This window comes from Kribbella sp. NPDC005582 (assembly GCF_040605415.1).
Lineage (GTDB): Bacteria > Actinomycetota > Actinomycetes > Propionibacteriales > Kribbellaceae > Kribbella.
The window spans coordinates 672,054-727,204 of sequence record NZ_JBEXCU010000002.1; the positions used below are offsets into that span (position 1 = coordinate 672,054).

The 55,151-nt window shown below is 68.0% G+C and carries 58 protein-coding genes (1 of these 58 only partly in view); 46 read left to right on the top strand and 12 right to left on the bottom strand.

The annotated features are described in order from the left end of the window. Together ABZS29_RS14715 and ABZS29_RS14720 are read right to left on the bottom strand one after the other, a co-directional pair. Nucleotides 1-1,369 carry the 5' portion of an FtsX-like permease family protein gene (locus ABZS29_RS14715; protein ID WP_355462007.1) on the bottom strand. 977 nt of this gene lie to the left of the window's left edge, so 1,369 of the gene's 2,346 nt are visible here — the first part of the coding sequence; the start codon lies at nt 1,367-1,369; its stop codon lies beyond the left edge, outside the window. Further along, nucleotides 1,366-2,073, bottom strand: coding sequence for an ABC transporter ATP-binding protein (locus tag ABZS29_RS14720; protein ID WP_355462009.1), 708 nt, complete (start codon nt 2,071-2,073; stop codon nt 1,366-1,368). Before ABZS29_RS14720 ends, ABZS29_RS14715 begins: the two co-directional genes overlap by 4 nt. Before the next feature lie 138 nt (nt 2,074-2,211). On the opposite strand from ABZS29_RS14720, the gene ABZS29_RS14725 reads away from it, so the two are divergent. Genes ABZS29_RS14725 through ABZS29_RS14740 form a run of 4 tightly spaced genes read left to right on the top strand, consistent with a single transcriptional unit; the run spans nt 2,212 to nt 5,874 of the window. Continuing rightward, nucleotides 2,212-3,015 (top strand): histidine kinase, encoded by an 804-nt coding sequence (locus ABZS29_RS14725; protein WP_355462011.1) that lies wholly within the window; start codon nt 2,212-2,214, stop codon nt 3,013-3,015. Continuing rightward, the gene (locus ABZS29_RS14730) at nt 3,012-3,668 is read left to right on the top strand and encodes a response regulator transcription factor (RefSeq protein ID WP_355462013.1); all 657 of its coding nucleotides are present in this window, start codon (nt 3,012-3,014) and stop codon (nt 3,666-3,668) included. The genes ABZS29_RS14725 and ABZS29_RS14730 overlap by 4 nt, the downstream gene beginning before the upstream one ends. A 34-nt stretch (nt 3,669-3,702) precedes the next feature. Then, nucleotides 3,703-5,031, top strand: coding sequence for an amidase family protein (locus tag ABZS29_RS14735; protein WP_355462015.1), 1,329 nt, complete (start codon nt 3,703-3,705; stop codon nt 5,029-5,031). A 24-nt stretch (nt 5,032-5,055) separates the two neighbouring features. Then, a complete protein-coding gene (locus ABZS29_RS14740; RefSeq protein WP_355462017.1) occupies nt 5,056-5,874 on the top strand; it encodes a MerR family transcriptional regulator in 819 nt (272 codons plus the stop codon). 1 nt (nt 5,875) lies between these two features. Here ABZS29_RS14740 and ABZS29_RS14745 read toward each other — a convergent pair whose 3' ends face one another. Continuing rightward, on the bottom strand, nt 5,876-6,046 hold the full coding sequence (locus tag ABZS29_RS14745; protein WP_355462019.1) for a hypothetical protein: 171 nt from the start codon (nt 6,044-6,046) through the stop codon (nt 5,876-5,878). 6 nt (nt 6,047-6,052) lie between these two features. Then, nucleotides 6,053-6,511: an SRPBCC family protein gene (locus ABZS29_RS14750; protein ID WP_355462021.1), complete on the bottom strand. Its 459-nt coding sequence runs from the start codon at nt 6,509-6,511 to the stop codon at nt 6,053-6,055. Nucleotides 6,512-6,669: 158 nt separating this feature from the next. Here ABZS29_RS14750 and ABZS29_RS14755 point away from each other — a divergent pair, with 158 nt between their 5' ends. The 3 genes from ABZS29_RS14755 to ABZS29_RS14765 all read left to right on the top strand — a co-directional run bounded on the left by ABZS29_RS14755 (nt 6,670) and on the right by ABZS29_RS14765 (nt 9,523). Next, on the top strand, nt 6,670-7,506 hold the full coding sequence (locus tag ABZS29_RS14755) for a DUF4397 domain-containing protein (RefSeq protein WP_355462023.1): 837 nt from the start codon (nt 6,670-6,672) through the stop codon (nt 7,504-7,506). A gap of 116 nt (nt 7,507-7,622) precedes the next feature. After that, nucleotides 7,623-8,162 carry a class F sortase gene (locus ABZS29_RS14760; protein WP_355462025.1) on the top strand — a complete coding sequence of 180 codons (540 nt, stop codon included), beginning with the start codon at nt 7,623-7,625 and terminating at the stop codon, nt 8,160-8,162. 29 nt (nt 8,163-8,191) lie between these two features. Then, nucleotides 8,192-9,523 (top strand): TIGR01777 family oxidoreductase, encoded by a 1,332-nt coding sequence (locus tag ABZS29_RS14765; RefSeq protein WP_355462027.1) that lies wholly within the window; start codon nt 8,192-8,194, stop codon nt 9,521-9,523. 4 nt (nt 9,524-9,527) lie between these two features. Here ABZS29_RS14765 and ABZS29_RS14770 read toward each other — a convergent pair whose 3' ends face one another. The 4 genes from ABZS29_RS14770 to ABZS29_RS14785 form a co-directional block, all read right to left on the bottom strand. After that, nucleotides 9,528-10,229, bottom strand: coding sequence for an anti-sigma factor (locus ABZS29_RS14770; RefSeq protein ID WP_355462029.1), 702 nt, complete (start codon nt 10,227-10,229; stop codon nt 9,528-9,530). Continuing rightward, nucleotides 10,210-10,779 carry a sigma-70 family RNA polymerase sigma factor gene (locus ABZS29_RS14775; protein ID WP_355463190.1) on the bottom strand — a complete coding sequence of 190 codons (570 nt, stop codon included), beginning with the start codon at nt 10,777-10,779 and terminating at the stop codon, nt 10,210-10,212. The genes ABZS29_RS14770 and ABZS29_RS14775 overlap by 20 nt, the downstream gene beginning before the upstream one ends. A gap of 224 nt (nt 10,780-11,003) precedes the next feature. Continuing rightward, nucleotides 11,004-11,420, bottom strand: coding sequence for an arsenate reductase ArsC (locus tag ABZS29_RS14780; RefSeq protein WP_355462031.1), 417 nt, complete (start codon nt 11,418-11,420; stop codon nt 11,004-11,006). Between the two features lie 11 nt (nt 11,421-11,431). Continuing rightward, on the bottom strand, nt 11,432-11,770 hold the full coding sequence (locus tag ABZS29_RS14785; protein ID WP_355462032.1) for a metalloregulator ArsR/SmtB family transcription factor: 339 nt from the start codon (nt 11,768-11,770) through the stop codon (nt 11,432-11,434). An 89-nt stretch (nt 11,771-11,859) separates the two neighbouring features. On the opposite strand from ABZS29_RS14785, the gene ABZS29_RS14790 reads away from it, so the two are divergent. From ABZS29_RS14790 to ABZS29_RS14875, 18 genes are all read left to right on the top strand, one after another. Beyond that, nucleotides 11,860-13,188, top strand: a complete 1,329-nt coding sequence (locus ABZS29_RS14790) for an FAD-dependent oxidoreductase (protein WP_355462034.1) — start codon at nt 11,860-11,862, stop codon at nt 13,186-13,188. A gap of 285 nt (nt 13,189-13,473) precedes the next feature. Then, the gene (locus tag ABZS29_RS14795; RefSeq protein WP_355462036.1) at nt 13,474-14,241 is read left to right on the top strand and encodes a sulfite exporter TauE/SafE family protein; all 768 of its coding nucleotides are present in this window, start codon (nt 13,474-13,476) and stop codon (nt 14,239-14,241) included. A gap of 46 nt (nt 14,242-14,287) precedes the next feature. After that, complete coding sequence (locus tag ABZS29_RS14800; protein WP_355462038.1) at nt 14,288-14,617, top strand: hypothetical protein; 330 nt, start codon at nt 14,288-14,290, stop codon at nt 14,615-14,617. Beyond that, nucleotides 14,614-15,090 carry a MerR family transcriptional regulator gene (locus tag ABZS29_RS14805; RefSeq protein ID WP_355462039.1) on the top strand — a complete coding sequence of 159 codons (477 nt, stop codon included), beginning with the start codon at nt 14,614-14,616 and terminating at the stop codon, nt 15,088-15,090. The genes ABZS29_RS14800 and ABZS29_RS14805 overlap by 4 nt, the downstream gene beginning before the upstream one ends. Then, nucleotides 15,077-15,361: a hypothetical protein gene (locus tag ABZS29_RS14810; protein WP_355462041.1), complete on the top strand. Its 285-nt coding sequence runs from the start codon at nt 15,077-15,079 to the stop codon at nt 15,359-15,361. Before ABZS29_RS14805 ends, ABZS29_RS14810 begins: the two co-directional genes overlap by 14 nt. 3 nt (nt 15,362-15,364) lie before the next feature. Beyond that, nucleotides 15,365-15,703: a YnfA family protein gene (locus ABZS29_RS14815; protein WP_355462043.1), complete on the top strand. Its 339-nt coding sequence runs from the start codon at nt 15,365-15,367 to the stop codon at nt 15,701-15,703. Between the two features lie 20 nt (nt 15,704-15,723). After that, nucleotides 15,724-16,332, top strand: coding sequence for a hypothetical protein (locus tag ABZS29_RS14820; RefSeq protein ID WP_355462045.1), 609 nt, complete (start codon nt 15,724-15,726; stop codon nt 16,330-16,332). Between the two features lie 56 nt (nt 16,333-16,388). After that, a complete protein-coding gene (locus ABZS29_RS14825; RefSeq protein ID WP_355462046.1) occupies nt 16,389-17,123 on the top strand; it encodes a hypothetical protein in 735 nt (244 codons plus the stop codon). A 7-nt stretch (nt 17,124-17,130) separates the two neighbouring features. Next, entirely contained in the window at nt 17,131-18,261 is a 1,131-nt protein-coding gene (locus tag ABZS29_RS14830; protein WP_355462047.1) for a hypothetical protein, read from the top strand. 259 nt (nt 18,262-18,520) lie between these two features. Further along, nucleotides 18,521-20,407 (top strand): endo-1,4-beta-xylanase, encoded by a 1,887-nt coding sequence (locus tag ABZS29_RS14835; protein ID WP_355462049.1) that lies wholly within the window; start codon nt 18,521-18,523, stop codon nt 20,405-20,407. A gap of 65 nt (nt 20,408-20,472) precedes the next feature. Continuing rightward, nucleotides 20,473-20,961 (top strand): MarR family winged helix-turn-helix transcriptional regulator, encoded by a 489-nt coding sequence (locus tag ABZS29_RS14840; protein ID WP_355462051.1) that lies wholly within the window; start codon nt 20,473-20,475, stop codon nt 20,959-20,961. Between the two features lie 91 nt (nt 20,962-21,052). Next, the gene (locus ABZS29_RS14845) at nt 21,053-21,325 is read left to right on the top strand and encodes a hypothetical protein (RefSeq protein WP_355462053.1); all 273 of its coding nucleotides are present in this window, start codon (nt 21,053-21,055) and stop codon (nt 21,323-21,325) included. Then, nucleotides 21,322-22,218, top strand: coding sequence for an FAD:protein FMN transferase (locus tag ABZS29_RS14850; RefSeq protein WP_355462055.1), 897 nt, complete (start codon nt 21,322-21,324; stop codon nt 22,216-22,218). Before ABZS29_RS14845 ends, ABZS29_RS14850 begins: the two co-directional genes overlap by 4 nt. Beyond that, on the top strand, nt 22,218-22,775 hold the full coding sequence (locus tag ABZS29_RS14855) for a hypothetical protein (protein WP_355462057.1): 558 nt from the start codon (nt 22,218-22,220) through the stop codon (nt 22,773-22,775). The genes ABZS29_RS14850 and ABZS29_RS14855 overlap by 1 nt, the downstream gene beginning before the upstream one ends. Next, nucleotides 22,772-23,959 carry an NADH-ubiquinone oxidoreductase-F iron-sulfur binding region domain-containing protein gene (locus tag ABZS29_RS14860; RefSeq protein ID WP_355462058.1) on the top strand — a complete coding sequence of 396 codons (1,188 nt, stop codon included), beginning with the start codon at nt 22,772-22,774 and terminating at the stop codon, nt 23,957-23,959. The genes ABZS29_RS14855 and ABZS29_RS14860 overlap by 4 nt, the downstream gene beginning before the upstream one ends. After that, complete coding sequence (locus ABZS29_RS14865) at nt 23,952-24,161, top strand: ferredoxin (RefSeq protein ID WP_355462060.1); 210 nt, start codon at nt 23,952-23,954, stop codon at nt 24,159-24,161. Before ABZS29_RS14860 ends, ABZS29_RS14865 begins: the two co-directional genes overlap by 8 nt. Before the next feature lie 128 nt (nt 24,162-24,289). Next, on the top strand, nt 24,290-29,149 hold the full coding sequence (locus ABZS29_RS14870) for an NAD-glutamate dehydrogenase (protein WP_355462062.1): 4,860 nt from the start codon (nt 24,290-24,292) through the stop codon (nt 29,147-29,149). Continuing rightward, nucleotides 29,146-29,820: an IMP cyclohydrolase gene (locus ABZS29_RS14875; protein ID WP_355462064.1), complete on the top strand. Its 675-nt coding sequence runs from the start codon at nt 29,146-29,148 to the stop codon at nt 29,818-29,820. The genes ABZS29_RS14870 and ABZS29_RS14875 overlap by 4 nt, the downstream gene beginning before the upstream one ends. A gap of 3 nt (nt 29,821-29,823) precedes the next feature. Here the strand turns inward: ABZS29_RS14875 and ABZS29_RS14880 are convergent, their stop codons facing one another. Continuing rightward, on the bottom strand, nt 29,824-30,561 hold the full coding sequence (locus ABZS29_RS14880; protein WP_355462066.1) for a GntR family transcriptional regulator: 738 nt from the start codon (nt 30,559-30,561) through the stop codon (nt 29,824-29,826). A gap of 161 nt (nt 30,562-30,722) precedes the next feature. Here ABZS29_RS14880 and ABZS29_RS14885 point away from each other — a divergent pair, with 161 nt between their 5' ends. From ABZS29_RS14885 to ABZS29_RS14940, 12 genes are all read left to right on the top strand, one after another. Beyond that, on the top strand, nt 30,723-31,709 hold the full coding sequence (locus ABZS29_RS14885; RefSeq protein WP_355462068.1) for a Gfo/Idh/MocA family oxidoreductase: 987 nt from the start codon (nt 30,723-30,725) through the stop codon (nt 31,707-31,709). 38 nt (nt 31,710-31,747) lie between these two features. Further along, nucleotides 31,748-32,632, top strand: a complete 885-nt coding sequence (locus tag ABZS29_RS14890; RefSeq protein ID WP_355462070.1) for a sugar phosphate isomerase/epimerase — start codon at nt 31,748-31,750, stop codon at nt 32,630-32,632. A gap of 34 nt (nt 32,633-32,666) precedes the next feature. Beyond that, nucleotides 32,667-33,608 (top strand): 5-dehydro-2-deoxygluconokinase, encoded by a 942-nt coding sequence (gene iolC, locus ABZS29_RS14895; RefSeq protein ID WP_355462072.1) that lies wholly within the window; start codon nt 32,667-32,669, stop codon nt 33,606-33,608. 1,394 nt (nt 33,609-35,002) lie between these two features. Further along, nucleotides 35,003-35,926, top strand: a complete 924-nt coding sequence (locus ABZS29_RS14900; RefSeq protein ID WP_355463192.1) for a deoxyribose-phosphate aldolase — start codon at nt 35,003-35,005, stop codon at nt 35,924-35,926. After that, nucleotides 35,923-36,816, top strand: a complete 894-nt coding sequence (iolB, locus tag ABZS29_RS14905) for a 5-deoxy-glucuronate isomerase (protein ID WP_355462074.1) — start codon at nt 35,923-35,925, stop codon at nt 36,814-36,816. Before ABZS29_RS14900 ends, iolB begins: the two co-directional genes overlap by 4 nt. Then, nucleotides 36,813-38,723 (top strand): 3D-(3,5/4)-trihydroxycyclohexane-1,2-dione acylhydrolase (decyclizing), encoded by a 1,911-nt coding sequence (gene iolD / locus ABZS29_RS14910; protein ID WP_355462076.1) that lies wholly within the window; start codon nt 36,813-36,815, stop codon nt 38,721-38,723. The genes iolB and iolD overlap by 4 nt, the downstream gene beginning before the upstream one ends. Nucleotides 38,724-38,726: 3 nt before the next feature. Beyond that, the gene (locus tag ABZS29_RS14915; protein WP_355462078.1) at nt 38,727-39,620 is read left to right on the top strand and encodes a sugar phosphate isomerase/epimerase; all 894 of its coding nucleotides are present in this window, start codon (nt 38,727-38,729) and stop codon (nt 39,618-39,620) included. Nucleotides 39,621-39,703: 83 nt separating this feature from the next. After that, nucleotides 39,704-40,699, top strand: a complete 996-nt coding sequence (locus ABZS29_RS14920) for a substrate-binding domain-containing protein (protein WP_355462080.1) — start codon at nt 39,704-39,706, stop codon at nt 40,697-40,699. 9 nt (nt 40,700-40,708) lie between these two features. Next, nucleotides 40,709-41,755 carry an ABC transporter permease gene (locus ABZS29_RS14925; protein ID WP_355462082.1) on the top strand — a complete coding sequence of 349 codons (1,047 nt, stop codon included), beginning with the start codon at nt 40,709-40,711 and terminating at the stop codon, nt 41,753-41,755. After that, nucleotides 41,752-42,603: an ATP-binding cassette domain-containing protein gene (locus ABZS29_RS14930; RefSeq protein WP_355462084.1), complete on the top strand. Its 852-nt coding sequence runs from the start codon at nt 41,752-41,754 to the stop codon at nt 42,601-42,603. The genes ABZS29_RS14925 and ABZS29_RS14930 overlap by 4 nt, the downstream gene beginning before the upstream one ends. A 2-nt stretch (nt 42,604-42,605) precedes the next feature. Then, the gene (locus ABZS29_RS14935; protein WP_355462086.1) at nt 42,606-43,628 is read left to right on the top strand and encodes a Gfo/Idh/MocA family oxidoreductase; all 1,023 of its coding nucleotides are present in this window, start codon (nt 42,606-42,608) and stop codon (nt 43,626-43,628) included. A 35-nt stretch (nt 43,629-43,663) separates the two neighbouring features. Beyond that, nucleotides 43,664-45,166, top strand: a complete 1,503-nt coding sequence (locus tag ABZS29_RS14940) for a CoA-acylating methylmalonate-semialdehyde dehydrogenase (RefSeq protein WP_355462088.1) — start codon at nt 43,664-43,666, stop codon at nt 45,164-45,166. Between the two features lie 60 nt (nt 45,167-45,226). Here ABZS29_RS14940 and ABZS29_RS14945 read toward each other — a convergent pair whose 3' ends face one another. Beyond that, nucleotides 45,227-46,165, bottom strand: coding sequence for a LysR family transcriptional regulator (locus tag ABZS29_RS14945; protein WP_355462090.1), 939 nt, complete (start codon nt 46,163-46,165; stop codon nt 45,227-45,229). Nucleotides 46,166-46,240: 75 nt separating this feature from the next. On the opposite strand from ABZS29_RS14945, the gene ABZS29_RS14950 reads away from it, so the two are divergent. After that, nucleotides 46,241-46,933 carry a hypothetical protein gene (locus ABZS29_RS14950; RefSeq protein ID WP_355462092.1) on the top strand — a complete coding sequence of 231 codons (693 nt, stop codon included), beginning with the start codon at nt 46,241-46,243 and terminating at the stop codon, nt 46,931-46,933. Here ABZS29_RS14950 and ABZS29_RS14955 read toward each other — a convergent pair. After that, nucleotides 46,930-47,925 (bottom strand): Gfo/Idh/MocA family oxidoreductase, encoded by a 996-nt coding sequence (locus ABZS29_RS14955; protein ID WP_355462094.1) that lies wholly within the window; start codon nt 47,923-47,925, stop codon nt 46,930-46,932. The two genes, ABZS29_RS14950 and ABZS29_RS14955, sit on opposite strands and share 4 nt — an antisense overlap. 246 nt (nt 47,926-48,171) lie before the next feature. Here ABZS29_RS14955 and ABZS29_RS14960 point away from each other — a divergent pair, with 246 nt between their 5' ends. From ABZS29_RS14960 to ABZS29_RS14995, 8 genes are all read left to right on the top strand, one after another. Beyond that, on the top strand, nt 48,172-48,915 hold the full coding sequence (locus ABZS29_RS14960) for a GntR family transcriptional regulator (protein WP_355462096.1): 744 nt from the start codon (nt 48,172-48,174) through the stop codon (nt 48,913-48,915). A 184-nt stretch (nt 48,916-49,099) separates the two neighbouring features. Beyond that, nucleotides 49,100-50,377, top strand: coding sequence for an ATPase, T2SS/T4P/T4SS family (locus ABZS29_RS14965; protein WP_355462098.1), 1,278 nt, complete (start codon nt 49,100-49,102; stop codon nt 50,375-50,377). Then, on the top strand, nt 50,377-51,237 hold the full coding sequence (locus ABZS29_RS14970; RefSeq protein ID WP_355462100.1) for a type II secretion system F family protein: 861 nt from the start codon (nt 50,377-50,379) through the stop codon (nt 51,235-51,237). Before ABZS29_RS14965 ends, ABZS29_RS14970 begins: the two co-directional genes overlap by 1 nt. Then, nucleotides 51,234-52,172: a type II secretion system F family protein gene (locus tag ABZS29_RS14975; RefSeq protein ID WP_355462102.1), complete on the top strand. Its 939-nt coding sequence runs from the start codon at nt 51,234-51,236 to the stop codon at nt 52,170-52,172. Before ABZS29_RS14970 ends, ABZS29_RS14975 begins: the two co-directional genes overlap by 4 nt. 14 nt (nt 52,173-52,186) lie before the next feature. Continuing rightward, nucleotides 52,187-52,381 (top strand): hypothetical protein, encoded by a 195-nt coding sequence (locus tag ABZS29_RS14980; RefSeq protein WP_355462104.1) that lies wholly within the window; start codon nt 52,187-52,189, stop codon nt 52,379-52,381. Nucleotides 52,382-52,422: 41 nt separating this feature from the next. Next, on the top strand, nt 52,423-52,773 hold the full coding sequence (locus tag ABZS29_RS14985; protein ID WP_355462106.1) for a TadE family protein: 351 nt from the start codon (nt 52,423-52,425) through the stop codon (nt 52,771-52,773). Then, a complete protein-coding gene (locus tag ABZS29_RS14990) occupies nt 52,770-53,213 on the top strand; it encodes a hypothetical protein (RefSeq protein WP_355462108.1) in 444 nt (147 codons plus the stop codon). Before ABZS29_RS14985 ends, ABZS29_RS14990 begins: the two co-directional genes overlap by 4 nt. Continuing rightward, nucleotides 53,210-53,641 (top strand): Tad domain-containing protein, encoded by a 432-nt coding sequence (locus ABZS29_RS14995; protein WP_355462110.1) that lies wholly within the window; start codon nt 53,210-53,212, stop codon nt 53,639-53,641. Before ABZS29_RS14990 ends, ABZS29_RS14995 begins: the two co-directional genes overlap by 4 nt. Here ABZS29_RS14995 and ABZS29_RS15000 read toward each other — a convergent pair whose 3' ends face one another. After that, nucleotides 53,642-55,117, bottom strand: coding sequence for an MFS transporter (locus ABZS29_RS15000; protein WP_355462112.1), 1,476 nt, complete (start codon nt 55,115-55,117; stop codon nt 53,642-53,644). Nucleotides 55,118-55,151: the final 34 nt, after the last annotated feature.

The following is a 55,151-nucleotide window of genomic DNA, read 5'->3' on the forward strand; positions in this document are numbered from 1 at the left end:
GAGCCCCGGGCTCGCTGGGGCCGGCGAAGATCGCCAGGTCGACCGCACCAGCCCGGCTCGCCGCGGTCTGGTACGTCGTCAACGACTTCCCCAGGCCGACGGCCAGCGTCACACTCAGTACCCCGAGTACGACGGCCGCCAGCGTCAACGCCGTACGGCCTGGCCGTGCGAACGGCAGCCCCAGCCCCAGACTGAGCGGCCGTGGCAGACGACTGCCACTGAGCCAGCGCTGTGCTCGCAGCCCACGTCCGGCCCGCGGGGCGCTGCCCGCGCTGATCGCCTGAGCCGCCGACAGACTCCGCGCCCGCAGAGCCGGCAGCAACGCAGACAGTGCCACCAGCGCCGGTACGCCGAGCAGTGTCGCGACGTCCACCCAGATCGGTACGCCGACCCCGCCCGCGCCGTAGTTCTCGAAAGCCCTTGTCAGCAAGGAGGTGGCCAACACGTTGCCTAGGACAACACCGATGGCACACCCGATCACGGCCGGGATCGACACCATTCCCAGGTAGACGGTCAACACCTGCGTCGGCGTGAATCCCAAGGACTTCAGCACCCCGATGTGCTTGAACCCTGCGACCACAGCGCCACTCACGACGTTGGCCACGATCAGTACGGCGACGGCGAGCCCCAGCCACCCGAACGCCATCAAGAAGGGCACAAACGTGTTCGGCTCAGCGGCGGCCTGGGCCCGCAGTGCCAAGTAGGACTGCGTTCCGAGGAGTGCACCGGACGGCAGCCCGGCCGTCACCGCCTGCTGGCCGGCCGTCAGCTCCTCGTTCGTGGCAGCCTGCGCGAATCGGTAGAGCATCTGGGTCGACGTCGGCTTCAGCGCGCTCATCTGCTCCGGCGTGACCCACGCACCAGCCGAGTGACTCACGCTGTACGCGAAACCGACGATGGTGAACGTCCGCCCGCCAAGGCTCATCGTCTCGTTCAGCTGCGGCGCACCACGACCGTCTGACGAGGTTGGGTTGCGGTTGAGCACGATCTCGCCGGTCGCGTTGGCCCAGCGCCCCTTCCACACGTTGAGCCGGTCGACCGCTCCACCCGGGTCTGCGCGCCCCACGGTGACCAGTGAGTCCTGAGCACCCTCGAGAGCGACCTGCGCGAACGGTCCGGCGGAAGCGGCCGCACTCCGCGCCGCCTCGGTGAGCTGAGCGTCCGTGACCTTGGTGCGGTCGTACGACGCGGTCAGCTGTGCACCGCTTTGCTTGGCGTACGCGCGGTTGAACGGACCACTCGATGCCGCCAGCAATCCCAAGGCGACCACGATCATCGACGTCGACAGCAGGACCACTACGCCGATGACCACGGTCTGAACGCGGCGCCGCCGTACGGCTGCTCGGGCGACTGGCCAGACGGCGGTCACGGCGTACGCTCCAGCATGCGTTCGTTGGCGACCTGACCGTCGACGAAGTCGATGACTCGGCTGGCGCAGCGGGTCGCCAGTTGCTGGTCATGCGTCACCAGGAGGAGCGTCTGGCCGATCTGGTTGAGGTCGAGCAGGAGGTCCATCACTTGCTCGCCGGCTCGGGTGTCCAGCGCGCCGGTCGGCTCGTCAGCGAGCAAGAGTGCCGGGCGGTTCATCAGAGCGCGCGCGACGGCGACTCGTTGCCGCTCGCCACCACTCAGTTGAGACGGGTAGACGTTGCGGCGTCCGGCGATGCCCAGCTCCTCGAACAGTTCGAGTGCACGCTTGCGGGCGTGACTGGCCGCCGTACCGGTGAGCTGTGCGGCGAGTGCGACGTTGTCCAGGGCGGAGAGGTCGTCCAGCAGGTTGAAGAACTGGAAGATCATCCCGATGCGCCGGCGGCGGAACAGGGCCAGCCCCTTCTCGTCCAGTGCGCCCAGGTCGTCGCCGTGCACAACTACGGTGCCTGAGGTCGGCCGGTCCAGTCCGGCCACCATGCTGAGCAGCGTCGACTTGCCACTGCCGGACGGTCCCATCACTGCGACGGCCTCACCGGCGTGGATCTCCAGTGACACCTCGTCGAGCGCGACCGATTCGCCGTACTCCTTGCGTACGGCGGTGAGCCGCACGACCGCCTGTCCGCTGCCTGCCTCGTCTGTCATGCTGCTCACGCTAGGGCCGGGCGTCCGCCGCTGACGTCACCCTGCGGGTGTAACGTCCGCGGCCCCTCATCCTGCAGATGTACGGCGTGCGCCCGGAGGATGATGTGCATTCGGCACCGGCTTTGGGACAGTGGTCACGTGATCATCGTCTGGCTGCTCGCCGCGACACTGGCTGTGGTGGCCGCCCTGCTCGCGTTCGCGCTCGTTCGGGCGCGGCGTGCGCACCGCCGCGCGTTGGAAGAGCGTGGCTGGTTGCTGGAGCGTGAGCGCGAGGCCGCAGCGCAGAACGCGGTGGATGCCGAGCGCGCCCGGATCGCGCACGACCTGCACGACATCGTGAGTCACAACGTCAGCGTGATGGTCATCCAGGCCGGTGCGGCCCGGCAGGTGCTCGCTACCGAACCCTCCCAGGCAGAGGCGGCTTTGCTCGCCGTGGAAGCTGCCGGTCGGGACACCATGTCCGAGCTGCGGCATCTGCTGGGTTTGCTCGCGCCGAAGGCCGATGGGTTCGAAGAGCCTGATTCACTGTCGCCGCAGCCGAGCCTGACACGCCTCAGCGCGCTGATCGACCGGATCGCCTTCGCGGGGCTGCCGGTCGACGTACGGATCTCGGGGGAGCCGCGGCCACTGCCGACGGGTGCCGACGTGACGGCGTACCGGATCATCCAGGAGGCGCTGACCAACGCCCTGAAGCACGGCGACGGCGTGAAGGCTGAGGTGTCGGTGCGCTACAGCGACCACGCTCTTCGAGTGGAGATCCTCAACACCGGTCCGAGTGTCCTTCGTGGTGGGGCCCGCGCCTCGTCGGCTGCCAGTGGCGACGGCCGGGGACTGCTTGGTCTGAAGCAGCGAGTGGCTGTCTACGGCGGTGACCTCGATGCGCGTCGCCGCCTCGGTGGTGGCTTCCGGGTACGCGCGAAGCTGCCGCTGGAACGCCCGTGACGACACGAGTGGTGATCGCCGACGATCAGGCGCTGGTGCGTACCGGCTTCCGAATGATCCTGACCGCTCGCGGGATCGAGGTCGTCGGCGAGGCCGCGGACGGCGCCGAAGCAGTCGACGCCGTACGACGGTTGCGGCCGGACGTCGTCCTGATGGACATCCGCATGCCCACCATGGACGGCCTGGAAGCGACCCGCCGCATCCTCGCCACTCCTACCGATTGCCGCATCCTCATCCTCACGACCTTCGACGTCGACCGCTACGTGTACGCCGCCCTCGCCGCCGGCGCCAGCGGCTTCCTGCTCAAGGACGTGACCCCCGAACACCTGGCCGCCGCCGTCAGCCTGGTAGCCACCGGCGACGCCTTGCTGTCGCCGTCGATCACCCGCCGTCTCGTCGAACGCTTCGCCACGCCGGCGCCCGCCCTGCACCGCGACCTGGACGTCCTCACCCCGCGCGAGCTCGAAGTCCTCACCCTGATGGGCCAAGGCCGCTCCAACGCCGAGATCGCCACCCACCTCACCCTCAGCGAAGCCACCGTGAAGACCCACGCCGCTCGCATCTTCGCCAAACTCACCCTCCGCGACCGAGCCCAAGCCGTGGTCCTCGCCTATGAAACCGGCCTCATCACCCCGGGTGACCCGCGCGATTGACTCTGACACTGTGTCAGGGCGTACTTCTGCCGGCATGACACAGACAGCCACGAAACTTGCCGCCGAGATCAGGTCAGGCCAGGTCTCGTCGCGCGAGGTCACCGAGCAACTGCTGGAGCGAATCGCCGCCGACACGACGGTCAACGCGGTCGTCGAGACCCGGCCGGAGTACGCCGTCCGCGCGGCGGCCGTGGCCGACGAGCTGGTCGCCGCTGGGCGCGAGACGGGACCACTGCACGGCGTACCGATGACGATCAAGGAGGCCTTCGCTGTAGCGGGGATGCACAGCACCTGGGGCAACCGGATGTTCGCCGACGCGGTGCTGGACTGGGACGCGACCGTGGCGGACCGGCTCACGGCGGCGGGGGCGATCATCGTCGGCAAGACGAACGTGCACGCGATGCTCGCCGACTTCGGGCAGACCGTGAACGAGGTCTACGGCCGGACCAGCAATCCGATCGATCCGAGCCTGGTACCGGGCGGTTCGAGTGGCGGGAGCGCGGCGGCGCTGGCGGCCGGGCTGACCTACCTCGAGTACGGCTCGGACCTGGTCGGGTCGATCCGGCTTCCGGCTGCTTACTGCGGGGTGTATGGCCTGAAACCGACCGCCGGCGTGGTGCCGTTGCGTGGGTTGCAGCCGCCTGGTGAGCCTTTGCTCGAGCTCGAGTTCCCGTCAATGTCCAACGTCGGTCCGCTGGCGACCTCGGCGGCCGACCTCCGCACCGCACTCCGCGTCACCGGCGGGCCCGCCGTACCGTCGGCGTACTCGTGGCAGCTGCGTCCGCCGCGGCATCGCCGACTGGCCGACTACCGGGTCGGCGTGGTGCTCGATCACCCGGCGGCGCGGGTCTCCGCGGAGGTCGGCGAAGTGTTGTCCGGCCTGGTAGATCGGATCGCGGCGAGCGGCGCCACCATCGTGGACGGGTGGCCGGCCGGAGTCGATCCGGTCGAGCAGGCGGAGGCGTTCGGAATCCAGGTGGGTACGACGATGGCCGCGTTCGGCGACTCGACGGAGAGCGGCGATTTCGGCGAGGTGCTCGCCCACGAGCGCCGCCGGGTGGAACTGCGTGCCACCTGGCAGCGGTACTTCGACGACATCGACGTGTTCCTGTGCCCGACCAGTTTCACGACCGCGTTTCCGCACGATGATCGTCCCTTCGACCAGCGGACGATCACGACGTCGTACGGCGAGCAGCGGTACGACGCTCAGGTGTTCTGGATCGCGCACGCCACGCTGACGGGGCTGCCGGCCCTCAGCATGCCGGCCGGCGTGACGCGGGCGGGACTGCCGGTGGGAGCGCAGGTGATCGGCCCGTGGCACGAGGACGACACAGCCATCACGTTCGCCGAACTGCTTGACTAGAGGCTTCAGGGAAGGGAGTACAGGGTGCTGTCGATCGGCGATTTCGCGCGGCACGGGCGGGTATCGGTGCGGATGCTGCGACACTACGACGGCATCGGACTGCTCCGGCCCGCAGCCGTCGATCCGGTGACCGGCTACCGCAGCTACGAGGCAAGCCAGTTCGCCGATCTCAACCAGATCGTCGCGCTGAAAGACCTCGGCTTCTCGCTCGAACAGGTCGCGACGATGATCGCCGACGGCATCTCGCCGGTCGAGCTCCGCGCGATGCTGACCTTGCGTCGCGCCGAACTCGAGCAGGCACTGGCCGACAGTACCGCCCGGCTCCGCCAGGTCGAGGCGCGCCTGCACAGCCTCGACAGTTCCGATCCGGCGCCGGCCGTTGTGATCAAGGAGCTTCCGGCGATCAGACTCGTCGGACTCACCGCGACCGCGGCCAGCTTTGTTCCCGATGACATCAGCCCGGTCATCCGGCCGCTGTGCGCCGAGTTGGGCAGCCGCCTCGCCGGAGCCGACGGCGTTCACCCGGCGGGCCGCCTCACTTGCCTCTACCAGCGAACGGGCAGCGGGACCGAGGAGCAGGTCGTCCTCCGGGCCACCGTGCCCGCCGCGGTAGATGCCGAGGGCAACCGCAACGGACTGGACGTCTACGATCTGCCGGCCGTCCAGGCGGCAACGCTTGTTCATCACGGCCCGATCGATCAGGTGCTGCCCGCCTGGCAGGCGCTGGCCCGCTGGATCGACCAGAACGGCTATCACCCCGCCGAACCCGCCCGCGAGCTGTACCTCGACTGCCCCGACGACCCCGACCTCTGGGTGACGGAACTCCAGGAGCCACTCGTTTAGGTCAGCGTTCGCGGTGACTGCGGTAGCGGGCTGCGATCACTCCGCCGACGACGACCACCGCGACAACGACCACCATGACGATGATCCACGGTGCGCCGCTCCAGTCGCTCGGGTCACCGTCACCGTCCGCGCGCGGCAGAGCGGCGAGGCTGGCCAGGTATCCCGTGTACACGGGAGGTCAGGACCCTGCGTCGACGTCGCCGCGCCACTCGCCGGTCTCCCGGCCGCGGGCCTCGATGAACTCCTTGAACCGCGCCATGTCGCCCTTCACCTTCCGCGCGATCACACCGGTCTTGTCAGCCACCGTCTCCGCGAGGCCGTCCGGGTCGATGTCCATCTGGGCGGTCACTCGCGTCTCGGTGTCGTTGAGCCGGTGAAAGGTGATCACACCCGCATGCTTGGCACCGGACTCGGTGGTCCAGGCGACGCGCTCGTCCGCGTGCTGCTCGGTGATGGTGGCGTCGAACTCACGCTTCACGCCGCCGATCGACGTCACCCAGTGCGTGTGCGTCTCGTCGAGCTGGCGAATCTCGTCGACCCCGTCCATGAACTGCGGAAACGACTCGAACTGCGTCCACTGGTTGTACACCGTGCGCAGCGGAACCTGGACGTCGACCGATTCGGTCACGTTGCTCATCGTGCTCACTCCTTCACTCGGTTTCAGCCCTCCCGGTGACCGCTGCCGGGGCCTCTCAAACCAGCTGAGCAAAATTAGGCAAAAGTTATACAGATCGCGTGCATCCGCGGGCCGCCGAGGGGCGGAAGTGGGGTCAAAGCCTGCTTCTAGGAGGATTCATGTCTGTACGTCGTGTCACCGCTCTGACGGCTTCGGCGCTGCTGCTCGCGGGAGTGCCGGCAGCGACGGCGGTGAGTGCCCAGGCCCGGCCGGCTGCGAACGCGACCGTCGCGGTCCTGCACGCCGTCCCCGGGGCCACCGTCGACGTGTACGTCAACGGCAAAGCACTGCTGACGAATTTCAAGCCAGGCACCCTCACGGACCCGGTCAAGCTGCCCGAGGGGAGCTATGACTTGAAGGTCACCGCGGCCGGCGCCGGGGCCAAGGGCAAGGCCGTGATCGAGGCCGACGGCGTCAAGGTTCCCGGTGGGGCCAACATCACCGTCGTCGCCCATCTCGACGCGGCCGGCAAGCCGGTCCTGACGCCGTACGTGAACGATGTCTCGAAGGTTGCCGCGGGCAAGGGACGGTTGACGGTCCGGCACGACGCGGCCGCGCCCGCGGTCGACGTACGGGCTGGTGGTACGCCGGTCTTCAAGGGACTGACGAACCCCAAGGAGGTCAAGGCGGACCTCCCGGCGGGAACGGTGAAGGCTGATGTGGTGCTGGCCGGGACCAAGACCGTGGCGATCGGCCCGGCGGATGTCAACGTCAAGGAAGGCGCCAACACGATCGTGTACGCGTGGGGGAGCGCCGGCGACAAGAACCTCAAGCTCGCCGTCCAGACGCTGAGCGGGCTGCACCACAACCCGTCCGGCATTCCTGGTGGTACCGGTGGCCAGGCGGCGCAGAGCGGCTCGGTTCCGGTCTGGGCCTGGGGCCTCGCTGCTCTCGCGGCGATCGGCGTCGTGAGCGTCGGTTCGGTTCGCCTGGCTCGGGTGCCTGCTCGGTCGTGATCGGCTATCGACAGCGTGCGGTCACCCTTGTGGTGGCCGCACTGAGCTCCGGGGTTCTCCTGGCCGGGTGTACCTCCGGAGGTGAACGGGCAGCTGCACCGCCGACGCGGCCGAGCGTGACCCCCACACCTCGGACTGCGGGTGCAGCGCCCGTTTCGCCATCCATCACTGCTCATCCGGCCGAGCTGCCGTCGGTCGGCAAGCCGGCTCCAACGCCTAGCCGGCTTGTCGTACCCCCTGTCGGTCTTGATCTCCCGATCGCGGCGATGGGAGTGGCTGGGGATGGACAGATGGCGCTGCCGCCGGACCCGCGCACCATCGGCTGGTACCGGTACGGCGCCGGCCCCGGCGACCGTGCTGGTTCGGTCGTCCTGGGAGGTCACCTGGACAGCCGCGAGTACGGCGTCGGCCCGCTCGTGCGGTTGCGAAAGCTCAAGCGGGGTGACGTGGTGGAAGTGCGCACGAACGGCGGTCCGGTCGTGCGCTATCGCGTGGCGGAGATCCGTGACATCCCGAAGAAGAAGCTTGCCGTGGACAACCTCTTCGACCGTGCCGGGCCGCGGCGCCTGCAGGTCGTCACCTGCGGTGGCCCGTACGATGCAGAGGGTGGGGGATACCGTGACAACCTGGTGGTGACCGCGGATGCGTTGCCCTGAAGGCTTTTCGATGTCCTGGAGGTTCGAGCATGGGGTTGAAGCACTCGAGTGTGGTCGCCGCGCCGCGGGACGAGGTGTTCGCCTGGCACCAGCGGCCGGGCGCCGTCGTACGCCTGACTCCGCCGTGGATGCCGGTGACCATCAAGCAGGAGGCCACCGACCTGTCCGACGGGGTTGCGGTGCTTGGCTTCCCGCTGGGCTTCGACTGGATCGCTCGGCACAGCTCTGCCGTGGTGCCGGAGCGGTTCGTCGACGAGCTGGACACGCCGCTGGTGCGGAACGTCGTGAAGTGGCGGCACACGCACAGCTTCGCGGCGGAGGGCGACTCCGCCACCAGGATTTCGGACGAGATCGACAGCAACGTGCCCGGCTTCCTGCTGCGCTCGATGCTTGAGTATCGGCATCGCCAACTGGCTGATGATCTGGCTGCGCGGCAGCGAGCGGTAGCGGCCGGGATGCGTCCGCTGACGGTCGCGGTCACCGGCGCGCACGGCACGATCGGCACCGCGCTCACCGCCTTGCTGAGCACGGTCGGCCACACCGTCATCAAGCTGGTACGGCGGCCTGCGACGAATCCGGACGAGCGCCAGTGGGATCCGGCGAATCCTGCCCCGGCGCTGCTGGAAGGTGTCGATGCAGTGATCCATCTGGCCGGCGCCTCGATCGCAGGCCGGTTCACCGCGGCGCACAAACGCGGCCTCCGTGAGTCCCGGATTGGCCCGACGCGAGCGCTGGCCTCGCTTGCGGCTGCCACGGACGGCGGTCCGTCGGTCTTCGTGAGCGCCTCCGCCATCGGCTACTACGGCTCTGATCGGCATGACGACGTACTGACCGAGGAGAGCGAGCGTGGCTCTGGGTTCTTGGCCAACCTGGTCGACGACTGGGAGCAGGCGAGTGAGCCTGCGAGCGCGGGCGGCCTGCGTGTGGTCAGGGTTCGGACCGGTCTGGTGCAGACGCCCGCCGGTGGTGTCCTGAAGGTTCAATTCCCCTTGTTCGCCGCCGGTCTCGGCGGTCGGCTCGGATCAGGCGATCAGTGGCAAGCCTGGATCGGCATCGACGATCTGCTCGACATCTACCACCGCGCCTTGTACGACCCGAACCTTTCTGGCCCGGTCAACGCGGTCGCCCCGTCGCCTGTGCGCAACCGCGAGTACGCGGCCACGCTTGCCCGGGTCCTGCATCGACCTGCGCTTGTCCCGGTCCCGTCGTTCGGACCGCAGCTCATCCTCGGAGCCGAAGGCGCGCGCGAGCTCGCCGAGGCTTCCCAACGAGTCGTCCCCGCACGGCTGGAAGAGCTCGGCCACACCTTCCGCTACCCGGATCTCGAGGGCGCCCTGCGGCACCTGCTGGGCAAGGCTTAACGGCCTACGCCGGGAGGGTGCCCCGGATGATGCTGTCGTGGGAGTGCTCGGGGTTGCCGTCGTCGGGCTCCAGCGAGATGTCGACGATGCGGTAGCCCTGGGCGGTGATCTGGCCGGGGATCTGGAACGTTCCGCCGGTGCTCGGATCGAGGACGCCGAGCGACACCATCCGCTTGCCGTCGATGTTGATCAGCCAGACCTCGTAGAAGCCTTGGCTCGCGGACAGACCCGAGGCGGCGACCTTCAGTTTGCCGCCGGCGGGCGCTTTGACGAGGTCCGCCGTACCGGCTCCGGCCTTGCCCTCGAGCGGGGCGAGCTTGATGGCGACCTCGACCGGGGCAGGCTTCTCGTCCTCGCGGAGCAGCAGCGTCCCGCCGATTCCGGCACCAGCGCCGATCACAGCAGCGATGGTCGCCGCCACGGCGAGAGTGCGGCCGCGGAAGCTGCGCGCCGTACGGAGCCGCGTCACTGGCGCCGCTGCCCTTTCCGGGTCGAGACTCAACTCATCGGTGATCCGGCCCCACAGCCCCGGCGGAGGTGACTCGAGCTCCGGCAGGTCGTGAGCGGTGGCCAAGATCTGGCGCAGCTCGGCCAGCGTGGTGGTGCACTGATCGCAGGACCGCAGGTGATCGGTGGCGGGCCCGTCCGGGCCACCGTCTCCCATCGCCCATTGCGCTAGCAGTTCGTCATCGAGATGTGTCGTCACCGGTCACCTCCTTCAGTCGGTCCCGCAGATGCAGGAGGCCACGCCGGATGTGGCTCTTGACGGTTCCGAGCGGAAGATCCAGCTGCTCGGCGATCTGTGGGTGCGTACGGTCTTCGTAGAAAGCGAGCTTCAGGATGGTACGGCGGGGGTCGTCGATCCGGTTGAGCTCGTCGGCGATCACCACCCGATCGACCGTGAGGTCGTCCACCACCTGCGCCGAAGGTCTCTGCTCGGCGAGCCGGGCCGCGGCTTCGGAGTCGCGCACGTCGCGGCTCCGCGCGGTCAGCCGGTCCGCGATCCGGTGCCGGGTGATCCCGGTGATCCACGCGCCGAGCTGGCCGCTGTCCGGATCGAAGTTCGCCCGGCCCCGCCAGGCCGACACGAACACCTGCTGCGTGACGTCCTCGGCGTCCGCGCGATTGCCGAGCGCACGAAACGCGAGCGTGTAAACCAAAGTGGACCAGCGCTGATAGGCGTCCGCAAGGCTCTCCGGCCGGCCTTCCGCGAAGCCCTTGGAGATCTCGGCCGACGACGGTGCGTCGGCCTCCATGCTGGTCACGGCGCTCACTCTAGCGAATTCCCCTCAGTCTCCTTGCCGTACTTCTTCGGCCGCCGAGGGCTTCCCAGATGCACCCGGCCGTCAGCTTCCGAGATCGGCTTGGCCACGGCTTCAATCGGCCGAGGCGATGCGTACAGAAGGACAGGTGATGGGTCACATGCTCAGCAGATCGGCAGGCGTAAAACCGCCGGCAGCGCGGCTCTAAGCGCCACCCTCTAACAGTCCTTCTGTACGGGGCCGGCAGCGAGGAGTTCGGCGAGGAGGGCTTGGACGCGCGTGTTGATGTCGTCGCGGATCGGTCGTACGGCGTCTAGGTCCTGGCCGGCGGGGTCGTCGAGTTTCCAGTCGAGGTAGCGCTTGCCGGGGTAGTAGGGGCACTCGTCGCCGCAGCCCATGGTGATGACGACATCCGACGCCTTGATCGCGTCGTCGGTCAGCGGTTTGGGAAACTCTTTGGAGATGTCGAGACCGAGCTCCGCCATCGCTTCGACGACCGCTGGGTTGAGCTGGTCGGCAGGCTGCGACCCGGCCGACCGTACGACGACTCGCCCGGCAGCGTGGTGATCGAGAAGTGCTGCGGCCATCTGGGAGCGACCTGCGTTGTGGATGCAGACGAACAAGACCTCGGGCATGACCGTGTCCCTCAGTGGGTCGGCGCGGGCACGGAGAGCAGTGAGGAGAGCCACTGCTGGCGGTCCGGCAGGGGCCAGTAGTAGACCCACGTGCCGCGGCGCTCGCAGTCGACAAGTCCGGCCTCGCGCAGCACCCGCAGGTGGTGGGAGATCGTCGGGCCCGACACGTTGAAGTGCGGGGTGATGTCGCAGACGCAGACCTCCGCGCCGGCCGAGGCGATGATCGACATCAGCCGCAGGCGGATCGGGTCCGACAGGGCCTTGAAGACCGCCGCGCCTTCGGTCGCCGTGGCCTCGTCGAGAGCCGCGACCGAGATGGGGGTGCAGCAACCGGCGGCTTGTTTAGACATACGTCTATCTTGACTTCCATCTAATCAAGATGCAAGGTGGGGATCGCTGTTTAGATGAATATCAACTTAGTGCAGCTGGGAGAAACACCATGAGCGTCAGTGCTTCCGACCTGCCGGTCGTGGTCATCGGTGCGGGCCCGATCGGCCTGGCTGCAGCCGCGCATCTGGCCGAACGCGGCCTCGACTTCATCGTCCTCGAGTCCGGCCCGAGCGTCGCCGCCGCGATCGACGAATGGCGGCATGTGAAGCTGTTCAGCCCGTGGCGCTACGACATCGACAGCGCCGCTCGGAGGCTCCTGCAGCAGGCCGGCGGTTGGTCCGAACCCGACCCCGGCAAGCTGCCGACCGGCGGCGACCTGATCGACGCCTACCTCGTACCGCTGGCCAAGACCCCGCAGCTGAGCGACAAGATCCGCTACAACTCGCCGGTGCAGGCGGTGACCCGGGTCGGGTTCGATCGACTCCGTACGGCGGGCCGCGAAGACGCGCCATTCCTCATCCGCCTGGCCGACGGTTCCGAACTGCTCGCCGCGGCGGTGGTCGACGCGGCCGGTACCTGGCGGCGCCCCAACGAGCTCGGCGGCTCAGGCATCCCGGCCCGTGGCGAAGCCGTCGCTGCGGCTCACATCGCCCGCGCGCTGCCCGACGTACTGGGTCGTGACCGCGAGCGATTCGCAGGACGTCGTACGGCGGTCGTCGGCGCCGGCCACTCGGCTGCGACAACGCTGCTGGACCTCGGCGACCTGGCCGAGCAGGTGCCCGGCACCGAGATCGTGTGGGTGGTCCGGGGCTCCGACCAAGCACGCACGTACGGCGGCGGCGAGGCCGACGAGTTGCCCGCCCGCGGAGCACTCGGATCCCGCCTGCAGAACCTCGTCCGGACCGGGCGGGTCGAGCTCGTCAGCAGTTTCCGGATCGAAGCCGTCGAGCAGACCGGCGACGGTCGCGTCGAACTGATCGCCGGTGAGCGACGCGTAGTCGCCGACACGGTCGTGAACTCGACCGGCTTCCGCCCCGACCACGACATCGTCGGCGAACTACGCCTCGACCTCGACCCGATCCTCGGATCCACCCGCGCGTTGGCCCCGTTGATCGACCCCAACCAGCACTCCTGCGGCACCGTTCCGCCGCACGGCGTCGACGAGCTCGCGCACCCCGAACCGGGCTACTACGCCGTGGGCGCGAAGTCGTACGGCCGTGCGCCGACGTTCCTGCTGGCGACCGGCTACGAGCAAGCTCGTTCCGTGGTCGCAGCCCTGGCTGGTGACTGGGCCGCGGCCCGCGACGTACAGCTCGACCTGCCGGAGACAGGTGTGTGTTCGTCGAACCTCACCGACAGCTCGTCCAGCGACGAAGCCGCCGGTGGTTGCTGCGGTCCCGCGCCCATCGCCCTCAGGCAGGTGGGCGCCGGGCGGTGAAATATCGGTTGGACCGCCCCAGGAAGATCAGTGGGATGAATGCGGCCATCGCGAGCAGATCCAGGGCGCTTCGCGTGTAGTCCAGTACGGCGTACGAGCGCGGGAGCTCGAAGAACGGGGGATATGTCTGCGGTTGTGAATCCCAGACTGTCTCCCTGAATCAGCGCGACGAGGCTGGAGGGATGAACAATCCGAGCACGGGCCCGTTCACTTTGTTGCGGAGTTCGACCATCGACGCCTGAGGTCGCCGCCCGTCGTACCGAACACCTCGTCCACAGAGAGCGCATGCGACAGGACGGCCTTCGCGGCTGCCAAGCTGGGGCGGTGATTCACGAGCTCGCCATCCTGCTTGCCGCCTCGGCTGCCGCGTTCACGCTGGCTGTGGTGTCAGCGGTGGCGGGGTTCGGTGGCGGCGTACTGCTGCTGCCGGTGTTCACCGCGTTGTTCGGGCTGCGGGTCGCCGTACCGATGCTTACTCTCACTCAGCTGTCCAGCAATGCATCCAGGGTCTGGTTCAACCGCCGCGAGCTTCAGTGGCCGTTGATCGGCTGGTTCGCAGCAGGCGCCGTACCGTTTGCCGTTGCCGGGGGATTGCTGCTGGCCCATGCGCCACTCAGTCCGCTCAAACGGCTGCTCGGCGTCTTTCTGATCGGCGTGGTCGTCTGGCGGCGGCTGAACCGCCGACCGCGCAAGCCGTCCGATCACACCTTCGTCGGCGTCGGTGCGGCGTCAGGGCTCGGCTCGGCGTTGCTCGGTTCAGTCGGTCCGCTGACGGCGCCGTTCTTCCTCGCGTGCGGTCTGACTCGAGCTGCCTACATCGGCACCGAGGCTGCGAGTGCCCTCACGATGCATCTGTCGAAGATCGCGGCGTACGGCGCCGGCGATCTCCTCACCCGCACGGTGCTCATCTACGGCGCCGCACTCACGCCCGCCACCCTCGCCGGCGCCTGGGTCGGCAAGAAGCTCATGAACCGGATCACCGACCGCGTCTTCGTCGTACTGGTGGAGGTCGGCCTCGTCGTCGCCGGAGTGCTCTTCCTGATCGGCGTCTGAATCCGGGCTTGCATCCGGTACTGGGGTACAGGTTTACCTTCTAAGTATGTGCACCTCAGACACCTCCGCTGCCGGCCTGGACTGGGTTCCGGCTTCCTGCACGCTGCCGACCGTCGAGCAGCCGGTCCGGGTCGCCGAGTTCGACGACCTGTTCGCCTCGGTCCAGAGCGCGGAGCGCGTCGACCCGACAACGCTGCGGCTGACCGTGCCCGGCGGCGTCGAGGCCCAGGCGCGTGACCTGGCCAGCCGTGAGAGCAGCTGCTGCTCGTTCTTCGGCTTCGACTTCGCCTCGGCCGGCGACGTACTGGAGATGACGGTGACCGTTCCGCCTGCGCACGTGGCGGTGCTGGACGCCTTCGCGGCCCGCGCGTCATGAGCCTCACCACTGAAGGAGGTCTGCGGTCGGGCCAGGTCGCCGACGCGGCCGGCGTGAACCTGCAGACCCTGCGGTACTACGAACGCCGCGGCCTGCTCGCCGAACCAGACCGCAGCCCCGGCGGCCACCGCCTCTACCCACCCGAGGCCGTGACGGTCCTGCGCGTGATCAAGGCCGCTCAACGGCTCGGGTTCACCCTGGAAGAGATCTCCGATTTGCTCGAGGCCGGCCGGCACCGCCACGGCAAGAATCCCGACGAAGGCCTGCAAGCCCGCGCCCGCGACAAGCTGCTCGACGTCGAAACCAAGATCGCCGACCTGACCGTCATCGCGGCGTCCCTGCGCTCCGCGCTCGAGGCCGGGTGCGACGACCTGATCGACTGCGCCCACAGCCCCGCCTGCCCCCTTCCCTTCGCGGACCTCGCCGGCTCGCACCCGGCCGACCAATCGGAGACCCGCCGTGAGTGCTGCTGACCAGACCCGACGGCCTTGGCAGCTGGCCGGAGCCGGTGCTCTCGCTGTCGGTGCCTGCGCTATGTGCTGCGCCGGCCCGATACTCGCGGTCCTCGGCGGCCTGTCGATCGCTTCTGTAGTCGCCGCCCTGTGGATCCCGGCGCTGGCCGTCGTGGCGGTCATGGCGCTGCTCGCTGTGGTCTGGGTGCATCGCAAGCGCCGCCGTACGACGTGCGACGCGCCCACAGGGCCGGTCGACGTCGGCATGCCGACACGGGTGGATACGTTCTGACTCATGACGATCGCCAAATCCATCGCGCTGTTCCTCGTCGCCGCCGTCGCCGAGATCGGCGGCGCCTGGCTGGTCTGGCAAGGCTGGCGCGAACACAAAGGCCTGTGGTGGATCGCCGGTGGCATCCTTGCCCTCGGCGCCTATGGCTTCGTGGCCACCTTCCAGCCCGATCCGAACTTCGGCCGGATCCTGGCGGCGTACGGCGGCATCTTCGTGGCCGGCTCCCTCGCCTGGGGAATGCTCGTCGACGGCTTCCGCCCCGACCGCTGGGACCTCCTCGGCGCAGCAATCTGCCTGGTTGGCGTCGCCGTCATCATGTACGCGCCACGAAACGCCACCTGACCGCCGTCTAAGGTGGCGCGGTGGCTGAGATCGAGTGGAACCAGGTCCGCGCGTTCACCCTGAGCGACGTTGCCCGACCAGCCACCCGCAAGCGCAACCGGATCGAGTGGGGCCCCAAAGCCATTCGCGTGCCCCAAGGCCCCAAGAACGACCGGGTCTTCACACCCTGCGCGTACGTCGCTCCGGGCGCCGCCCTCACCCTGGATGCCGAGGGCAAGCAACTACTGTGCTCAGTTGCCGGGACCACGGAGAACACCTACGAGGTCCGCGACGACCAGACGGAACTGATCGGCACGATCACCCGCATCCCGTCGGCCCGGCCGCTGCTCCGCCCGACCTGGCGTATCAACCAGCCGGGCCACCCGGAGATCATCGGCCGCACCGAGTGGCTCAGTGGCAGCCCTAAAGAACTCGCAGCAAAGGCAGCAGGCCGGCTGTTCACCGGCGTACTCGACGCGGTCTTCAGCGCGGCCGACGAAGGCGGCGATCAGCTCTCCAAGGACCGGATCCTCGAGTGGCGTGCCGACGACGAGGTAGTCATGCTCTCCGAGAGCACCAAGTCCGTGACCATCAAGACCGACTGGCTCGACCGCCGCCTCCCCTTCGCCTACACCCTCATCGCCGACTAACCACGGCGCTTGTCGAACGGCGAGCTTGGGCCTCCTGGACTGGAAAGATGCAGGGCATGGGACTGGATGTTTATGTGGGGCCGTTGACTCGGTACGGGCTTGGGGACTGGTTGACGGCTGTGCAGCAGGCGGCACAGGCGCAGGGGATGGAGGTGCGGATGGTTCGCGCCGAGCCGGATCCCGAGGATGCGATCACCGATCCGGTGGAGGCGGCCGATGCGGTTCGATCGTGGCAGCTCGGCTTGTCCGACGCGCTGGGCACGTCAGAGGTTTGGCCAGAGGATGCAGAGCTCCCCTATTGGACCGACAAGCCCGACTGGGACGGGTACGGCGGGATGGTGCTGCTCGCAGCCTACGACGAACAACCCGATCTGAAACCGGGCAATCGCTCAGGGTTTCTACGCCGGGCGAGTCCTGCCGACTCGCCCCGTCAATTCCATGACGCTCCTGCCTACAAGCGCGCCTCGGCGAATCCAACCAAGTACCCGACACCCTTGGCGGGTGTTGAGTGGTGGCTTCCCTATGAGGTTGGGCCGACCGTGTTCGAAGCGCCCCGGCTCACCGGGCAACCCGCTCGCATGGGCCGGGTCAATCAACTGATCGTCGAGCTCGAGTTACTCGCGGCCAGCCTCGGTCTGGACCGCGAAGAAGATCTCGTGCAACTGCGGCAGGCTGGACCGCCAGATTCGCCTTCGGACGTGGACAAAGCCGGGCGGTTCGGCCTTGCCGTGTTCATCCAACTTGCGCGAGCAGCGCAAATAGCCAAACAACCACTTCTACTGGACTACTGAGGGCCGCATGCCTTACCTGCCGTCGTTCGCGCAGAGTTTCCGAGTCACCGTCCCGACCAGGGCCGCCGCGGAGGAACTGGCCTGTGCGCTGGCCCTTCGTGGGCACCGGTTGGTGGCGATCCGCGACGTCGACCACTTCAGCAAAGATCCGTCGAGTTTCTGGTACGGCAAGCCGTCCATGCGCCCGGACGAGCAGGGGCAATGGGACGTCTTCTCGGTCGCGACAGGGCCCGTGCCCGATGCGGACGAGCACTGGTGGCGGGCCCAGGAGGACGAGGCTGTACGGCGGTTGGCGGAGCGACTGCACGGCCGTTCAGGGGGCAGCGGTGGCGGTGGCGCCGAGCTGCTCCTACGGACCTTCACACGTGAGGGGCTCGTGCACGAGTTGGATGAGACGACCGCGCACGAGCGACGCCTGGCCGCGCTGGCGGACAGTCCAGGCCGGGTCGGCGTGCAAGAAGACCGCTCCGTCGACGAGACGCTCCCCGACGGGCCCGGTGACTCCGTCGCACTGACCGGGATCGACAGCGTGAGCTGGGGTGAACTGACTCATGCGTACGGACCTGCATCAGACGTCCCGGAACTGCTCCGAGGACTGGCCGCCAATGACGACAACTGGGATGAGCTGCACACCGAATTTGTTGGCTCGGTACTCCATCAAGGCAGCAGCTACAGTTCCTCGGCGCCGGCCTTGCAAGTCTTGGCCCAGCTCGCCATGGCCCCGCAGCTCGCACCGAAGCGGCGACTGTACCTGCTGTACACGCTGTTCCTCGCCGGTTGTGAGGCAGCGAAGGCCGAGGCCTACGGCTACAAGCCGGACCTCCACCACGCTGAGGTCCGCGTGGTGGTCGTCAACGCAGCACAAGGCCTACTGCGGTTATGGCCGTCCGTTTCGCGCGCTGAGCAACGGATGCTGTTACTCCTTGCGGCGCTGTCGGACCAATCGGTTCCAGAACATGACCTGAGCGACGCAGCGAGCCGACTGGCCGCAGCAATCATTCGGGACGAGCGTGAGGCCGAGGCAACACTCAAAGACCTGGCCGGCCGCAACGAGGACCTCATCGAACTCGCCAACAGCCACGCACCGACGCGTTCCCGACTGACAGCAGCCCTGGAGACTCTGCTCTGGGAGCCGTGATGTCCAAGGGGCTGTCCGCAGGCCCGAAACAGCTTTCGCAGGTCCCGAAACATTTCGGTTGACTGGCTGACAATGGTGGCTGGATCGTTCTTCGAACAATATCGAACGTCCTGCCACACAAGGAAAGGCTGGCAACGGTCGTCCGAAAATGTTTCGGAAATTTCTCGGGAATTCGCTCTTGATTTATCGGACTTGCATGCCCACGATCACTGCGTGACGTCACCCGACAACTGACCGCCCCCAGAAAAAGGTGAGCTGCATGATCAGAAGAAGCCTTGCGGCGTTGGCCGCCGGCGCCCTGGCCGCCACCGGCCTCGTCGTACTCGTCCCGACCGCCGCGGAAGCCGCCACCACCCTTGGTGCCTCCGCGGCCCAGACCGGCCGGTACTTCGGTACCGCGATCAGCGCCGGCAAGCTCGGCGATTCGACGTACACGACCATCGCCAACCGCGAATTCGACATGGTCACGCCCGAGAACGAAATGAAGATCGACGCGACCGAGCCCAACCAGAACCAGTTCAACTACAGCTCCGGTGACCGGGTCGCGAACTGGGCGACCAGCAACGGCAAACGCCTGCGGGGACACACTCTCGCGTGGCATTCTCAGCAGCCGGGCTGGATGCAGAACATGAGCGGATCCGCGCTGCGCAACGCGATGCTGAATCACGTCACCCAGGTCGCCACCCACTACCGCGGCAAGATTTTCGCCTGGGATGTGGTCAACGAGGCCTTCGCCGACGGCAGTTCCGGCGCCCGGCGGGACTCGAACCTGCAGCGCACGGGCGACGACTGGATCGAGGCCGCCTTCCGGGCCGCGCGGTCCGCCGACCCGGGCGCCAAGCTCTGTTACAACGACTACAACATCGAGAACATCCACCAGGCGAAGACCCAGGCCGTGGTCGCGCTGGTCCGCGACTTCAAGGCTCGCGGCGTGCCGATCGACTGTGTTGGTCTGCAGTCGCACTTCAACAGTGGCAGCCCGTTGCCCAGCGACTTCCAGACCACCCTGTCGACCTTCGCCGCCCTGGGGGTCGACGTCCAGATCACCGAGCTCGACATCCAGGGCTCGGGCACCGACCAGGCCAACAAGTACGGCGCTGTGGTGCGAGCCTGTCTGGCCGTTGCGCGCTGCAACGGCATCAGCGTGTGGGGAGTGCGTGACACCGACTCCTGGCGGTCCGGTGACACACCGCTGCTCTTCGACGGCTACGGCAACAAGAAGCCGGCGTACACAGCAACGCTGGAAGCTCTCAATGGAGGGTCCACGCCGACCGAGTGCAGCAACGGGTACGTCGCGCTGACGTACGACGACGGGCCGAACGCCGGCAACACCCAGCAGTTGCTGAGCGCGCTGCGGTCGGCCGGAGTGCGGGCGACGATGTTCAACATCGGGCAGAACGCCGCGGCAAACCCTGGTCTGGTGGCTGCCCAGGTGAGTGCGGGCATGTGGGTCGGGAACCACAGCTATACCCACCCGCACATGCAGTCCCTGACCACGGCCCAGATGTCGTCCGAGCTGTCCCGCACTCAGACCGCCATCCAGAACGCCGGCGGCGGAACGCCGAGCCTGTTCCGCCCGCCGTACGGCGAAACGAACTCCACCCTCGAATCGGTCGCTTCTGGTCTGGGGCTGCGGACGATCACCTGGGACGTCGACTCCCAGGACTGGAACGGCGCCACCACCGCGCAGATCGTCCAGGCCGCCGAGCGGCTCACGAACGGCCAGAGCATCCTCATGCACGACCAGTACGCGACCACGGTCGCCGCAGTACCCCAGATCGTCTCGGGCCTGCGCAGCCGTGGCTTGTGCGCCGGAAAGATCTCCTCGACGACCGGCCGCGCCGTCGCCCCCGACGCCACCGACCCGCCACCCGGCGGCGGCTGCACCGCGACGTACTCCGACGGCCAGTCCTGGCCTGACCGCTTCAACGGCCAGGTCACGGTGACCGGCTCCAGCAACTGGACCGTCACTGTCACCGTCCGTTACCCGCAGAAGATCATCGCCACCTGGAACGCCGCCGTCAGTTGGGACAGCTCCGGAAACGTCATGACCGCCCGCCCCAACGGCAACGGCAACACCTTCGGATTCACCGTCCTGCACGGCGGCGACCAAACCCGCCCGCCCGTGACCTGCACCGCCAGCTGATCCTCCTGGCCCGACGACTACCCGATCTGGTTGATGTGTCAACCGGGTCGGGTAGTATGGGGAGCGTGGGTAAAGGACCGTGGCTCGACGATGACGAACAGAAGGCGTGGCGGAGCTATCTGCTGATGCGGAAGACGCTCGAGACGCACATGGAGCGGCATCTGCAGCGGGAGTTCGGGTTGTCCGGGTCCGACTTCGAGATCCTGGTGAATCTGTCCGAGGCGGAGACCGGGCGGATGCGCGCGTTCGAGCTCGGGCAGGCGACGCAGTGGGAGAAGAGCCGGATGTCCCACCACCTGACCCGGATGGAGAAGCGCGGGCTGGTACGGCGGGAGTCGTGCGACTCGCGGTATCCCGAGGTCGCCATCACGGCCGAGGGGCGGGCGGCGATCGAGGCGTGTGCTCCGGAGCATGCGGCGCGGATCCGGAAGTTCTTCGTCGATGTGTTCGGTCCGGAGCGGCTGACCGCGTTGGGGGAGGCGTCGGACGAGGTTGTGCACACCATTCGTCAGCACGAGTCCTCGGATTGCCCACCTGAGGTGCGCGGGGCCTGAGAGCGCTGCTCAGGTAGTTCTCAGCAGAACTTGACGCTCGCTTGAGGGTCTCTTGGAGTGCGGCTGAGGCGCGCGCGACCAGGCTGTCGGCATGGTCACCACAGACGATTTCTCCGACCGGCGGCGCTGGGTACGACGCGCCTCCGTGGCTGCGGCCGCGACCGCCGTACTGGGCATCGGGACGGCCGGGCTCTCCGTCGCCGTCGTCTCCGCCAGGCACGCCGCCTCAGCCACCAGCTCAACCGACTCCGGTACGACGACCTCCGGCGACTCGTCCGGGAGCTCGTCGAGCGACAGCGGATCGAGCGGTCTCGGCAGTGCGCCCGCGGACTCCACTCCGCAGGGTGGGAGCCACGGCTCATGAGCGCCTCCCGGACCTGGACCGCCTGGAGCTGTACGGTCCGGCTGACTGTTGACGACCCCGCAGTGCTCGGAGCTGCGTGCGGTGAACTCAAAGCGCTGATGGACCGCGTAGACAAGGCGGCCAGCCGCTTCCGCCCGGACTCCGAGCTGTCGATCGTCAACCAGCGCGGCGGTGCGATGGTTCCGGTTTCGCGACTGCTGGTCGACCTTGTCGATGTCAGTCTGATGGCGGCCTCGATCAGTGGCGGCGCTGTCGACCCCACAGTCGGTACGGCGGTGATCGCGGCCGGCTATGACGACGACATCGAGACCGTACGGCGTCGCCCGGCACCACCGGCCGCACTACCGGCCACCGTCCCCGGCTGGCAGCAGGTGCAGCTCAATCGCAAGCTCGCGCTGCTCGGCGTACCAGAGGGCGCGGCACTCGACCTAGGTGCGACGGCCAAGGCTTGGACGGCTGACCGTGCCGCACTGGTACTCAGCAAGCGCTATGGCTGTGCGGTTCTCGTCGAGATCGGTGGGGACCTCTGTGCAGCCGGACAACCGGCGAAGCCGTGGGTGATCACGGTGGCAGAGCGAGCGGACGACCCAGGTGTGCTCGTCACGCTCGCCCACGGCGGACTGACCACCTCGACGCGCACGTCGCGTTCCTGGGCGAACGGGCACCACATCATCGATCCGCGCACCGGACTGCCGGCAGCCGGTCCCTGGCGAACCGCATCCGTGTGGGCGCCGACCGCCGTACGTGCCAACACCTTCAGTACGGCGCTCGTCGCCACCGGCGAGGCAGCTGTCGGCCGACTGACGCTGGCCGGTCACCCGGCACGGATGGTCGCCGCGGACGGTGAGGTCACCGAACTGGCCGGCTGGCCCGCATCCACGCAGGCGGCCTGATGACGCTCTGGTACGTCGCCCGCGCCGCCGGTGTGGTCGCGCTGATCATGTTCACGCTCGCAGCGACGCTGGGAATCATCACCTCAGGCAGTCGGCACCCGGAGCGCCGTTTCTGGCTCCAGTACGTGCATCGCTCGGCCGCGGTTACCGGACTGGTCCTCCTCGGCGCTCACATCGTCGCAGTGATTGCCGACAGCAACGTTGCGATCAGTTCGACCGTTCTGGTCTGGCCGTTCGGCTCGGAGTACCGCCCGTTCGCCGTGGCGCTCGGAGTGCTTGCCATGTACAGCCTCGTGCTCGCGACGGTCGCCGGGGCAGCGCGTGGTCGGCTGGCGCGCTTCGCTGCCTTCAGCAGGTACTGGCGGACGATCCACATCGCCGCCTCGGCCGGCTGGGCTGTGTCTGTCGGTCACGCGTTGCTGGCCGGGACAGACCGCAGTACGCCGTGGATGCTCGCCATCACCCTGAGCTGCCTCGCCGCGGTAGTTGGCGCGGCGATGTACCGCGCGCACACCTACGCCCCACCCACCCTCGTCCGTGCCGGGAGGACCACGTGAAGACCTTGCCGGCAACCAGTGTGATCGGCGACGCCCGTCTGCTCGCCGGACTCGACCATGGCCGCCTGGACAGACAGGCGCACCTATGGACGCATGGTGCGCAGCCCCAACTCACCCGTGCCCACTACACCGAGCTCTGTGAAGCAGTCGGTCTCAGAGGTCGCGGCGGTGCCGCCTTCCCAGTCGCTCGCAAGTTGGCCGGCCTGCCGGACCGCGGTATCGAAGCGGTAGTCGTCAACGGCTCCGAGAGTGAGCCGGTCAGTCGCAAGGACCGCCTGCTGCTCACTCGTGCACCACATCTGGTTCTGGACGGAGCCACCGGCCTAGCCCATGCACTGGGTGCGCCACACGTACTGATTGCAGTCCACGACGCCGAAGCCGCCTGGTCGATTCGGGAGGCGATTCTCGAACGTAACGACAACCTGGCGATCGAGGTAACCGAAACACCGGGCCGGTTCGTCGCGGGGGAGGCTCGTGCAGTCCTCAGCGCTCTCGAGGGTGGTCCGGCCGTGCCGCCCGGCCGGAAGGTACTGCCCACGCAGCAGGGCTACCACCGACGCCCCACCTTCCTGTCGAACGTCGAGACGTTCGCACAGCTCGCCGTACTCGCGAGACTGGGCGCCCGACGCTTCAGCAGCACCGGACTGATCAGCGAGCCGGGTACGCAGTTGCTCACCGTCGCCGGCGCCACCCGCAGACCAGGTGTGATCGAGACGCCAACCGGCGTACCGCTCGACACAGTCCTCCAGTTCACCGGCGCTGAGCCCGGTCCGGTACTCCTTGGCGGCTACCACGGTCGCTGGCTGCCGCAGACGACCGGTGTGACGCTGCAGGGCACCGGCATCGTCGTGGCGCTCGGAAATGAGACCTGCCCGCTAGGCGAGGTCTACCGGGTCGCCCAGTGGCTCGCGAGCCAGTCCGCCGGCCAGTGCGGACCCTGCGTCTTCGGTCTCGCCGGACTCGTCGACGACTTCGCCCGTCTGTTCCACGGCGACGCCACCGGCTGGTACGACGCGCAGCGGCACCTCGGCCTGGTCCCGGGGCGCGGCGCATGCGCGCATCCGGACGGCGCCGCCCGGTTCCTCGCATCCGCGCTCGAGGCGTTCGGCGACGACGTACGGCGTCATCTGGACGGCGGCTGTGGTCGACCGGTCCTCGGTGTACTGGAGGTGACGAATGGCTAGGCTCGAGATCGACTGGACCCGGTGCGACGGGCACGGGCTGTGCGCGACGCTGCTGGGTGGTGACGTAGGTCTCGACGAGTGGGGATTTCCGGTCCTGAGAGGCCGTGAGATCACTGCCGGTGAGGTGCCGGATGCGCGCCGCGCAGTGCTGGCCTGTCCGGCGCTCGCACTGCGCCTCGAGAAGTCTGTTAAGGGTTACTGACCAGTGCCTGGTCAGGGCCGTCCCGCTATCACACCAGTGACCAAGGTGGACTAATCTCTGAGTGACCGCACAACGTCGTGCGGCCGGTGCCCGGCGGCGCCGAATTGGTCACGTGGAGACGGTGGGGAATGCAGAGCAAGCTGGACGTCCAGAAGGCGGATGTGCTCGCCAAGGCGGTGGCGGCAGGGACACACGGCCATGACAAAACGGCTGATCCCGCCAAGCTGAAGACCTTCCTGGAGCGCTACTACCGGCACGTCGCCGCCGAGGACGTGGCCGAGCGCCAGCCGGCCGACTGCCTGGGGGCGGCCCGGCACCACTACAAGAGCGCGGTCTCCCGCCCGCAGGGCACCGCGAAGGTGCACGTCTTCACCCCGACCCTGGAGGAGCACGGCTGGACCGCCAACGGGCGGACCGTCGTCGAGATCGTCATCGACGACATGCCGTTCCTGGTCGACAGCGCCTCGATGGTGATCACCGCCCGCGACCTCGAGATCCAGCTGCTGATCCACCCGCAGTTCGTGGTCCGCCGCGACGTTGCCGGCACCCTCGAGGAGGTGCTGGACGACACCGCCGCCTCGGACGCGCATGACCTGGTCCGCGAGAGCTGGATGCACCTCGAGATCGAGCGGATCGCCGACGTGGCCCAGCACCGCGCGCTGGAGGAGGCGCTGCAGCAGGCGCTGCACGACGTTCGCGAAGCGGTCGAGGACTGGCCGAAGATGCACGAGAAGGCCACCAGCATCGCGGCCTCGTTGGACGCTGCCACTCTGCCCGTCAGCGAGGGCGAGGTGGAGGAGGCCAAGGAGCTGCTGGAGTGGCTGGCCGACGAGCACTTCACCTTCCTCGGCTACCGCGAGTACGACTTCACCATGGACGGCGACCAGGGCATCCTGCGCGGTCGTCCCGGGACCGGCCTGGGCATCCTGCGGCCGGACCCGAAGCCGGGCTCCGGCAAGCTCCCGCCCGAGGTGAGCGCCAAGGCCCGTGAGCGCAAGCTGATGATCCTGACCAAGGCCAACTCGCGTTCCACCGTGCACCGCTCGACGTACCTCGACTATGTCGGGATCAAGCAGTTCGACGAGAACGGCGACCCGGTCCGCGAGTGCCGCTTCATCGGTCTGTTGTCGTCGACGGCGTACACCGAGAGCGTCATGCAGGTGCCGGTACTGCGCCGCAAGGCGCTGGAGTTGTTCCGGCTGACCGGTTTCGACCCGAACAGCCACAGCGGCAAGGGTCTGCTCGACGTGCTCGAGACCTACCCGCGTGACGAGCTGCTGCAGGCGCCTGTCGAGGACCTGCTGCCGATCGTGCAGTCGGTGCTGCACCTGCAGGAGCGCCGCGCGGTCAAGCTCTTCGTACGGCGTGACGTCTACAACCGCTACCTGTCGTGCCTGGTGTACCTGCCGCGCGACCGCTACACCACTGCGGTCCGGCTGAAGATGCAGCAGATCCTCAAGGACGCCATCGGCGCCGAGTCCGTCACCTACGCGGCGTACGTGACGGAGTCCGTGCTCGCACGCGTCCACTTCGTTGTCCGGATGGCGCACGGCGGGACGGTCGGCGACTTCGACCAGGACCTGCTCGAGCAGCGCATCATCGAGGCCACCCGGGCCTGGGAGGACGACTTCACCGCGGCCCTGCACGCCAAGGGCGGTGACGGAGCGGTCACCCAGCTGGCCCGCCGGTACGCCGATGCGTTCCCGGAGGCCTACAAGGAGGACTTCGACGCCCGCGTCGCGGTGAACGACGTCGCGGTGCTGGAGGGGTTGCCGGCCGACAACGGCCTGGCCATGTCGCTGTACAGCCCGATCGACGAGGAGTGGGTGGGGGAGCGCCGGTTCAAGGTGTTCCGCACCGGCTCCGCGCTGTCGCTGTCCCAGGTGCTGCCGCTGCTGACCCACATGGGCGTCGAGGTGATCGACGAACGCCCGTACGAGATCCGCCGCGACGACGGCACGGTCTACATCTACGACTTCGGGCTCAAGGTGCCGCCGAAGACGGAGGAGCGCGAAGAGCTCCGGCAGCTCTTCTCCGACACGTTCCAGGCGGTCTGGGAGGGTCGCGCCGAGTCCGACAAGCTCAACGCGCTCGTACTGCGTGGTGGTCTGAGCTGGCGCCAGGTGTCGATCCTGCGTGCGTACCAGCGCTACATCCGCCAGGGCGGCACGCCGTTCAGCCAGGACTACATCGAGAACACCTTCCTCGCCCACGTGGACCTGGCCGGGCTGCTGGTCCAGCTGTTCGAGGTCAGCTTCGACCCGTCCCGCGGTGACGCCGACGACCCGGACCGCGTCGCGCAGTGCGACCAACTGGAGAAGGAGATCCTCGCAGCGCTCGACACCGTGCAGTCGCTGGACGAGGACCGGATCCTGCGGTCCTACCTGACGGTGATGAAGGCGACGCTGCGCACCAACTACTTCCAGCCCGGCCCCGACAGGCAGCCGCGGACGTACATTTCGCTGAAGCTCGAGCCCAAGGCGATCCCCGAGCTGCCGCAGCCGCGGCCGGCGTACGAGATCTTCGTGTACTCGCCGCGGGTCGAAGGTGTGCACCTGCGGTTCGGCGCGGTCGCCCGCGGTGGTCTGCGTTGGTCGGACCGGCGCGAGGACTTCCGCACCGAGGTGCTGGGCCTGGTCAAGGCGCAGATGGTGAAGAACTCGGTGATCGTGCCGGTGGGCGCGAAGGGCGGTTTCTACGCCAAGCAGTTGCCGGATCCTTCGGTGGATCGTGATGCGTGGCTGGCGGAGGGGATCGCGTCGTACAAGACGTTCATCTCCGGGCTGCTGGACATCACCGACAACATTGTTGCCGGTGGCATCGTTCCGCCGCGCCAGGTCGTCCGGTACGACGGCGATGACGCCTACCTGGTCGTCGCGGCGGACAAGGGTACGGCGACCTTCTCCGACATCGCGAACGGTGTCGCGAAGGAGTACGGCTTCTGGCTGGGCGACGCGTTCGCCTCGGGTGGTTCCGTGGGCTACGACCACAAGGCGATGGGCATCACCGCGCGCGGCGCCTGGGAGTCGGTCAAGCGGCACTTCCGCGAGATGGGTCACGACTGCCAGAACGAGCCGTTCACCGTGGTCGGTGTCGGTGACATGTCCGGTGACGTCTTCGGCAACGGCATGCTGCTGTCGGAGCAGATCAAGCTGGTCGCGGCCTTCGACCACCGGCACATCTTCCTGGACCCGGCGCCGGACCCGGCGACCTCGTTCGCTGAGCGTCGCCGGCTGTTCGAGCTGCCGCGCTCGTCGTGGGCCGATTACGACGCGGGCCTGATCTCGGCCGGTGGCGGCGTCTTCCCGCGGACCGAGAAGGCGATCCCGGTCTCGGCCGAGATCTGCGAGGTGCTCGGGATTGAGGGGTCGCCGTCGCGGCTGACCCCGGCCGAGTTGATGAACGCGATTCTGAAGGCGCCGGTCGACCTGTTCTGGAACGGCGGCATCGGTACGTATGTGAAGGCGGCGGCGGAGTCGCACGCCGATGTCGGCGACAAGGCCAACGACCCGATCCGGATCAACGGGTCCGAGCTGCGGGCCAAGGCGGTCGGCGAGGGCGGCAACCTCGGCTTCACCCAGCTCGGCCGGATCGAGTACGCCGCGGCCGGCGGGCGGATCAACACCGACTTCATCGACAACGTGGCCGGGGTGGACACCTCCGACCACGAGGTCAACATCAAGATCCTGCTTGACACCGTGGTGGCCGACGGGGACCTGACCGAGAAGCAGCGCAACGACATCATCGCCTCGATGACCGACGAGGTCGGCAGCTTGGTGCTGAAGTCGAACTACCGGCAGAACATCGCGCTGGCCAACGCGACCGCGCAGGCGCCCGCGCTGATGCACGTCCATCAGGACTGGGTGCGGCGGCTGGAGAAGCAGAAGCTGTTGGACCGCGAGCTGGAGTTCCTGCCGAGCATCGCGGAGTTCAAGCGCCGCAAGGCCGACGGGCGCGGGCTGACCTCGCCGGAGCTGTCGGTGCTGATCGCCTACACCAAGATCGTGATGGAGGCGGAGCTGCTGAAGACTTCGCTGCCTGATGACGCGTTCTTGCAGCACAAGCTGGCGTCGTACTTCCCGAAGGCGATGCAGGAGCGGTTCGCCGACCAGATCCAGTCCCACCAGCTGCGGCGCGAGATCATCACCACCCAGGTGGTGAACGAGTTCGTGAATACCTCCGGCATCACCGCGTTCCACCGGCTCTCGCTGGAGACCGGCGGTTCGGTGGAGGACGTCGTACGGGCGAATCTGGCCGCGTCCCGGATCTTCGGCCAGCCCGACCTGCTCTCGGCGAACGCCGACCTCGACAACGTGGTCGACGCGGGAACGCAGACGCACATGCGGCTGGAGACCCGCACGCTCGTCGAGCGCGCGACCCGCTGGCTGGTCAGCAACCGGCGGCCTCCGGTCGACATCCAGGACCTGATCGACCACTTCGCTCCCGGGATCGCCAAGCTCACCGCGGCGCTGCCGGAGCTGCTGCGGGGTCGCGAGCTGGCGCTGTTCGAGCACCGGCGCGAGGCTCTGGTCGAGAAGGGCGTGCCGGCCGACTTCGCGACCAGCATCGCGATCCTGCCCCCGGCGTACGCGGGGCTGGGCATCGTCGAGACCGCCTCGGCCGACGACCTCGACATCTTCGAGGTCGCCAAGGTGCACTTCGCGCTGAACGAACGACTTCAGCTCGGCGTGTTCCTCGAGCGCATCATCGGCCTGCCGCGGACCGACCGCTGGCAGACGATGGCCCGGGCCGCGCTGCGCGACGACCTGCACGCGGTCCACGCCAGCCTGACCCGTCAGGTCCTGGCCACGACCGACGCCGACGCCGACCCCGAAACCAGGGTCGCCGCCTGGCAGGACCAGAACGCGACGGCGCTCTCCAGGGCCGCCGCCATGCTCGAGGAGATCGTCGACACCGAGGGTCCCGAGTTGGCGCACTTGTCGGTCGGTCTCCGCTTGGTCCGCACCCTGCTGGCCAACCAGGCATGACAGGTCTCGGCGAGCTGGTCGGCGCCTCGGAGTACCCGGGGCGCGGGCTGGCGATCGGCCGTGACGTCGACGGCGCCGGATTCGCGGCGTACTGGTTGACAGGTCGCAGTCCGGCGTCCAAGCAGCGAAAGCTGGTGGTGTCCGAGCACGAGATCGTCGTCGAGGACCTGTCCGGCGGGGCGACCGACGATCTGCGGCACTACACCGCCGCCGTGCGCGCCGACGACTGGATCGTCGTCGGCAACGGTACGCAGGTCGCCGAGCTCGCCGTGGCGCGCAGAGCCGGTCAAGATCTGCAGCTGGCTCTCCGCGATCATGGCTACGAACCCGATCCGCCGATCCGTACGCCGCGGATCTTCGCGACCGCGCTGGTCGACGCGACCGAGGTGACGATCGGTTCGGCGCGTTCGCTGCCTGGTGCGGAGGAGTTCGTTCAGCACCCGTCGTTGCACCTGCCGGTTCTCCCGCCCGGGACAGCTGCCACCGTCTCCACCTACAACGGCAGCAGCGGCACGGTCACTGTCTCCGGCATCCCCCAGACGGCATCCCTCGCGGTGCCGTGGACGGCCGTCGCGGACCTGATCTGGCAGCAGTTGAACCCGGCGCTGCGAGTCGCGCTGTTCGTCACTCCACTCGAAGCCTCGACCTTCGAAGCAGCGATCTTGCGCTGAGCGTCAGCGGTCGGAGACGAGAACTTCGACGGAGTACTGGTCGGCGCGGTAGCAGTGGCTGCCGTACTCGACCGGTGCTCCGTCGGCGTCGTAGGCGGAGCGCGTCATCGTGACCAGCGGCTCCGCCTTGGACATGTGCAACGTACGGCGTTCCTCGGCGGTCGCGTTGCGGGCGCCGATGCGCTGCCGGGCGACCGTGGGACGGATGCCGCGCGCCCGGAGGACGGCGTACAGGCCGTCGCGCTCGAGGTCCTCACCGGTCAGGTCGTTGAGGGCCGGAGGCAACCAGTTGCGCAGGATCGCGAGCGGCTGATCGCCGGCGTACCGCAGGCGGACGATCGAGACCAGGGGAGTGCCGGCGGGAAGCCCGAGCATCTCGGCAGCCCGGTCGTCGTGTGCTTCGGTGGTCAACGACAGTACGTCTGTCCGCGGGGTGCGGCCTTCGCGGACCAGGTCGTCGTACAGGCTGGTCAGCTCGGCCTTGCGGTGCACCATCCGGTTCGCGACCGTGGTGCCGATGCCGCGGCGGCGAACCAGCAGACCCTTGTTGACGAGCTCGGAGATCGCTCGCCGCACGGTCGGCCGGGACAGGCCGAGCCGGTCCGACATGGCGATCTCGTTCTCGAACGGGTCGCCGGGGCGCAGCGTGCCGCTGCTGATCGCGGCGGTGAGCTGTTCGGCGAGCTGGTGGTAGAGCGGCACCGGGCTCGACCGATCGATGCTGATCGGCAGGGTGGCCATGGCCCGGGATATTACATGGACGCACGTATGTATGTCTCTACGTGCGAATGTGTTAACAAACTATTGACACCTCCGGCATGGGCAGGAAAGGCTGGCCGCGGTGGATCCGGTGCGGGCCGACGGCCGCCGGTCAGGTGTGACACGACGCGAGAGGGCGGCGGATGCGGATCGGGTTGGTCGGGGTCGGGCGGATCGGTGCGTTCCACGCCTCGACGCTCAGGGGGTTGCCGGCGGTGGATCAGGTGGTCGTCGCCGATGCCGACCCGGCTCGGGCCGAGACGGTTGCCAAGGAGCTGGGTCTTTCGTTTGCTCCAGACGTCAGCTCGATGCTGGCGGGCGGGCTTGACGGGTTCGTGATCGCGGCGGCGACGGGCGCGCACGCGGAGCTGATCGGCGCGGGCGTGGCGGCCGGCGTACCGACGTTTTGTGAGAAGCCTGTTGCTTTGGATCTGGCGGAGACGCAACGAGTGGTCGAGCTGGTCGAGGCCGGCGATGTGCCGGTGCATATTGGGTTTCAGCGGCGGTTCGACGCGGGGTATCAGGCTGCGCGGGCGGCGGTTGAGTCGGGCGAGCTCGGGTTTGTTCATCACATCCGCGCGAACACGAACGACGCGTCTCCGCCGCACCGCGGGTACATCCCGCAGAGCGGCGGCTTCTTCCGCGACTGCACGGTCCACGACTTCGACATCATCCGGTACGTCACCGGGCGCGAGATCGTCAGCGCGTACGCGACCGGCGCCAACCGCGGCGAACCCTTCTTCGGCGAGTACGGCGACATCGACTCCGCCGCCGCGCTGCTCACGCTCGACGACGGCACCTTCGCGATGGTGAGCGGCACCCGCTACAACGGCGCCGGTCACGACGTGCGGATGGAGCTGCAGGGCAGCCAGGGGTCGATCGCGGTCGGTCTCGACGAGCACACCGCCCTGCGGTCGGCCGAGCCCGGCGTGACCTTCCCAGCCGGTCCGCCGCATCTGACCTTCATGGACCGCTTCCAGCCGGCCTATGTGGCCGAACTGACCGCCTTCACCGAAGTAGCCGCCGGAACGCGTGACGTGCCGTGCACGGTGCGCGACGCGCTGGCGGCCTTCCAGGTCGCCGACGCCTGCGAACTGTCCCGGCGTGAAAACCGTGTTGTCACTGTCTGAATCACCTTCCATTGTTGCGATAGAGGAGACTGTGCTCGATGACTGACCTGGCTGCCCGGATCGCGGGTGCTCCGATCTCGTGGGGTGTCTGCGAAGTTCCCGGCTGGGGTTATCAGTACGACGCCGACACCGTGCTGGCCGAGATGCGGGCCGTCGGGCTCGCCGCGACCGAGTTCGGTCCGGACGGGTTCCTGCCCGAGGAGCCGGCCGACAAGGCCAAGCGTTTGGCCGACGCCGGACTGCGGGCGGTGGGTGGCTTCGTGCCCGTCGTACTGCATGATCCGGCGCATGACCCGGCCCCCGAGGTCGCTGCGGCTTTGGAGGGGTTCGTTGCCGCGGGTGCGGGGACGCTGGTGCTCGCGGCCGCGACCGGCCAGGAGGGGTACGACGACCGCCCGGTGCTGGACGAGACCGGCTGGAAGACGCTGCTCGGCAACCTGGACAGGCTGTCCGCGCTGGCGGCCGAGAGCGGCGTACTGGCGACGGTCCACCCGCACGTCGGGACCATGATCGAGAACTTTGCTGACGTCGACCAAGTGCTTCGTGGATCGTCGATCGGTCTCACGCTCGACACTGGTCACCTCCTGATCGGTGGTGTGGACCCGGTTTCGCTGACGCTGGCTCACACCGACCGGATCAAGCACACGCACCTGAAGGACGTCGACGCTGCTTGGGCCGCGAAGGTTCAGTCCGGCGAGGTCACCTACACGGACGCGGTCCGCGCCGGCATGTACCGCCCGCTCGGCCACGGCGACATCGACCTCGGCGCGATCGTCAGCACACTGGAAGAGTCCGGGTACGACGGCTGGTACGTGCTGGAGCAGGACACGATCCTGCCCGACCGTCCGGCCGACGAGGGCCCGGTGGTCGACGTACGGGTGAGCATCGCGCACCTGCAGGCGATCGCGGAGGCTGTTCGATGAGCTGGAACGCTGCTGCTGTGAGACGGGGAGATTGATGGCGGACGATGTACTGACGATCGGGCGGATCGGGGTCGACCTGTACCCGTTGCAGGTCGGGACGCATCTGGAGGATGTGACTTCGTTCGGGAAGTTCCTCGGTGGGAGTGCGACGAATGTTGCGGTCGCCGCGGCTCGGCACGGACGGAAGTCCGCGGTGATCAGCCGGACGGGGAACGATCCGTTCGGGACCTTCATCCACTCGTCGCTGCGTGAACTCGGGGTGGACGACCGCTTCGTGACTCCGGTGGACGGGTTGCCGACGCCGATCACGTTCTGCGAGATCTTCCCGCCGGACAACTTCCCGCTGTACTTCTACCGCTTCCCGAAGGCCCCGGACCTGGTCATCAACCCCTCCGAACTCGACCTGGACGCGATCCGGGACGCCCGGATCTACTGGTCGACCGTGACCGGGTTGTCCGCGGAACCGTCCCGCTCGGCGCACTTCGCCGCCTGGGAAGCCCGCGGCCGCAAGCCGATCACCGTCCTCGACCTGGACTACCGGCCGATGTTCTGGGCCGACCCGACCGAGGCCCACGCGCAGGTCAGCCGCGCTCTCGAACACTGCACGGTTGCCGTCGGCAACCGTGAGGAGTGCGAGGTCGCGGTCGGCGAAACCGACCCCGACAAGGCTGCTCAGGCTCTGCTGGACCGCGGCCTCGATCTGGCCGTCGTCAAACAAGGCCCCAAGGGCACCCTCGCCCGCACCCGCGACGAACGCGTCGAGGTCCCGCCGCACCCCGTCGAGGTGGTCAACGGCCTAGGTGCCGGCGACGGCTTCGGCGGCGCCCTCTGCCACGGGTTGTTGGCCGGTTGGCCGTTGGAGAAGATCATCCGCTTCGCCAACACTGCCGGCGCCATCGTCGCCTCCCGCCTCGAATGTTCCACTGCCATGCCCACGACCACCGAGGTCCTCACCACGATGGGCGAGAACGCATGACCAACCCCCACAACGACGCAAACCCGAACGACCCCACGGTCGAGCAACGCCGCTCCGACGTCAGCCCCACGGATCCGACGGTCGTGCAGCGCGGACCCGACGGCGTCGGTCCCAGCGACCCGACGGTCGTGCAGCAGCGCCCCACCAACGCCGCGCCCCCGCCGCACTTCCACGGCTCCCACGCCTCAGAGGTGCGCCCGACCGACCCCACGGTGGTGCAGCAGCGCCCGGACAGCGTGAGCCCGACCGATCCGACGGTCGCACACGGTCGCTCCACGCACGCCCAGCCCCCGGCGCGCTCGTACGGCGCGTACGAGGATGAGGTGCGCCCGACCGATCCCACGGTTGTCCAGCGCCGCCCGGATGGCGTGAGCCCGACGGACCCGACCGTTGTACAGCGCCAACCCGACAACGCCGCGCCGCCTGCGCGCTCACACGGGTCGTATGCAGGCGACGTGGACCCGTCCGACCCCACCGTTGTGCAGCGACGCTTATCCAACGACCTGCCGCCAGGGCACTCGCAGGGTGTGTACGCGGGTGACGTGAGTCCGACGGATCCGACTGTGGTGCAGTCGGTGCAGGCGAACCGGGCACGGCGGCTCGCGGGGCTGCCGAACGATCCGACGATCGTCGCGCAGGTCCGGCTGTCTGGTGCCGACGACGCCACGATCGCCGTACCGGCGAACGACCCGACCCAAGTCATCCCAACTACCCAAGTCTCACCTTCCGCAGACGCGGCGTACGCCGGTGCCGACGATCCCACCGTGGTCGTCCCACAATCCTCGAACGCCGCGGCACCGCCACCTCCGAGCGTCGTAGCAGCCGCACCAGGCGTCGCCTTCCCCGCCGCGGCAGCGGGAGTTGGAGCCGACGCGGGAGCGCGAGCCGATGCGGGAGTGCGAGCCGGTGCGGGAGCCGTCGCTGATGCGGGAGTGCGTGCCGAAGCCGACGCGGGAGCCGTTGCTGATGCGGGCGAGGTAGTTGAACCTCGAGCCGATGTGGGAACCGGAGCCGACGCCGGAGCTCGGGCCGGAGCCTTTGACGCTGGAGCCGGCACAGGAGCTGGGGCTGGGGCTGAAGAGTTTGTGGCTGAAGCTGGTGCAGACGTCCCGGTCGGAGCTGACGACGCGACGGTCGTGGCGCCGTTCATCGGCGATCCGGCGGCACCGGTGGGAGCTGACGACGGGACCGTGATGGCGCCGTTTAGCGGCGATCCGGCAGCGCCCGTGGGAGCTGATGATGTGACCGTGATTGCGCCGTTTGTTGGCGATCCGGTGGAGGGGCCGGCTGACGAGCCCACGACCGGCGGGCCGGCGGTTGACGCCGGCGAGGTCGCGGTGCCGGCTGAGGTTGCGGCTTGGCATCCGGCTACTGCGGGTGGGCAGCCGTTGGTGATGGGGAATCCGGCGGGGTGGACTGTGCGGGATGACGTGGTGGCTCGGTTGAGTGAACTGACTGAGATTCGGGTGCGGCAGCCGGAGCGGATTGCTGAGGCTTGGCAGCAGCGGCGCACTCGCGAGTTGGTGGGTACCGATGGCCGGCTCCTGATTGTTGCGGCCGACCACCCGGCTCGTGGAGCGCTTGGCGTGCGCAACGACCCGTTTGCCATGGGCAGTCGGCCGGGACTGATCGAGCGACTGGTGACGGCGCTTGAGCGGCCGGGTGTTGACGGCGTGCTGGCTACTCCCGACATTCTTGAAGACCTCCTGTTGCTGGGTGCGTTGGAAGGCAAGGTCGTCATCGGTTCGATGAACCGCGGCGGCTTGCAGGGTTCGGCGTTCGAGCTCGACGACCGCTTCACCGCCTACGGTTCCGCGACCGATCTCGCCTCGCGTCGGCTCGACGGCGGCAAGATGCTGACCCGGATCGATCTCGCTGATCCCGGCACGGTCGCCACGTTGGAGGCCAGCGCGAAGGCCGTTACCGAGCTCGCCGAACACAAGCTGATGGCGATGGTCGAACCGTTCTGGTCGACGCGACAGGATGGTCGCGTCATCAACATGCTCGACGCCGATTCGGTGATCAAGTCCGTCCACATCGCCGCCGGTCTCGGTGCGACGAGCGCCTACACCTGGCTCAAGCTGCCCGTTGTCGACGATCTCGACCGCGTCATGGATGCGACCACCCTGCCGACCCTCCTTCTCGGTGGTGACCCCACGGTCGCTCCCGAAGAAACCTATGCGCGCTGGGGCAAGGCACTTGCCCTCCCTTCGGTTCGGGGACTCGTCGTCGGACGAGCCCTTCTGTTCCCACCCGATGGCAATGTCGCCTACGCCGTTGACCAAGCAGCCTCGCTCGTCCACGGAGGTGTGGCATGACCGAGTGGTTCAAGCCGGCCGGCAGCGCGGCACGAGACGGCTTCGAGGTCGCTGTCACCCCAGGCGACAAGGACTGGGAGTACAGCGGCCTGTACGTCGCGACACTCCGCCCCGGCCAAACGGTCGAGCTCGACACCGACGACTGTGAGTACCTCGTCCTTCCGCTCAGTGGGTCGGCCGAAGTCGTGGTTGACGGCGAGACCGTGCCGCTGGGCGGCCGGGCCGACGTCTTCGCGGGTCCGACCGACTTCGCCTACGTCCCACGCGGTACCAGGGTCGCGGTCACGAGCGCCGGGGGAGCACGCATCGCTTTCCCGCACGCTAAAGCCGCGAACGACTATCCGTTCCGGCGAATCGGTACCGAGCAGGTCGAGTCCGAGCTACGTGGCGCCGGTGTCTCGTCCCGTCAGGTCCGCAACTTCGGTACGCCGGGCGTGCTCGACGCCGACTCGATCATCGCCTGCGAGGTCCTCACCCCGGCAGGGAACTGGTCGTCGTACCCGCCGCACAAGCACGACGAGCACAAGCCTGGTAAGGAAAGCGTCCTCGAAGAGATCTACTACTTCGAGCTACAGCTGTCCGACGCCGCCCCTGAAGGTGTCAAGGGCAACGACCCGATCGGCTACCAGCGGGTCTACGGCACGGCGGACCGGCCGATCGACGTCCTTGCGGAGGTCCGCAACGGCGATCTGGTCCTGGTGCCTCATGGTTGGCATGGTCCTGCGATGGCGCCTCCTGGCTATGACATGTACTACCTGAACGTGATGGCCGGCCCCGGCGCAGAGCGCGAGTGGCTGATCACCGACGATCCCCAGCACGGTTGGGTTCGCGAGCTGTGGGCGAACCAGCAGATTGATCCACGGCTGCCTTTCGGAGGAGAAGAGTCATGACGGTGCGTCTCACGGTCGCGCAGGCGTTGGTGCGATTCCTGAGCGTCCAGTACTCGGAGCGCGACGGGGTCCGGCAGCGGTTGATCGCCGGCACTCTGGGCATCTTCGGGCACGGGAACGTAGCTGGTATCGGCCAGGCCCTGCTGCAGGCCGAGCTCGAGGACCCGACGGCGCTCCCGTACATCCTGTCCCGCAACGAGCAGGCCATGGTGCACACGGCCGCCGCCTTCGCCCGCACCCGCGACCGGCTCCAGACCTACGCCTGCACGGCAAGTGTCGGCCCGGGATCGACCAACATGGTGACCGGCGCGGCCCTCGCCACGATCAACCGGCTTCCGGTCCTGATCCTCCCTTCGGATGTGTTCGCGACCCGGGTGGCGACCCCTGTGCTGCAGGAGCTGGAGAGCTACGCCGCCGGTGATGTCTCCGTCAACGACGCCTTCCGTCCGGTCTCGAAGTACTTCGATCGGGTGTGGCGTCCCGAGCAGCTCCCGTCGGCGTTGATGAACGCGATGCGCGTCCTCACCGATCCGGTCGAGACCGGCGCGGTGACTCTAGCGCTCCCGCAGGACGTGCAGGCCGAGGCCTACGACTGGCCGGAGGAGCTCTTCGCCGAGCGCACCTGGTACGTCGGGCGCCCGTTGCCGGAAGCATCAATTGTCGACAAGGCGGTAGATCTCCTACGGTCCGCGCAGCGGCCGCTGATCGTCGCCGGTGGCGGGGTGCACTACTCCGGTGCCGAGGACGCCCTGCGCGCGTTCGCGGAAGCGACCGGCATCCCGGTCGCGGAAACCCAGGCAGGCAAGGGATCGCTGACCTACGATCACCCGCAGTCGATGGGCGCGGTCGGCTCGACCGGAACGACGGCGGCGAACGCGCTGGCCCGCGAGGCCGACCTGGTGATCGGGATCGGCACCCGCTACAGCGACTTCACCACAGCCTCCCGGACTGCCTTCGCCAACCCGGCGGTCCGCTTCCTGAACATCAACGTGGCGCGCTTCGACAGTGCTAAACATGCCGGCCTTCCTCTCGTCGCGGATGCGCGGGAAGCCCTTGTTTCGTTGGGATCCGCGCTCGGTGACTGGTCCGTTGACGCCAAGTACACAGCCGCGGCCACGGAACTCTCAAGGAACTGGGATGGCATTGTTTCGGCACATTACCGGCCCTCCGACGAGGTTACGGGGAAGTTGGCCGACGGACTTCTCACCCAGGGGCAGGTTCTGGGTGCCGTCAACGAATTGTCGGCGCCATCTGATGTGGTGGTTTGTGCAGCCGGTTCGATGCCGGGCGACCTGCACAAACTCTGGCGGACCCGCGATCCGAAGGGATACCACGTCGAATATGGCTTCTCCTGCATGGGTTACGAGATCGCCGGTGGTCTGGGCGTTCGCCTCGGCGCGCCCGAGCGCGACGTCTTCGTCATGGTCGGCGACGGGTCGTACCTGATGATGTCCAGCGAGCTGGCCACCGCGGTCCAGGAGAACCTGAAGATCATCGTGGTTCTCGTGCAGAACCACGGCTTCGCCTCGATCGGCGCGCTCTCGGAATCGCTCGGTTCGCAGCGCTTCGGCACCGCGTACCGTAAGCGTTCGGGCGGCGGCCGGCTGGACGGCGACTACCTGCCGGTCGATCTCGCGGCGAATGTGCGCAGCTTCGGTCTCGAGGTGCTCGACGTGCACAGCCTCGACGAGCTGGAGAAGGCGATTCACGCAGCCAAGGCGGCGACCGGCCCGATCGCCATCCACGTCACCACCGACCCGCTGATCGGCGCGCCCGACAGCGAGGCCTGGTGGGATGTTCCGGTGAGCGAGGTGTCCGAGCTGCAGTCCACCCAAGCCGCAGCAGCGGCGTACGAAGAGAGCAAGAAGTCGCAGCACCCCTATCTCACGCCGGTCGAAGGCGACTGACCGATGGCCGCGATCAACGTCGGTACGGCGCCGGACTCGTGGGGAGTCTGGTTCGCCGACAATCCACGGCAGACGCCGTGGACCCGGTTCCTCGACGAGGTGGTCGAGGCCGGCTACACCAGGATCGAGCTCGGTCCGTACGGCTACTTGCCGACCGACAAGCAGCAGCTGAAGGCGGAGCTCGACCAGCGGGGTTTGACGATGACTGCCGGTACGACGTTCGAGCAGCTGCACCGGGAGGACGGCTGGGAGACGACCTGGCGCGATGTCGCGCCGACGGCGGACCTGGCCGCATCAATGGGCGCCAAGCATCTCGTCGTGATGCCCTCGATGTGGCGCGACGCGGACGGCAGCATCACCGAGCAGCGCCTCGACCACGCCGGCCAGGCTGCGCACGGCAAGCAGGTGACCGAGCTCGGCCGTCGGGTTGCGGAAGAATTCGGCCTGCGGCTGCAATACCACCCGCACGCGGATGGTCATGTCGACAACCAGGGCACGGTCGAGCGGTTCCTCGAGGAGACAGACCCGCAGTGGGTGAGCCTGTGCCTGGACACCGGTCACATCAGCTACTGCGGCGGCGACAACCTCGAGCTGATCCGCAAGTACCCGGACCGGGTCGGCTATCTCCACCTCAAGCAGGTGAACCCGGAGGTCCTGGCCGCGATCCAAGGCCAGGAGCTGAGCTTCGACCAGGCGATCGAGCGCGGCGTGATGGCCGAGCCGCCCAACGGCGTACCGGAGTTTCCGCCGCTACTGGCGGCCCTCGAGGGTCTCGACGTCGAGCTGTTCGCGATCGTCGAACAGGACATGTACCCCTGCCCGCCCGAGGTGCCGCTGCCGATCGCGACCCGGACGTTGGCCTATCTGAGATCCCATGGGGGTGGCGTATCGGTGTGATGGCCAGCAGAGTGTGAAACTCGCTGGTCCCAACGCAACTTCCGCGGGTCGACCGCGGATCATCTGAAAGGCTGGTTGGAGTCATGGTTCGGTGGCACAAGAAGGCAGTGGCCGCGAGCGCGGCGGTCGTGCTCGTCGCGGCCCTCGCCGCGTGCAGTTCCTCCGGGGGCAAGCAGGAGGAGCAGGGCTCGAGCGGCGGCGGTGGCGGCGTCGCGGACACGCCCCGGATGAAGGTCGCACTGATCACCCACTCGGGACCCGGTGACACCTTCTGGGACATCGTCCGGCGAGGCGCCGAGGCGGCGGCGAAGAAGGACAACATCGAGCTGCAGTACTCCAGCGACCCCGACGGCGCCGCCCAGGCGAACCTGGTGCAGACGGCGATCGACTCCAAGGTCGACGGCATCGCGGTCACGCTGAACAAGCCGGACGCGGTGATGCCGAACGTGAAGAAGGCGGTCGCGGCCGGCATCCCGGTGACCGTGCTGAACGGCGGTCTCGACACCTGGAAGGGCAGCGGCGCGATCGGGTACTTCGGCCAGGACGAGAAGATCGCGGGCCAGGCGACCGGTGACAAGCTCAAGCAGCTCGGCGCCAAGAAGGTCATCTGCGTCATTCACGAGCAGGGCAACGTCAGCCTGGAGGCTCGCTGCCAGGGCATCAAGGACAAGTTCGGCAACGTCGAGAACGTGAACGTCACCGGCTCCGACCAGCCCGGCACCGAGGCGACGCTGACCGCGAAACTGCAGCAGGACAAGACCGCGGACTACGTCGTCGCGCTGAACGCGGGCGTCGCGCTGACCGCGGTCAAGGCTGCCAAGACGGCCGGCTCGGCCGCCAAGGTCGCCAGCTTCGACATGAGCAAGGAGATGGCGAAGGCCGTCCAGGACGGCACGGTGCAGTTCGCCGTCGACCAGCAGCCGTACCTGCAGGGCTATCTCGCGGTCGACGCGATCTGGCTGAACAAGACCAACGGCGACACCATCGGTGGTGGTGAGGCGACCCTGACCGGGCCGGCCTTCATCGACAAGAACAACATCGAGGCCGTCGCGAAGTACGCCGCGGCCGGAACCCGCTGAGGTAGCGCCATGGCATCGACCATCACTTCACCCGCCGCGGCGGACGACCGGGTCTCGGTCCGGTCCGTCGGGGCGCGGCTGCTCAGCCGGCCCGAGATCGGGTCGCTGGTCGGCGCGGCGGTCATCCTGGTGTTCTTCCTGATCGCCGCGCCGCCGTTCCGCGACATCAACAACACCGGCACGATCCTGTACCAGGCCGCGCTGATCGGAGTGATGGCGGTGCCGGTCGCGCTGCTGATGATCGGCGGTGAGTTCGACCTGTCGGCCGGTGTCGCGGTGACCACCTCCGGTCTGACGGCGGGACTCTTCTCCTACCAGCTCAGCCTGAACGTCTGGGTCGGCATCGTGCTCGCCCTGGTCGTCTCGCTGGCGGTCGGCGCGTTCAACGGCTGGCTGCTGATGCGGACGGGGCTGCCCAGCTTCCTGGTGACGCTGGGCACCTTCTTCATCCTGCAAGGCCTGAACATCGCGGTCACCCGGCTCGCCTCGGGTGCCGTCGCGTCGAACTCGATCAGCGACATGGACGGGTTCGGCGCCGCCCAGAAGATCTTCGCCTCGAAGTTCCACGTCGGCGGGGTGACGATCAAGATCATCGTCCTGTGGTGGATCGTGTTCGTCGCGATCGCCGCCTGGGTGCTGCTCAAGACCCAGATCGGCAACTGGATCTTCGCGGTCGGCGGCGACGCCGCGGCGGCGAGGGCGGTCGGCGTACCGGTGCGGAAGGTGAAGATCGGGCTGTTCATGACGGTCGGGTTCTTCGCCTGGTTCGCCGGTATGCAGTTGCTGTTCGTGCAGAACGGCGTGGTGCAGTCCGGCGAGGGCGTCGGCAAGGAGTTCCTCTACATCATCGCCGCCGTGGTCGGCGGCTGCCTGCTCACCGGCGGCTACGGCTCGGTGGTCGGTGGTGCGGTCGGTGCGCTGATCTTCGGCATGGTGCAGCTCGGCGTGGTGTACGCCGGCTGGAACCCGGACTGGTTCAAAGCCTTCCTGGGCGCGATGTTGCTGCTGGCCACCATCGTCAACCTGATCGTCAAGAACCGGGCGGAGGCACGATGACCACGACCGAGAGTTTCGCGTCCGAGGCGGCCAACAGCCCGACCGCGCCGATCGTCCACCTCGAGGACGTCGGCAAGAGCTACGGCAACATCCACGCTCTGCGCGGGGTGTCGCTGTCGGTGCGGCAGGGCGAGATCACCTGTGTGCTCGGCGACAACGGTGCCGGCAAGTCGACGCTGATCAAGATCATCGCCGGGCTGCACGACTACACCTCCGGCACCATGTCGGTGAACGGTCAGGAGCGGCACTTCAGTTCGCCGCGGGAGTCGCTCGACAGCGGGATCGCGACCGTCTATCAGGACCTCGCGCTCGCGCCGCTGATGTCGGTCTGGCGGAACTTCTTCCTCGGCAACGAGCTCACGCGCGGTCCGTTCAAGCAGCTCGACGAGCGCGCGATGAAACGGATCGCCCGGCAGGAGCTGACCAAGATGGGGATCTCGATCCCTGATCTGGAGCAGCCGGTCGGCAAGTTGTCGGGCGGCCAGCGGCAGTGTGTCGCGATCGCCCGGGCCATTCACTTCGGCGCCAAGGTGCTGATCCTGGACGAGCCGACCGCGGCGCTGGGCGTGAACCAGTCCGGCGTCGTGCTCAAGTACGTCGTGAAGGCTCGCGACGCCGGGATCGGCGTCATCTTCATCACCCACAACCCGCATCACGCCTACCTGGTCGGTAACCACTTCGTGGTGCTCAAGCTGGGCCGGGTGGCGCTCGACACACACCGCGCCGACATCACGCTGGAGCAGCTGACCACGGAGATGGCCGGCGGTTCCGAGCTCGAGGCGCTGAGCCACGAGTTGCGCGACCTGGCTCCGGACGCGGTGGCCGACGTACAGGACAAGAAGGAGTAGCGATGAGTGAGCTGCGGATCGGCATCGTCGGGGTGGGTGCGATGGGTGCCGACCACGCCGAGCGGATCGTACGGCGGACGTCGGGCGCGCGCCTGGTCGCGGTGTCGGACCCGGATGTGGCTCGCGCCGAGGAACTCGCGGACCGACTCTCGGTCGCGCCGGGCGCGGTGCGGATGATTGCCGATCCGCTGGAGTTGATCGGCGCGCGCGAGGTGGATGCGGTGATCCTCGCGTCACCCGGGTTCGCGCACGCGGAGCAGTTGTTCGCTTGCCTCGAGCACGGCAAACCCGTGCTCTGCGAGAAGCCGCTGACCATGGATGCTGCCTCGTCGCTGCAGGTCGTCGAGGCGGAGCACAAGCTCGGCCGGCAGCTGATCCAGGTCGGCTTCATGCGTCGCTTCGACCCCGAGTACGCCGAGCTCAAGCGACTGCTCGACTCGGGCGAGCTCGGTCGGCTGTTGCTGCTCCACAACGTGCATCGGAACAAGGCGAACGGTCCGGGGTTCCGCAGCGAGCTGATCGTGCGGGACTCGATGGTGCACGAGGTCGACGTCGCGCGCTGGCTGTTCGACTCCGAGATCAGCAAGATCACCGTGCACGCGCCGAAGCCGACCGGTCTCGTGCCCGACGACGTCCTCGACCCGCAGTTCGCGGTCTTCGAGATGGCGAACGGAGCGATGGCCGATGTCGAGGTCTTCGTGAACTTCCAGGTCGGCTACGAGGTGCGCTGTGAAGCGGTCGCGGAGCGCGGAAGCGCGACCATCGGGCTCGGCGCGGGCGTCTTCACCCGTGCCGCCGGACACTGGGGCGGTGCGATGCCGGAAGACTTCCGGGTCCGCTTCGACCGTGCGTACGACATCGAGGTCCAGCAGTGGGTCGAGGCGGTGGGTCGCGGTGAGATCGACGGCCCGAGCGCCTGGGACGGCTACGCGGCCGCCGCCGTCTGCGAAGCGGGGATCGCCTCCCTGAGCACCGGACAGCCCGTCACTGTCGACCTTGCCGACCGCCAGGCAGTCCTCGGCTGACGCCGAATCTGAAGCTGCAGCTGAAAGGAATCGTTGTGAGTACTGAGATCAAGCGCATCACCCATCTGGTCGGCGGAAGCTCGTGGACCGGCGTCGCCGAGCGGACCAGCAAGGTCTACAACCCGGCCACCGGCGAGGTCACCGGGGAGCTCGACCTGGCCTCGGCCGCCACTGTCGACGAGGTCGTCAAGGTCGCGCACGACGCGTCGAAGGCGTGGGCGCAGACCTCGCTGACCAAGCGCACCCAGGTGCTGTTCGCCTACCGCGAGCTGGTCAACCAGCACAAAGAAGAGATCGCCGCGCTGATCACGGCCGAGCACGGCAAGGTGCTGTCGGACGCGCTCGGCGAGGTCACCCGCGGTCTGGAGGTGATCGAGTTCGCCTGCGGTATCCCGCATCTGCTCAAGGGCGGCTTCAGCGAAGGCGTGTCGACCAAGGTCGACGTCTACTCGATCCGGCAGCCGCTGGGTGTCAGCGCCGTCATCTCGCCGTTCAACTTCCCGGCGATGGTGCCGATGTGGTTCGTCCCGATCGCGGTGGCCTGTGGCAACAGCGTGGTGATCAAGCCGTCCGAGAAGGACCCCTCCGCGGCGAACGCGATGGCCGAGCTGTGGACACAGGCCGGCCTGCCGGACGGCGTGGTGAACGTGCTGCACGGCGACAAGGAGGCCGTCGACCGGCTGCTCGAGCACCCTGACATCAAGTCGGTGTCGTTCGTCGGTTCGACACCGATCGCGAAGTACGTCTACGAGAACGGCACGAAGAACGGCAAGCGCGTGCAGGCGCTCGGCGGCGCCAAGAACCACATGATCGTGCTGCCGGACGCGGATCTGGATCTCGCCGCGGACGCCGCGGTGAACGCCGGCTTCGGGTCGGCCGGTGAGCGCTGTATGGCGATCTCCGCGCTGGTCGCGATCGAGCCGATCGCCGACGAGCTGATCGCGAAGATCACCGAGCGGATGGCGAAGCTCAAGACCGGCGACGGGACGCGGTCGTGCGACATGGGCCCGCTGGTCACCGGACCGCACCGCGACAAGGTCTCCGGATATGTGGCGGCCGGTGTCGAGGAGGGCGCGGAGCTCGTCGTCGACGGGCGCGACGGTGAGTTCGACGGGGGAGCCGACGGGTTCTGGCTCGGCCCGACGCTGTTCGACAAGGTGACGCCGGAGATGTCGATCTACACCGACGAGATCTTCGGGCCGGTGCTGTCGGTCCTCCGGCTGCCGTCGTACGACGCGGCGCTGGACCTGGTGAACTCCAACCCCTACGGCAACGGGACGGCGATCTTCACCAACGACGGCGGCGCCGCCCGTCGCTTCCAGAACGAGGTCGAGGTCGGCATGGTCGGCATCAACGTGCCGATCCCGGTCCCGATGGCGTACTACTCGTTCGGTGGCTGGAAGAACTCGCTCTTCGGCGACACCCACGCGCACGGCATGGACGGCGTCCACTTCTTCACCCGCACCAAGGTCGTCACCTCCCGTTGGCTCGACCCCAGCCACGGTGGCATCAACCTCGGCTTCCCGACCGGCGACTGACCGGCTGCGGTACGACGTCCCGCGGCCGATGCCGGTCGGGGGACGTCGACCGGGCCGACATCAGCCTGCGAGCGTGGCGGCGAGGGCGTCGGCGGCGGTGCCGGGGAGGTGGCCGTGGAGTAGGTCGATGCGGTGCTGGAGGCGTGGGGTGCTGAGGGGCACGGCGGTGGCTGCTGAGAGTGCGGCTGGGAGGGCGGCGGTGGCTAGGGGGAGTGCGGCCGGGAGGACGGCGGTGGCTGGGGAGAGTGCGGCTGGGAGGACTGCGAGGCCGTGGCCGGCTGCGATCAGGTCTAGCAGCGTGGCAACGTCGGTGCCGGTGTAGGTGAGGGCTGGGCGGAAGCCTTCGGAGTCGGTGGCGGCACGGAGCGCGGCGAGGGGCGCGGCGACGTCCGGTGCGTCGATCCAGCGGGCATCGACGAGGTCCCGTAGGGCGATCTGCCGACGACTGGCGAGCGGATGATCGTTGGCTAGGGCAACGACCAGCGTGTCGTGCGCGACGGCGCTGGTGCGCAGCGTTCCGGTGTCGACGAGCAGGAGCGGATCGGTCGGCGCAGCCACGCCGTCGATGAGGCCGAGGTGGTACTCGCCGACCGCGACGCCGTGCGCGACTTCGGCGCGACCGCAGACGGTCAGCGTGACCACGGTTCCCGGCTGCGAGCGCCGTACGGCGGTCAGGGCGGTTGCGAGCCGGCCACCGGCGGCTGCCAGCGGGGATGCCGCGATCGTCAACGTGCCGGGCGGATCGCCGACCGCGCGGTCGACGTCGGCGCGGGCGGCGGCGAGCCGCAGCAGGATGGCGCCGGCGTGTTCGAGCAGGCGGTCGCCGGCGGGTGTTGGAGTGACGGGCCGGCGGTTCAGCAGCGGCGTACCGAGGTCGGCCTCGAGGGTCGCGATGTGCTGCGACACCGCGGACTGCGTGTAGCCGAGCTCGGCAGCCGCGACCGAGAACGAGCCGTGCTCGGCGACAGTGACGAAGGTGCGCAGCAGGTGCGGATCCACGAGATAAGTATCGCTGATACTCGATGCAGAGATCATCGTTGGCGCTGATACGCCGATCGGCCCCAGGATGGATCCATGAACGCTTACTCGGCACGTATCGCTCTGGTCGGCGACCGCTCACCACATGTCCGTTCGCACCAACGCGTGCCCGGACTGCTGGACCGGCTTCGCGAACGCGACAATCTCGATCTCGACGTGTACTGGGTACCGACCGAGGAGGTCGACGAGTCGCTCAAGGGGTTCGACGGCATCTGGCTGCTGCCGGGGAGTCCGTACCGCGACGAGGCCGGCGCGATCACCGCGGTCCGGATCGCTCGCGAGAACGGGATCGCGTTCCTCGGCACGTGTGGCGGTTTCCAGCACGCCATGCTGGAGTTCGCGCGCAACGTCTGCGGTCAGACCGCCGTACAGCACGGTGAGAATCACCCCGAGGCGGAAGACCAGTTGATCGTCGAGCTGGCCTGCTCACTGGTCGGCCACGAGGGCGTGATCCATCTGACGCCAGGTACGCGGGCGGCCGCCGTACTGGGAGTTGAGAAGTCGATGGAGCGCTATCACTGTGCTTATGGACTCGACAGCAGTCGCCTGGATGTACTGCGCGAGCAGGGCATGGTGTTCAGCGCGTACGACGACGCGGGTGATCCGCGGATCGCGGAGCTGCCCGAGCATCCGTTTTTCCTCGCCACGCTGTTCCAGCCGGAACTGGCGGGCGACGGCACTCGACCACATGCACTGATCGAGGCCTTCGCCCGCGCAGCCTGCAACTAGAGCGACGGACGCGGTGCGAGGCCGGCTGCCACGTAGGCCTCGTCGATGAGCTGCATGGTGGCCACTGCGTCGTCCGCATCGGTCGGGAGCGGCGCACCGGTGCGGAGGTGCGCAGCGAACGCCTCAAGCTGATACGCGTACGACGACTTGCGGCCGAGGTGCTCGACCCAGTGGTCCTCTTTGGTGGTGACGATGACCCGGTCGTCGTTGTGCGGTAGGACGAAGCTCGGCGCGAAGGCCTCACCGCGAGTACCGACGATCTTGCAGCTGAAATCGAGCGTCTCCGCGCCCATGCTGGTCCGCACCGCGCCGGTGGCACCGTTCGGGAACGCCAGGTCGGCGTTGAGCCACTCGTCCACCCCAGGCGCTCGCTTGCGCTCACCAGCGCGAGCGCTGATCAGCTGCGGCGCACCGCCAGCCCACAAAGCCAGAGAGCGCTGCGCGTGCATGGCGTAACAGCCGACGTCCATCAGAGCGCCACCTGACAGCGACAGAGACCACCGCGGGTCGTCGTCCGGAGGCGGAGGCATCACCATGGTGGTTTCCACGTGCTGCAGCTCGCCCAGCTCACCCTTGGCGAGCAGTTCGTGCAGACGCCGGGTCACCGGGTGGAAGAGATAGTGAAAGCCTTCCATGACACTCACACCGCGCTCCGCGGCAGCGTCGCGCACCAGCGCTGCCTCGATCGCGTTGCTGGCCGAAGGCTTCTCCGTCAGCACGTGTTTGCCGGCGGCAATCGCCTTGAGGTTCCAGGGGCCGTGCAACGCGTTCGCGAGCGGGTTGTAGATCGCCTCGACCTCGTCGTCGGCGATCACTTCCTCGTACGACGCGTGCACGCGCTCGACGCCGTGTTCCGCCGCGAACGCTTCGGCGCGATCCCGGTCCCGGGCCGCCACGGCGACCAGCCGGGCGCCGGTCAGCCGGGCCGGTTCGGCGATCGCGCGGCCCGCGATCCGGGCAGCACCGAGGATCCCGATACGCAGCGGTTCCATACTTCTCCTGCCTGTAGCCAGCACAGCCCCCGAGTGGGCCGGTGGATGGTCCAGAAGGCGACATCCTCACCTACCCGAGCGCTCGCGGACAGCCCTGGACCGCCATCCGGACCCGGATCCGGGCACGTTCACTCAGCGTTCACGCTGCTGTGCGTCGCGGTAGTTGAACGTTGGGTAATCGGAAAGGATCTGATCAAATCACCGTGGTGGGTCGACTGATCAGGGTGGAGGCTTCAGGATGTGCCCATGAGCACCGTGCAGGTCCAAGTTGATCGGAGCAGTCGGACGCCGTTGCATGTGCAGCTGGCACAGCAGCTCGAGGCGGCGATTCAGGGTGGCGACCTCCCGGTCGGTTCCCGGCTGAGCAACGAGGTGGACCTCGCGGAGGCGTACGGGCTGAGCCGGCCCACCGTGCGACAGGCGATCGCCCGGCTGGTCGACCAGGGCCTGCTGGTGCGCAAGCGCGGTGTCGGCACGCAGGTGGTCGGAAACTCCGGCCAGGTGCGCCGTTCACTCGAGCTCACCAGCCTGTACGACGACCTGGCCGCGGCCCACCGCAAGCCGGAGACCGACGTACTGCGGCTGGGAATCGCGCCTGCGACCGCGGACGTCGCAGCTGCCCTGCAGTGCGAGGTGGGGGACCGAGTGCTGCGTCTGGAGCGCCTGCGCCGGGCGGACGGCGAGCCGCTCGCTCTGATGCGCAACTGGCTGCCGCCCGACCTCTTGGAGACCGACCCCACCACGCTGGCCGAGCGCGGTCTCTACCAACTGCTCCGGGCCGAAGGCGTACGGCTGAAGGTCGCGCACCAGACGATCTCCGCCGTACCGGCGTCTCCGGAGCAGGCGCGACTGCTCGGCGAAGAGCCCGGATACCCGCTGCTGGCCACGACTCGGATCACGTACGACGACCACGGTCAGCCGGTCGAGTTCGGCTCGCACCTCTACCGCGCCAGCCGCTACTCCTTCGAGCACACGCTGATCCACCGCTAAAACTTGCAACAACGTGCAACTTTGTAGACCCCTAGCTGCGGCGTGGATACGCTCAGTGAGCCTTTGGCGTGGCACGGTTATCCACAGGCCGCCGTGAGCGAGTGGCGCAGGGTGCCCCCGGGTTGAAAGGATGGTCGCGCATGGTGACCGCGGGGTCGCCGGACGGGACGCAACGGGGAGAGCGATGACAGCCGACAGACTTGCCGCGCGCCGGTCTGGCTGGGACGGTGCGGTCGAGCTGATCGACGCCCAGGTCCGCGATGTCGTCCGGCGCGAGGGCATCGACCCACTCCGCGATCCGGCCGCGGTGAACGCGATCGTCGCCACCGTCGTCCGCGAGTACGACGAACGCAGCCTGACCGGCGTGGTCCCGCCGATCGGCGATATCGAGGCGGTCAGCCGCGAGGTCCACGATCGGGTGGCCGGGTTCGGTCCGTTGCAGCGGTACCTGGATGATCCGGCCGTCGAGGAGATCTGGATCAACGAGCCGAGCCGGGTGTTCATCGCCCGCGAGGGCCGGCACGAGCTGACCACGACTGTGCTGACCGAAGAAGAGGTCAGCGATCTGGTCGAGCGGATGCTGAAAACCACCGGCCGCCGCGTTGACGTCTCGCAACCTTTCACCGATGCTCGCCTGCCCGACGGTAGTCGCGTGCACATCGTGCTCGGCGGCATCACGCAGCGCTTCGCAGCGATCAACATCAGGAAGTTCACCGTCCGCGCGACCCGGCTGAACGATCTCGTCCAGCTGGGCTCGCTGACGCCGCACGCGGCCGCGGTACTGGACGCATCCGTGGCCTGCGGTCTGAACATCCTGGTCTCCGGCGGCACCCAGGCCGGCAAGACCACGATGCTGAACGCACTGGCCGGCTCGATCCCCGGCAGCGAACGGGTGATCAGTTGCGAAGAGGTCTTCGAGATCAAGCTGCCGATCCCGGACTGGGTCTCGATGCAGACGAGGCAGGCCGGTCTGGAGGGGACCGGTGAGGTTCGGCTGCGCGACCTGGTCAAGGAGTCGCTGCGGATGCGGCCGTCCCGAGTCATCGTGGGCGAGGTGCGTGGCGAGGAGTGCCTGGATCTGTTGCTGGCCTTGAACTCAGGACTTCCCGGCATGTGCACAATCCACGCGAACTCGGCGCGTGAGGCACTGACCAAGATGTGCACGCTGCCTTTGCTCGCCGGCGAGAACATCGGCTCCCGGTTCGTGCTGCCGACTGTGGCCGGTTGTGTCGACCTCGTCGTCCATCTCGGGATCGCTGCCGACGGGCGTCGCCGGGTGCGGGAGATCTTGGCCGTCAGCGGGCGGATCGAGGATCAGGCGATCGAGACCGAGACTCTGTTCGGCACCGTGGACGGGCGATTGCGGCGAGCCGAAGGACATCTGCCGCACCCCGAGCGATTCCAGCAGGCGGGGTACAACGTGTCCGGTCTGCTCACCGAGTTGCCGGTGGGTGCCGGCTGATGGGGCTTCTCCTTGGACTGTTCTTCGGGATCGGTCTGCTGCTGATCATCGCGACGTTCGTGGCCCCGGCCGAGGCCCGTGCCGCGCAGGACGGTCGCTTGGTGACGCGCAGCCGCGACCTGCTGGCCAGCGCCGGAGTCGAGGGCGTGACCCCAGCCGCGTTCATCGGTGCCTGCCTGATCACCGGTTTGATCGGCCTCGTGGTGATGTTCGCGGTGTCCGGTGCGTGGCCCGTCGGTGTGGTGTTCGGGTTGATGGCTGGTGGTGCGCCGGTCGCGTTGGTGCGGAGTCGCGCCCGGCGGCGACTGGCCGAGTTCCGCGAGCTCTGGCCGGATGTGGTCGACAACATTGCTTCCGCTGTGCGCGCTGGGTTGTCGCTGTCGGAGGCGTTGGCGCAGGTGGGTGAGCGCGGACCGCTGCCGTTGCGGGAGCCGTTCCGGCGGTTCGGCGCCGACTATGCCTCGACCGGTCGCTTCGCAGAATCGCTGGACCGGTTGAAGGCCCGGCTCGCGGATCCGGTCGGTGACCGCGTGGTCGAGGCGCTGCGGATCGCGCGCGAGGTCGGCGGTGGTGATCTCGGTCGGCTGCTGCGATCCCTGTCGACGTTCCTGCGTGACGATGCACGGACGAGATCCGAGCTTGAGTCCCGGCAGTCCTGGTCGGTCAACGGTGCGCGGGTCGCGGTCGCGGCGCCGTGGCTCGTGCTGGCGATGCTGTCGTTCCAGGGCGACGTGATCCAGCGCTACAACTCACCGGTGGGTGCGATCGTCATCGGCGCCGGCGCCGTGATCTGTGTGCTGGCCTATCGATTGATGTTGCGGATCGGCCGGTTGCCCGAGCCGGAGCGGGTGCTGCGATGACCCCGATCGTGCTCGGAGGCGTGCTCGGCGCGGTGTTCGGCGCCGGCCTGCTGATCGTCGTACGGCGGTTGCCGTTCCTGCGCCGACCGTCGCCCGATGACCGGATCGCGCCGTACCTGCGGGATATCGACGGGTCCGAGGTCTTCCTCGGTGTCGTCGCGTCGAACTCACCGTTCTACGCGATCCTGCGGTTGTTCGGGCCGTCCTTGCGATCAGGTGCTCGACGATTGGAGCGCGTGCTCGGTGGTGCGAGCTCGATCCGCCGCCGGCTGGCCCGGGCCGGCCTGGAGCGCACGGTCGAGGAGTTCCGGATCGAGCAGTTGCTCTGGGGTACGGCGGCCTTCGGCGTCGGGCTCGTCGCGTCGTTGATCGCGGTGGCGTTCGGAGTTGGAAGCCCGCTGGGGATGCTGGTCTTCTGCGCCTTGCTGGGTGTTCTCGGAGTGCTTGCCCGCGACACCTATCTCACCAGCCAAGTACGGAGTCGGGAGCGCAGGTTGCTCGCCGAGTTGCCCACCGTGGCCGAGTTGCTGGCGTTGTCGGTGGCGGCAGGGGAGGGTCCGGCTGCCGCGCTCGACCGTGTTGCGCGGTCCTGCCGCGGTGATCTGGCGGACGAGCTCAAACAGGTGCTGGCCGAGACCCGGGCGGGCGACACGCTGGTCCGCGCGCTGGATGCGCTGGCCGATCGGACCGGTCTGATGGCGCTGTCCCGCTTCGCAGACGGTCTGGCCGTCGCGCTCGAGCGCGGTACGCCACTGGCTGATGTCCTGCGAGCTCAGGCTGGTGACATTCGTGAGGCAGGGCGTCGTGAGTTGATCGAGTCCGGCGCCCGTCGTGAGGTCGCCATGATGGTCCCGGTGATTTTCCTGGTGCTACCGGTCACCATCGCGTTCGCCTTCTTCCCAGGCGCTGTCGGAATCCGGTTGATTGCCGGATGAAACGAGGAGAGGTCATGTCCCGATTGACGACGAGACTGTACGTGGCGTTGCTGACGCCGCGGCCTGCGCGCAAGGAACGCGGTGACGTTCCGGGCTGGGTGCTCATCACTGTGATGACCGCCGGGCTGGTGGTGGCGATCTGGCAGTTGGCCGGTGACCAACTGGCCAACATGCTGAAGAACGCACTGGACTCCGTCTCCAACAAGTGACCCCACGATCCAGACGAAGGAGCGACCGCGGATCCGCGGTCGTGGACTTCGTGCTGGTCTCGATGCTGGTGGTGCCGTTGTTCCTCGGCATCCTCCAGGTCGGTCTCTATCTCTACGTCCGCAACACCGTGACCGCCGCCGCGTCCGAAGGCGCGCACTACGCGGCCGTGCTGAATCGCACCCCGGCCGACGGTCAGGCGCGGACGCGCGAGCTGATCGGCGGTGTCGTGAACGACCGCCTGGTCGACTCCGTCGAGGCGAGTGCGACCGAGATCGACGGGCAGCCAGGTGTCGAGGTCGTAGTCCGTGCGCACATGCCGTCGCTAGGACTGTGGGGTCCAGCGGTCGACTTCAGCGTGGCCGGGCATGCGGTCAAGGAGACCGGCGAGTGAAGCGCGACGAGCGCGGTAGCGCGGTGGTCGAGTTCTCGTGGCTGGCCATCCTGCTGATGGTTCCGCTGATCTACGTGATGCTCGGCGTCTTCGACGTCCAGCGAGCCTCGTACGGCGCGACCGCGGCAACCCGGGCGGCCGGGCGCGCGTTCATCATCGTGCCGGACGGACTGTCGGAGGACGAGGCCCGCGCCCGCGCGTTCGAAGCGGCCCGGCTGGCGATGAAGGATCAGGGCATGGAGCTGTCCTCGGATCAGCTCACGATCACCTGCAATCCCGCTTGCCTGCAACCCGGTTCGACCGTCACGGTCACCCTCGATACGAGTGTCCGGTTGCCGCTGATCCCCGAGGCGCTCGGCGGCGAACCGCCCGCGATCCGGATCAGCTCGTCGCACACCGAGCCGTACGGCGACTACCGCGAGGCGAAGGGCGACGGATGAGCCGCCGGCGCCGTACCGAAGAGGGGCAGCTGACGGTCCTGATCATCGGCTTCACGTTCGTGATCCTGCTGATGATCGTCGTGGTCACCGACATCTCCAAGGTCTTCCTGGTCCGGCGCGATCTGGATGCCACCGCCGACGGCGCCGTACTGGCCGCCGCGAACGGGCTGGCCGCGATCTACGCCCAGCCCGCCGCCGACGGCAACGCCGAACTCGATCCGGACCAGGCCCGCCGGCTGACCGCCGAGTACCTCGATCAGGTTGCCGCTAGCAACCGTTTCGACGGTCTCGACTGGTCCGCCGACGTCACCGGTACGACGGTCACCGTGCAACTGACCTCGTCCGTCGACCTGCCGTTCCAGCCACCCGGGTTTCCGGGGTCGACCGACATCGCGACCGAGGCGTCGGCCGTCGTACCGATTCGTTGATCAGCGGGTGCGGCGGCCGGGGACCACGTAGAGCACCAGGACGATCGCCATCGTCGCGACGGCGGCGATGCCGGCAGCGTGGTAGCCGCTGACGAAGGCGCTCTTGACCTGGTCGAGCAGTTCACCGCTGGCCTGCTCGAAGCCGTCCACCCAGCTGCCGTTCGCATGTCCCGCGGGCATCTGCGCCCGGTAGACGACCGTGGCCAGGCTGCCCAGAATCACCAGGCCCGTGGCGATCCCGATCTCGTTGGCCGTCTGGGCCAGCGAGGCCGCCGAACCGGCCCGCTCCTGCGGTGCGTGCGAGATGATGTCGTTCATCAGGAACGGGAACGCGGCCCCGATCCCGGCTGTCGTCAGAACGGCGCCGATGATCGCCCAGACGATGCCGGACTGGCCGAGCGGGAGCAGCGCGAACGGGACGAAGCCGACGAACATCAGCGCGAGACCGCCGATCACGACTCGCTTCGGCGCCATCCGATGGCCGAGCCACGGGCCCAGGTTCGAGGCGGCGATCATCGCGACCGTCGACGGGATCAGGCACAGGGCCGCGGTCAGCGGTTCCAGTCCGAGGGCCGACTGCAGGTAGAAGCCGGCGAAGATCGACGTACCGCCCATCAGGAGCGCGGTCAGGAACAGAACCCACATTGCCCGCGCCACGCCGGGCCGACGCAGCAGCGACAGGTCGACCAACGGGTGCTCGAGCGTGTGCTGCCGCCGGACGAAGACAATGCCGAGCGCGAGTCCGATCACGCCGAGCCCGATGACCTTCCACAGTTCGGTCCCGTTCACCGCCCACTTGAGCGCTGCGACGAGGCTGAGGATCGACACCAGGCACAACGCGGCACTGCGGAGATCAAGCCGGGTCTCCGGCTGGGGCTGGGACTCCGGCAGCAGGCGGGGTGCGGCCACCAGCGTCAGCACCATCACCGGTACGCCGAGCAGGAACACCGAGCCCCACCACCAGTACTGCAGCATCACGCCGCCGATCAGCGGAGCCACGGCCATGCCGCCGAGGAAGCAGGTCATGTAGGCGCCCATCGCGGAGACCCGAGCCTTCGGGTCCGGGAAGATCTGGCCCAGCAGCGCCATCGAGGCCGGCATGATCGCCGCACCGGCGAGCCCCATCACCGCTCGCGTCACGATGATCATCCAGGGCGCGGTCGAGAACGCCGCGACGGCCGAGGCGATCGCGAACACCGTCGCACAGATGATGATCAGCCGGCGCCGCCCGATCCGGTCGCCGATGGCGCCCATCGTGATCATCGTGCCGCCGACCATGAAGCCGTAGATGTCGTTCATCCACAGCAGTTCGGTCGGCGACGGGCGCAGGTCGGCGGACATCCGGGGCAACGCCACTCCGAGCACGCTGATGTCGATCGCGATCAGCAGCGAGGGCAGGGCCAGCAGCGCGAGGGCGAGCCGAGGGCTGCGGGTCCGCTCCCGACGCCCGCTGGGCCGCGTGATGGAGGTGGTCATGGTGGTTCCTCTCGGGGTGGACCGAAATCTGTCG

Bases quoted from the DNA above. Each gene is read 5' to 3' on its own strand.
- ABZS29_RS14835 (WP_355462049.1), top strand. From the start codon at position 18,521: ATGATCAGAAGAAGCCTTGCGGCGTTGGCCGCCGGCGCCCTGGCCGCC.
- ABZS29_RS14750 (WP_355462021.1), bottom strand. From the start codon at position 6,511: ATGAGCAACGTGACCGAATCGGTCGACGTCCAGGTTCCGCTGCGCACG.
- ABZS29_RS14795 (WP_355462036.1), top strand. From the start codon at position 13,474: ATGCGACAGGACGGCCTTCGCGGCTGCCAAGCTGGGGCGGTGATTCAC.
- ABZS29_RS14875 (WP_355462064.1), top strand. From the start codon at position 29,146: ATGACAGGTCTCGGCGAGCTGGTCGGCGCCTCGGAGTACCCGGGGCGC.
- ABZS29_RS14805 (WP_355462039.1), top strand. From the start codon at position 14,614: ATGAGCCTCACCACTGAAGGAGGTCTGCGGTCGGGCCAGGTCGCCGAC.
- ABZS29_RS14900 (WP_355463192.1), top strand. From the start codon at position 35,003: ATGGGGAATCCGGCGGGGTGGACTGTGCGGGATGACGTGGTGGCTCGG.
- ABZS29_RS14825 (WP_355462046.1), top strand. From the start codon at position 16,389: ATGGGACTGGATGTTTATGTGGGGCCGTTGACTCGGTACGGGCTTGGG.
- ABZS29_RS14720 (WP_355462009.1), bottom strand. From the start codon at position 2,073: ATGACAGACGAGGCAGGCAGCGGACAGGCGGTCGTGCGGCTCACCGCC.
- ABZS29_RS14880 (WP_355462066.1), bottom strand. From the start codon at position 30,561: ATGGCCACCCTGCCGATCAGCATCGATCGGTCGAGCCCGGTGCCGCTC.
- ABZS29_RS14995 (WP_355462110.1), top strand. From the start codon at position 53,210: ATGAGCCGCCGGCGCCGTACCGAAGAGGGGCAGCTGACGGTCCTGATC.
- ABZS29_RS14960 (WP_355462096.1), top strand. From the start codon at position 48,172: ATGAGCACCGTGCAGGTCCAAGTTGATCGGAGCAGTCGGACGCCGTTG.
- ABZS29_RS14800 (WP_355462038.1), top strand. From the start codon at position 14,288: ATGTGCACCTCAGACACCTCCGCTGCCGGCCTGGACTGGGTTCCGGCT.
- iolB (WP_355462074.1), top strand. From the start codon at position 35,923: ATGACCGAGTGGTTCAAGCCGGCCGGCAGCGCGGCACGAGACGGCTTC.
- ABZS29_RS14920 (WP_355462080.1), top strand. From the start codon at position 39,704: ATGGTTCGGTGGCACAAGAAGGCAGTGGCCGCGAGCGCGGCGGTCGTG.
- ABZS29_RS14935 (WP_355462086.1), top strand. From the start codon at position 42,606: ATGAGTGAGCTGCGGATCGGCATCGTCGGGGTGGGTGCGATGGGTGCC.
- ABZS29_RS14765 (WP_355462027.1), top strand. From the start codon at position 8,192: ATGGGGTTGAAGCACTCGAGTGTGGTCGCCGCGCCGCGGGACGAGGTG.
- ABZS29_RS14950 (WP_355462092.1), top strand. From the start codon at position 46,241: ATGAACGCTTACTCGGCACGTATCGCTCTGGTCGGCGACCGCTCACCA.
- ABZS29_RS14955 (WP_355462094.1), bottom strand. From the start codon at position 47,925: ATGGAACCGCTGCGTATCGGGATCCTCGGTGCTGCCCGGATCGCGGGC.
- ABZS29_RS14890 (WP_355462070.1), top strand. From the start codon at position 31,748: ATGACTGACCTGGCTGCCCGGATCGCGGGTGCTCCGATCTCGTGGGGT.
- ABZS29_RS14930 (WP_355462084.1), top strand. From the start codon at position 41,752: ATGACCACGACCGAGAGTTTCGCGTCCGAGGCGGCCAACAGCCCGACC.
- ABZS29_RS14815 (WP_355462043.1), top strand. From the start codon at position 15,365: ATGACGATCGCCAAATCCATCGCGCTGTTCCTCGTCGCCGCCGTCGCC.
- ABZS29_RS14755 (WP_355462023.1), top strand. From the start codon at position 6,670: ATGTCTGTACGTCGTGTCACCGCTCTGACGGCTTCGGCGCTGCTGCTC.
- ABZS29_RS14775 (WP_355463190.1), bottom strand. From the start codon at position 10,779: ATGGAGGCCGACGCACCGTCGTCGGCCGAGATCTCCAAGGGCTTCGCG.
- ABZS29_RS14830 (WP_355462047.1), top strand. From the start codon at position 17,131: ATGCCTTACCTGCCGTCGTTCGCGCAGAGTTTCCGAGTCACCGTCCCG.
- ABZS29_RS14865 (WP_355462060.1), top strand. From the start codon at position 23,952: ATGGCTAGGCTCGAGATCGACTGGACCCGGTGCGACGGGCACGGGCTG.
- iolD (WP_355462076.1), top strand. From the start codon at position 36,813: ATGACGGTGCGTCTCACGGTCGCGCAGGCGTTGGTGCGATTCCTGAGC.
- ABZS29_RS14790 (WP_355462034.1), top strand. From the start codon at position 11,860: ATGAGCGTCAGTGCTTCCGACCTGCCGGTCGTGGTCATCGGTGCGGGC.
- ABZS29_RS14970 (WP_355462100.1), top strand. From the start codon at position 50,377: ATGGGGCTTCTCCTTGGACTGTTCTTCGGGATCGGTCTGCTGCTGATC.
- ABZS29_RS14850 (WP_355462055.1), top strand. From the start codon at position 21,322: ATGAGCGCCTCCCGGACCTGGACCGCCTGGAGCTGTACGGTCCGGCTG.
- ABZS29_RS14845 (WP_355462053.1), top strand. From the start codon at position 21,053: ATGGTCACCACAGACGATTTCTCCGACCGGCGGCGCTGGGTACGACGC.
- ABZS29_RS14925 (WP_355462082.1), top strand. From the start codon at position 40,709: ATGGCATCGACCATCACTTCACCCGCCGCGGCGGACGACCGGGTCTCG.
- ABZS29_RS14780 (WP_355462031.1), bottom strand. From the start codon at position 11,420: ATGCCCGAGGTCTTGTTCGTCTGCATCCACAACGCAGGTCGCTCCCAG.
- ABZS29_RS14965 (WP_355462098.1), top strand. From the start codon at position 49,100: ATGACAGCCGACAGACTTGCCGCGCGCCGGTCTGGCTGGGACGGTGCG.
- ABZS29_RS14975 (WP_355462102.1), top strand. From the start codon at position 51,234: ATGACCCCGATCGTGCTCGGAGGCGTGCTCGGCGCGGTGTTCGGCGCC.
- ABZS29_RS14885 (WP_355462068.1), top strand. From the start codon at position 30,723: ATGCGGATCGGGTTGGTCGGGGTCGGGCGGATCGGTGCGTTCCACGCC.
- ABZS29_RS15000 (WP_355462112.1), bottom strand. From the start codon at position 55,117: ATGACCACCTCCATCACGCGGCCCAGCGGGCGTCGGGAGCGGACCCGC.
- ABZS29_RS14735 (WP_355462015.1), top strand. From the start codon at position 3,703: ATGACACAGACAGCCACGAAACTTGCCGCCGAGATCAGGTCAGGCCAG.
- ABZS29_RS14855 (WP_355462057.1), top strand. From the start codon at position 22,218: ATGACGCTCTGGTACGTCGCCCGCGCCGCCGGTGTGGTCGCGCTGATC.
- ABZS29_RS14870 (WP_355462062.1), top strand. From the start codon at position 24,290: ATGCAGAGCAAGCTGGACGTCCAGAAGGCGGATGTGCTCGCCAAGGCG.
- ABZS29_RS14915 (WP_355462078.1), top strand. From the start codon at position 38,727: ATGGCCGCGATCAACGTCGGTACGGCGCCGGACTCGTGGGGAGTCTGG.
- ABZS29_RS14785 (WP_355462032.1), bottom strand. From the start codon at position 11,770: ATGTCTAAACAAGCCGCCGGTTGCTGCACCCCCATCTCGGTCGCGGCT.
- iolC (WP_355462072.1), top strand. From the start codon at position 32,667: ATGGCGGACGATGTACTGACGATCGGGCGGATCGGGGTCGACCTGTAC.
- ABZS29_RS14980 (WP_355462104.1), top strand. From the start codon at position 52,187: ATGTCCCGATTGACGACGAGACTGTACGTGGCGTTGCTGACGCCGCGG.